The organism is Ruegeria sp. AL11, assembly GCF_056540865.1.
Map to the genome: position 1 here is coordinate 1 of NZ_JBQFXO010000016.1, position 53908 is coordinate 53908.

62 protein-coding genes and 1 tRNA gene (1 of these 63 cut by a window edge) are annotated in these 53908 nt (G+C 58.0%); 25 read left to right on the plus strand and 38 right to left on the minus strand.

Translation table 11 applies throughout. The features are described 5' to 3' along the window. Positions 1 to 273: 273 nt before the first annotated feature. Entirely contained in the window at positions 274 to 1068 is a 795-nt protein-coding gene (locus ACR0IP_RS21505; protein ID WP_480527875.1) for an SdiA-regulated domain-containing protein, read from the minus strand. A 354-nt stretch (positions 1069 to 1422) separates the two neighbouring features. Here ACR0IP_RS21505 and ACR0IP_RS21510 point away from each other — a divergent pair, with 354 nt between their 5' ends. Further along, entirely contained in the window at positions 1423 to 2181 is a 759-nt protein-coding gene (locus tag ACR0IP_RS21510; RefSeq protein ID WP_170465773.1) for a DUF4956 domain-containing protein, read from the plus strand. On the opposite strand, the gene ACR0IP_RS21515 is transcribed toward ACR0IP_RS21510, so the two are convergent. The 8 genes from ACR0IP_RS21515 to ACR0IP_RS21550 form a co-directional block, all read right to left on the minus strand. Then, positions 2182 to 3051 (minus strand): metallophosphoesterase, encoded by an 870-nt coding sequence (locus ACR0IP_RS21515; protein ID WP_170747443.1) that lies wholly within the window; start codon positions 3049 to 3051, stop codon positions 2182 to 2184. It lies immediately after the preceding gene. Positions 3052 to 3112: 61 nt separating this feature from the next. Next, positions 3113 to 4546: a hypothetical protein gene (locus tag ACR0IP_RS21520; protein ID WP_170768562.1), complete on the minus strand. Its 1434-nt coding sequence runs from the start codon at positions 4544 to 4546 to the stop codon at positions 3113 to 3115. A 19-nt stretch (positions 4547 to 4565) separates the two neighbouring features. Next, entirely contained in the window at positions 4566 to 5210 is a 645-nt protein-coding gene (locus ACR0IP_RS21525) for a hypothetical protein (RefSeq protein WP_480527878.1), read from the minus strand. Positions 5211 to 5330: 120 nt separating this feature from the next. Further along, positions 5331 to 5504 carry a hypothetical protein gene (locus tag ACR0IP_RS21530; protein ID WP_170355752.1) on the minus strand — a complete coding sequence of 58 codons (174 nt, stop codon included), beginning with the start codon at positions 5502 to 5504 and terminating at the stop codon, positions 5331 to 5333. 42 nt (positions 5505 to 5546) lie between these two features. Beyond that, positions 5547 to 5852 (minus strand): hypothetical protein, encoded by a 306-nt coding sequence (locus ACR0IP_RS21535; RefSeq protein WP_480527880.1) that lies wholly within the window; start codon positions 5850 to 5852, stop codon positions 5547 to 5549. 52 nt (positions 5853 to 5904) lie between these two features. Next, on the minus strand, positions 5905 to 6519 hold the full coding sequence (locus ACR0IP_RS21540; protein ID WP_170768564.1) for a hypothetical protein: 615 nt from the start codon (positions 6517 to 6519) through the stop codon (positions 5905 to 5907). A 55-nt stretch (positions 6520 to 6574) separates the two neighbouring features. After that, a complete protein-coding gene (locus ACR0IP_RS21545) occupies positions 6575 to 6874 on the minus strand; it encodes a hypothetical protein (RefSeq protein ID WP_170720933.1) in 300 nt (99 codons plus the stop codon). 364 nt (positions 6875 to 7238) lie between these two features. After that, the gene (locus ACR0IP_RS21550) at positions 7239 to 7538 is read right to left on the minus strand and encodes a hypothetical protein (RefSeq protein ID WP_170644394.1); all 300 of its coding nucleotides are present in this window, start codon (positions 7536 to 7538) and stop codon (positions 7239 to 7241) included. A 444-nt stretch (positions 7539 to 7982) separates the two neighbouring features. Between ACR0IP_RS21550 and ACR0IP_RS21555 the strand changes: the two genes are divergently transcribed. Together ACR0IP_RS21555 and ACR0IP_RS21560 are read left to right on the plus strand one after the other, a co-directional pair. After that, entirely contained in the window at positions 7983 to 8378 is a 396-nt protein-coding gene (locus ACR0IP_RS21555; protein ID WP_480527882.1) for a hypothetical protein, read from the plus strand. 243 nt (positions 8379 to 8621) lie between these two features. Next, positions 8622 to 8912, plus strand: coding sequence for a hypothetical protein (locus ACR0IP_RS21560; protein ID WP_480527884.1), 291 nt, complete (start codon positions 8622 to 8624; stop codon positions 8910 to 8912). A gap of 112 nt (positions 8913 to 9024) precedes the next feature. Here ACR0IP_RS21560 and ACR0IP_RS21565 read toward each other — a convergent pair. The 4 genes from ACR0IP_RS21565 to ACR0IP_RS21580 all read right to left on the minus strand — a co-directional run bounded on the left by ACR0IP_RS21565 (position 9025) and on the right by ACR0IP_RS21580 (position 12749). Further along, a tRNA-Arg gene (locus ACR0IP_RS21565) sits at positions 9025 to 9101 on the minus strand. A 64-nt stretch (positions 9102 to 9165) separates the two neighbouring features. Continuing rightward, the gene (locus ACR0IP_RS21570) at positions 9166 to 10548 is read right to left on the minus strand and encodes an ATP-binding protein (protein ID WP_480527886.1); all 1383 of its coding nucleotides are present in this window, start codon (positions 10546 to 10548) and stop codon (positions 9166 to 9168) included. A gap of 18 nt (positions 10549 to 10566) precedes the next feature. Continuing rightward, on the minus strand, positions 10567 to 11985 hold the full coding sequence (locus ACR0IP_RS21575) for a dihydrolipoyl dehydrogenase family protein (RefSeq protein ID WP_480527888.1): 1419 nt from the start codon (positions 11983 to 11985) through the stop codon (positions 10567 to 10569). Between the two features lie 5 nt (positions 11986 to 11990). Next, complete coding sequence (locus ACR0IP_RS21580; RefSeq protein WP_480527889.1) at positions 11991 to 12749, minus strand: TVP38/TMEM64 family protein; 759 nt, start codon at positions 12747 to 12749, stop codon at positions 11991 to 11993. A gap of 269 nt (positions 12750 to 13018) precedes the next feature. Here ACR0IP_RS21580 and rpmH point away from each other — a divergent pair, with 269 nt between their 5' ends. The 3 genes from rpmH to yidD are packed head-to-tail and all read left to right on the plus strand — an operon-like array spanning position 13019 to position 13838. Then, complete coding sequence (gene rpmH / locus ACR0IP_RS21585) at positions 13019 to 13153, plus strand: 50S ribosomal protein L34 (RefSeq protein WP_005980833.1); 135 nt, start codon at positions 13019 to 13021, stop codon at positions 13151 to 13153. A 26-nt stretch (positions 13154 to 13179) separates the two neighbouring features. Beyond that, a complete protein-coding gene (gene rnpA, locus ACR0IP_RS21590) occupies positions 13180 to 13605 on the plus strand; it encodes a ribonuclease P protein component (protein WP_480527891.1) in 426 nt (141 codons plus the stop codon). Positions 13606 to 13634: 29 nt separating this feature from the next. Then, positions 13635 to 13838, plus strand: a complete 204-nt coding sequence (gene yidD / locus ACR0IP_RS21595; protein ID WP_480527893.1) for a membrane protein insertion efficiency factor YidD — start codon at positions 13635 to 13637, stop codon at positions 13836 to 13838. On the opposite strand, the gene ACR0IP_RS21600 is transcribed toward yidD, so the two are convergent. Next, on the minus strand, positions 13835 to 14770 hold the full coding sequence (locus tag ACR0IP_RS21600) for an alpha/beta fold hydrolase (protein WP_480527895.1): 936 nt from the start codon (positions 14768 to 14770) through the stop codon (positions 13835 to 13837). The two genes, yidD and ACR0IP_RS21600, sit on opposite strands and share 4 nt — an antisense overlap. 113 nt (positions 14771 to 14883) lie before the next feature. On the opposite strand from ACR0IP_RS21600, the gene ttcA reads away from it, so the two are divergent. From ttcA to ACR0IP_RS21650, 10 genes are all read left to right on the plus strand, one after another. Continuing rightward, a complete protein-coding gene (gene ttcA / locus ACR0IP_RS21605; protein ID WP_170469425.1) occupies positions 14884 to 15777 on the plus strand; it encodes a tRNA 2-thiocytidine(32) synthetase TtcA in 894 nt (297 codons plus the stop codon). Positions 15778 to 15843: 66 nt separating this feature from the next. Continuing rightward, on the plus strand, positions 15844 to 17379 hold the full coding sequence (locus ACR0IP_RS21610) for a putative bifunctional diguanylate cyclase/phosphodiesterase (RefSeq protein ID WP_480527897.1): 1536 nt from the start codon (positions 15844 to 15846) through the stop codon (positions 17377 to 17379). 126 nt (positions 17380 to 17505) lie between these two features. Beyond that, positions 17506 to 19335, plus strand: coding sequence for a membrane protein insertase YidC (gene yidC, locus ACR0IP_RS21615; RefSeq protein WP_170375940.1), 1830 nt, complete (start codon positions 17506 to 17508; stop codon positions 19333 to 19335). Beyond that, a complete protein-coding gene (locus ACR0IP_RS21620; RefSeq protein WP_480527899.1) occupies positions 19332 to 20069 on the plus strand; it encodes an MOSC domain-containing protein in 738 nt (245 codons plus the stop codon). The genes yidC and ACR0IP_RS21620 overlap by 4 nt, the downstream gene beginning before the upstream one ends. Further along, complete coding sequence (yihA, locus tag ACR0IP_RS21625; RefSeq protein WP_480527901.1) at positions 20066 to 20719, plus strand: ribosome biogenesis GTP-binding protein YihA/YsxC; 654 nt, start codon at positions 20066 to 20068, stop codon at positions 20717 to 20719. Before ACR0IP_RS21620 ends, yihA begins: the two co-directional genes overlap by 4 nt. Continuing rightward, entirely contained in the window at positions 20716 to 21084 is a 369-nt protein-coding gene (locus ACR0IP_RS21630; protein ID WP_480527903.1) for a DUF2946 domain-containing protein, read from the plus strand. Before yihA ends, ACR0IP_RS21630 begins: the two co-directional genes overlap by 4 nt. 69 nt (positions 21085 to 21153) lie before the next feature. Continuing rightward, positions 21154 to 22557, plus strand: coding sequence for a PepSY-associated TM helix domain-containing protein (locus ACR0IP_RS21635; protein ID WP_480527905.1), 1404 nt, complete (start codon positions 21154 to 21156; stop codon positions 22555 to 22557). A 115-nt stretch (positions 22558 to 22672) separates the two neighbouring features. Further along, positions 22673 to 23536 (plus strand): acetylglutamate kinase, encoded by an 864-nt coding sequence (gene argB, locus ACR0IP_RS21640; protein WP_170375950.1) that lies wholly within the window; start codon positions 22673 to 22675, stop codon positions 23534 to 23536. A gap of 18 nt (positions 23537 to 23554) precedes the next feature. Beyond that, entirely contained in the window at positions 23555 to 24229 is a 675-nt protein-coding gene (locus tag ACR0IP_RS21645; protein ID WP_480527907.1) for a ferredoxin, read from the plus strand. Beyond that, the gene (locus ACR0IP_RS21650; protein ID WP_170644173.1) at positions 24226 to 24723 is read left to right on the plus strand and encodes a histidine phosphatase family protein; all 498 of its coding nucleotides are present in this window, start codon (positions 24226 to 24228) and stop codon (positions 24721 to 24723) included. Before ACR0IP_RS21645 ends, ACR0IP_RS21650 begins: the two co-directional genes overlap by 4 nt. Positions 24724 to 24767: 44 nt before the next feature. Here ACR0IP_RS21650 and ACR0IP_RS21655 read toward each other — a convergent pair whose 3' ends face one another. The 11 genes from ACR0IP_RS21655 to ACR0IP_RS21705 form a co-directional block, all read right to left on the minus strand. Further along, positions 24768 to 25559 (minus strand): amino acid ABC transporter ATP-binding protein, encoded by a 792-nt coding sequence (locus tag ACR0IP_RS21655; protein WP_170375957.1) that lies wholly within the window; start codon positions 25557 to 25559, stop codon positions 24768 to 24770. A 12-nt stretch (positions 25560 to 25571) separates the two neighbouring features. Then, entirely contained in the window at positions 25572 to 26870 is a 1299-nt protein-coding gene (locus ACR0IP_RS21660) for an amino acid ABC transporter permease (protein WP_170375959.1), read from the minus strand. A 3-nt stretch (positions 26871 to 26873) separates the two neighbouring features. Further along, positions 26874 to 28106, minus strand: a complete 1233-nt coding sequence (locus ACR0IP_RS21665; RefSeq protein WP_480527910.1) for an amino acid ABC transporter permease — start codon at positions 28104 to 28106, stop codon at positions 26874 to 26876. 125 nt (positions 28107 to 28231) lie between these two features. Then, complete coding sequence (locus tag ACR0IP_RS21670) at positions 28232 to 29248, minus strand: amino acid ABC transporter substrate-binding protein (RefSeq protein WP_170375963.1); 1017 nt, start codon at positions 29246 to 29248, stop codon at positions 28232 to 28234. Positions 29249 to 29455: 207 nt separating this feature from the next. Continuing rightward, a complete protein-coding gene (locus ACR0IP_RS21675; protein ID WP_480527912.1) occupies positions 29456 to 30163 on the minus strand; it encodes an ATP12 family chaperone protein in 708 nt (235 codons plus the stop codon). A gap of 4 nt (positions 30164 to 30167) precedes the next feature. Beyond that, a complete protein-coding gene (locus tag ACR0IP_RS21680) occupies positions 30168 to 30839 on the minus strand; it encodes an HAD-IA family hydrolase (RefSeq protein ID WP_170667867.1) in 672 nt (223 codons plus the stop codon). Beyond that, positions 30836 to 31879, minus strand: a complete 1044-nt coding sequence (locus tag ACR0IP_RS21685; RefSeq protein ID WP_480527914.1) for an RluA family pseudouridine synthase — start codon at positions 31877 to 31879, stop codon at positions 30836 to 30838. The genes ACR0IP_RS21680 and ACR0IP_RS21685 overlap by 4 nt, the downstream gene beginning before the upstream one ends. Before the next feature lie 117 nt (positions 31880 to 31996). Beyond that, a complete protein-coding gene (locus tag ACR0IP_RS21690; RefSeq protein ID WP_480527916.1) occupies positions 31997 to 32803 on the minus strand; it encodes a crotonase/enoyl-CoA hydratase family protein in 807 nt (268 codons plus the stop codon). A gap of 94 nt (positions 32804 to 32897) precedes the next feature. Then, positions 32898 to 34211 carry a replication-associated recombination protein A gene (locus tag ACR0IP_RS21695; RefSeq protein ID WP_480527918.1) on the minus strand — a complete coding sequence of 438 codons (1314 nt, stop codon included), beginning with the start codon at positions 34209 to 34211 and terminating at the stop codon, positions 32898 to 32900. 3 nt (positions 34212 to 34214) lie between these two features. Further along, positions 34215 to 35600 (minus strand): trypsin-like peptidase domain-containing protein, encoded by a 1386-nt coding sequence (locus ACR0IP_RS21700; protein ID WP_480527920.1) that lies wholly within the window; start codon positions 35598 to 35600, stop codon positions 34215 to 34217. Between the two features lie 70 nt (positions 35601 to 35670). Beyond that, positions 35671 to 36015, minus strand: coding sequence for a hypothetical protein (locus tag ACR0IP_RS21705; RefSeq protein WP_170662979.1), 345 nt, complete (start codon positions 36013 to 36015; stop codon positions 35671 to 35673). Between the two features lie 98 nt (positions 36016 to 36113). On the opposite strand from ACR0IP_RS21705, the gene ACR0IP_RS21710 reads away from it, so the two are divergent. Continuing rightward, on the plus strand, positions 36114 to 36449 hold the full coding sequence (locus tag ACR0IP_RS21710; RefSeq protein ID WP_480527922.1) for a cupin domain-containing protein: 336 nt from the start codon (positions 36114 to 36116) through the stop codon (positions 36447 to 36449). Between the two features lie 51 nt (positions 36450 to 36500). Here ACR0IP_RS21710 and dapD read toward each other — a convergent pair whose 3' ends face one another. The 3 genes from dapD to ACR0IP_RS21725 all read right to left on the minus strand — a co-directional run bounded on the left by dapD (position 36501) and on the right by ACR0IP_RS21725 (position 38993). Beyond that, positions 36501 to 37328: a 2,3,4,5-tetrahydropyridine-2,6-dicarboxylate N-succinyltransferase gene (dapD, locus tag ACR0IP_RS21715; RefSeq protein ID WP_425083747.1), complete on the minus strand. Its 828-nt coding sequence runs from the start codon at positions 37326 to 37328 to the stop codon at positions 36501 to 36503. 109 nt (positions 37329 to 37437) lie between these two features. After that, a complete protein-coding gene (locus ACR0IP_RS21720) occupies positions 37438 to 38037 on the minus strand; it encodes a GntR family transcriptional regulator (RefSeq protein WP_480527925.1) in 600 nt (199 codons plus the stop codon). A gap of 44 nt (positions 38038 to 38081) precedes the next feature. Next, positions 38082 to 38993 carry a threonine/serine dehydratase gene (locus ACR0IP_RS21725; protein WP_480527926.1) on the minus strand — a complete coding sequence of 304 codons (912 nt, stop codon included), beginning with the start codon at positions 38991 to 38993 and terminating at the stop codon, positions 38082 to 38084. 79 nt (positions 38994 to 39072) lie between these two features. Between ACR0IP_RS21725 and ACR0IP_RS21730 the strand changes: the two genes are divergently transcribed. Further along, a complete protein-coding gene (locus ACR0IP_RS21730; RefSeq protein WP_480527928.1) occupies positions 39073 to 39915 on the plus strand; it encodes an LOG family protein in 843 nt (280 codons plus the stop codon). Positions 39916 to 39918: 3 nt separating this feature from the next. Beyond that, complete coding sequence (locus ACR0IP_RS21735) at positions 39919 to 41016, plus strand: cystathionine gamma-lyase (RefSeq protein ID WP_170375989.1); 1098 nt, start codon at positions 39919 to 39921, stop codon at positions 41014 to 41016. Here the strand turns inward: ACR0IP_RS21735 and ACR0IP_RS21740 are convergent, their stop codons facing one another. Then, a complete protein-coding gene (locus tag ACR0IP_RS21740; RefSeq protein WP_170644204.1) occupies positions 41017 to 41400 on the minus strand; it encodes a hypothetical protein in 384 nt (127 codons plus the stop codon). A 159-nt stretch (positions 41401 to 41559) separates the two neighbouring features. Between ACR0IP_RS21740 and ACR0IP_RS21745 the strand changes: the two genes are divergently transcribed. Together ACR0IP_RS21745 and ACR0IP_RS21750 are read left to right on the plus strand one after the other, a co-directional pair. Further along, the gene (locus tag ACR0IP_RS21745) at positions 41560 to 42480 is read left to right on the plus strand and encodes a DnaJ C-terminal domain-containing protein (protein WP_480527930.1); all 921 of its coding nucleotides are present in this window, start codon (positions 41560 to 41562) and stop codon (positions 42478 to 42480) included. Continuing rightward, positions 42477 to 42815 carry a hypothetical protein gene (locus tag ACR0IP_RS21750; protein ID WP_480527932.1) on the plus strand — a complete coding sequence of 113 codons (339 nt, stop codon included), beginning with the start codon at positions 42477 to 42479 and terminating at the stop codon, positions 42813 to 42815. The genes ACR0IP_RS21745 and ACR0IP_RS21750 overlap by 4 nt, the downstream gene beginning before the upstream one ends. Before the next feature lie 2 nt (positions 42816 to 42817). Here the strand turns inward: ACR0IP_RS21750 and ACR0IP_RS21755 are convergent, their stop codons facing one another. From ACR0IP_RS21755 to ACR0IP_RS21770, 4 genes are all read right to left on the minus strand, one after another. Continuing rightward, the gene (locus tag ACR0IP_RS21755) at positions 42818 to 43441 is read right to left on the minus strand and encodes a cytochrome P460 family protein (RefSeq protein ID WP_480527934.1); all 624 of its coding nucleotides are present in this window, start codon (positions 43439 to 43441) and stop codon (positions 42818 to 42820) included. A gap of 200 nt (positions 43442 to 43641) precedes the next feature. Next, on the minus strand, positions 43642 to 44832 hold the full coding sequence (rlmN, locus tag ACR0IP_RS21760) for a dual-specificity RNA methyltransferase RlmN (protein ID WP_480527936.1): 1191 nt from the start codon (positions 44830 to 44832) through the stop codon (positions 43642 to 43644). Positions 44833 to 44949: 117 nt separating this feature from the next. Next, entirely contained in the window at positions 44950 to 45117 is a 168-nt protein-coding gene (locus tag ACR0IP_RS21765; RefSeq protein ID WP_170376001.1) for a hypothetical protein, read from the minus strand. Positions 45118 to 45264: 147 nt separating this feature from the next. Then, entirely contained in the window at positions 45265 to 45798 is a 534-nt protein-coding gene (locus ACR0IP_RS21770) for an invasion associated locus B family protein (protein WP_170376002.1), read from the minus strand. 181 nt (positions 45799 to 45979) lie between these two features. Between ACR0IP_RS21770 and ACR0IP_RS21775 the strand changes: the two genes are divergently transcribed. Then, positions 45980 to 46978 carry an asparaginase gene (locus ACR0IP_RS21775; RefSeq protein ID WP_480527938.1) on the plus strand — a complete coding sequence of 333 codons (999 nt, stop codon included), beginning with the start codon at positions 45980 to 45982 and terminating at the stop codon, positions 46976 to 46978. A 5-nt stretch (positions 46979 to 46983) separates the two neighbouring features. On the opposite strand, the gene ACR0IP_RS21780 is transcribed toward ACR0IP_RS21775, so the two are convergent. Genes ACR0IP_RS21780 through ACR0IP_RS21790 form a run of 3 tightly spaced genes read right to left on the minus strand, consistent with a single transcriptional unit; the run spans position 46984 to position 48072 of the window. Then, the gene (locus ACR0IP_RS21780; protein WP_425083757.1) at positions 46984 to 47304 is read right to left on the minus strand and encodes a YciI family protein; all 321 of its coding nucleotides are present in this window, start codon (positions 47302 to 47304) and stop codon (positions 46984 to 46986) included. Positions 47305 to 47326: 22 nt separating this feature from the next. Next, the gene (locus ACR0IP_RS21785; protein WP_170376009.1) at positions 47327 to 47755 is read right to left on the minus strand and encodes an SRPBCC family protein; all 429 of its coding nucleotides are present in this window, start codon (positions 47753 to 47755) and stop codon (positions 47327 to 47329) included. Then, positions 47743 to 48072, minus strand: coding sequence for a metalloregulator ArsR/SmtB family transcription factor (locus ACR0IP_RS21790; protein ID WP_170376012.1), 330 nt, complete (start codon positions 48070 to 48072; stop codon positions 47743 to 47745). The genes ACR0IP_RS21785 and ACR0IP_RS21790 overlap by 13 nt, the downstream gene beginning before the upstream one ends. A gap of 183 nt (positions 48073 to 48255) precedes the next feature. Here ACR0IP_RS21790 and ACR0IP_RS21795 point away from each other — a divergent pair, with 183 nt between their 5' ends. Both ACR0IP_RS21795 and ACR0IP_RS21800 read left to right on the plus strand, forming a co-directional pair. Then, complete coding sequence (locus ACR0IP_RS21795) at positions 48256 to 48573, plus strand: hypothetical protein (RefSeq protein ID WP_480527941.1); 318 nt, start codon at positions 48256 to 48258, stop codon at positions 48571 to 48573. 17 nt (positions 48574 to 48590) lie between these two features. Next, the gene (locus tag ACR0IP_RS21800; RefSeq protein ID WP_480527943.1) at positions 48591 to 50894 is read left to right on the plus strand and encodes a caspase family protein; all 2304 of its coding nucleotides are present in this window, start codon (positions 48591 to 48593) and stop codon (positions 50892 to 50894) included. A 6-nt stretch (positions 50895 to 50900) separates the two neighbouring features. Here the strand turns inward: ACR0IP_RS21800 and serB are convergent, their stop codons facing one another. Continuing rightward, positions 50901 to 51776, minus strand: coding sequence for a phosphoserine phosphatase SerB (gene serB, locus ACR0IP_RS21805; protein ID WP_480527945.1), 876 nt, complete (start codon positions 51774 to 51776; stop codon positions 50901 to 50903). Between the two features lie 144 nt (positions 51777 to 51920). Here serB and ACR0IP_RS21810 point away from each other — a divergent pair, with 144 nt between their 5' ends. After that, the gene (locus ACR0IP_RS21810; RefSeq protein ID WP_480527947.1) at positions 51921 to 53438 is read left to right on the plus strand and encodes a malonate--CoA ligase; all 1518 of its coding nucleotides are present in this window, start codon (positions 51921 to 51923) and stop codon (positions 53436 to 53438) included. Here ACR0IP_RS21810 and ACR0IP_RS21815 read toward each other — a convergent pair. Next, positions 53425 to 53908 carry the 3' portion of a metallophosphoesterase family protein gene (locus ACR0IP_RS21815; RefSeq protein ID WP_170692957.1) on the minus strand. It continues 242 nt past the right edge of the window, so only the last 484 of its 726 coding nucleotides appear in the window; the start codon falls outside the window, past its right edge; its stop codon occupies positions 53425 to 53427. The genes ACR0IP_RS21810 and ACR0IP_RS21815 overlap by 14 nt on opposite strands.

Sequence of the window (53908 nt, forward strand, 5' to 3'; positions counted from 1 at the left end):
CTGAAAGATGCGCATGATCATTCGTCCGGCCTCCGTAAAGTACGGTTCCTGAATGTATGAGCGCCTCTGGTTCTATGACCATATCATTTTGCTACGGGTGTGTCTGCTTTGGGCTCCGACGTGGCCATTCTCCGCGGCCTGCATGAATAGCTGGTCGCAGCCCAAACCGGACATTCGAAACTGGGATTCGCAACTCCCGAGATGCGGGAAGAGGTGGCCATTTCCTTTTTGTACAATTGAATGCGACAAGCCAATGCGAGTTTGTTTCGGGAATCAAACTTGCGGTAAGACAAATGCGTAGAGGCGTGACTTTTTTCCATCATCGGTCAAGATGTATAGAACGCCACCACTTTCATCCAAAGCTATCCCCTCAGGGTTCTTCACTTCCTTTACTTCATCCTTTTTGGAGTAAATTAAGTCGATAGTTTTGACCGTCAGAACTTCAGGATCAAAAACGAATATTCGGCGCCCTTCATCGCTGAGTATCCATAAAGACTTGGTCTCGCCGGACCAGGCGATCCCGCTGATGTCTAATTCGTCATCGTCGGCACGAGATGAAACAAAACCAGCTTCAGCCGTTAATGGAACTACTCCAATAATTTCATCAATTTCCGAGGAAATGACGAGCAGAAGCCTTGGCTGGCCCTCAATGACTACGAATACTTGCCCAGAGTCTTGATCTACAGTGATCCCTTCCGGTCCCTTGTTCAAAGGGTTCTCAGCAAGCATTTCCGCAACTTTGACGTAGCCCCTGAGTGAAGAAAGTGGAGTAGAATTGACTTTGATTGGGTCCGTAGGTTGGACCGCTACAATAGATCGGTCAGTTTCTTGTAACAGCAATACAGACCCATCATTTCTTCCAGCGACACCTTCCAAGTCTGCACCTAGATGTTCTGGAAGTTTGAACGAATTCTTTAGCTCTCCATCTACTCCCAGAAGGTGCAGCTTCGATGCTTCATCGCTTACTGCCCACAAGAATCCATGAACACTGGAAAGCGACAATCCGGATGGCTCAGAAAAGCCCTCTGATTTGTCTGCCACTTTGTAAGACGCAATAAGTTCCAACATATCAGTCTGCGCTCTCACTGGGCTGGTTAACGCCAAAGTGTTGGCGACCACAGCAAGGCTCGCGCAAATTACCTTCGCTACTCTTCGTTTGTGCCGGTCATTTGACTGGTTCATTCGAGATAAATCTGCGCTTGTGTGGATCTGGTTCATATTCGATCAAAAATCGATGTTGTCCAACCTAACACAGTATTTTGCGGAAGTATGATGTTTGATCCCGCAAGGCTTTACCGAATGTAAATTCATAGGGTTGAATTAGTTTATGGGCGTGCGACTTGGTCGAGAGGTGTGGAGTGATTGCTTCAAGTTACGCACTTTGGAGCGACTATTCGACGGTACAGCGGGAGGGAAAGACTTTTGAGTAAGCTGTTTTCAATAGCATCGGTCCTTTCGGCCGTGCTTTTGCCTAGTATTGGCTATTCTCAAATTGATCCTGCTTCCTTGCTCGCAGGAACGTCCGAATCAGAGATAGTGATTGAAAGAGGCTGGACTCAGTTCCGCGGCAAGCAGGAACTCTACTTTTTCACGCTAGACGTCATTGTAACGATCATTTTGACCGCTTTGATTGTTTATCATCCCGTTCGACGTAAAGCACGCCGAAGTGTCAGCGATCTGGTTATGCCCAGACTGTTCTTCCTTTACGCGCTAATTGGAATGGCTGTGGGATTCCTGGTAGTCCAGCACGGGTCAATGATTGGGTTCGTTATTTTTGGCATCGGCGCGTTGCTCAGGTTCCGCTCCAATCTGGATGATCCGGTCGATACAGTCGAAATGATAATCGTAACGGTTCTTGGTCTTGCCGTCGGTTTGGGCTTACCGCTGATGGCCACTCTGGTGGCGATTGTGTGTTGGTGCTTCATTTGGCTCGGAGGGCGAAACAAGGGCGTGGAAGTTTCGCTCAAGGCTTCGGATGAAGAACACTCATTGAAAGTCAGCCGAGACATTGAAGCCATGGCCGCAGACGCTGGCTGGAAGCTTGTCAGAAAACACCACGTCCCAGGAAAATCTCGCGTTTCGTTGCTTTTCATCACCTCGGGAGGACTTTCAGAAGCCCGGATAGAAGAGATGGTAAACGATCTGGTCCCAGAAAAAGTCGAACTGAAACTCAACCTCTAGTCATTTCACAAGGTCTAATCGTTTCAAAACAGCATTCGGAGATCTGATCTCTTTCGGGAGCGACTTGAAGTTTACCGACCTTTCGAAATCAGGCCCTCGATATACTGCTATCCCAAACTCTCCGTTCGGCTGGAACTTAACATGAGTGAAGCTGTGAGGTGATCTGGCGCTATCGCCAATAAGCCGACGCGGACCACCTCCCAAACAAGCTTGAGAGACGTAGGCCACACCGTCTTTCCAACCGGGATAGAAGGCATGATGGTGGCCTGACAGGTGCAGAACGACACCGCTTTCCAGGTAGATTTTCTCAAGTGTTGAGTCACCGATGATTTCGCGTTCGCGCTGGATCGCGAAGGGCCAAAGCGGAAGATGACTGAAAGTCACAATCGGGTCTCCATTTGCACCCAGTTCCACAAGTCGGTCCTGTTGATCACCGGATAGCGGCCCTAAGGTCGTAGCATCCAAAGATGCAAACGTTACGCCCTGCATCTCAAACGCGTAGAAGAACGGGTAGTCATCCGAAACCAGGAAGTCGACGTCTGGTTTTCTTGGTTCCCATTCTTCTGCGTATATTTTTCTTTCACGCTCGAACCCACGGTACGCAGAGGCATCATGGTTCCCAGGCGTGACCGCAAATGGAATGCCGGCAGCCTCTAAAGGGTCTGATACGGCCTCGTGAAACGCCTTCCACATCTCCCTGACCTGTTTGTCGGATAAGTTGGGGATGCGCTGTCCCGCAACCATATCTCCGGTCGAAATAACCAAATCGGGATCAATCTCGACTATCCGCTCAATCGCTTTGTCGACGCGGGCATCGTATCTTACCGAACCATAGCTTCCGTTCAGATCCGATATGACGATAACATCCAATGCCACCGCTTTGCAGGCGATCAGAGCGGTCCAAATGAACGCCGTAAAAAGGGTGGAAAGCTTACGGGGCATTACAGTCCACTGCCTCTACCTCGGTGTCGTTTCTCAAAAAGAATGTGACAGGATCCAAGTCGAACATTAAATCACCATTAGAACAATTGTCCTGGAGAATGGACGTTGCCAGCTCGGTGTTTTTCACAACTTGGGCAATCTGACTGTCTGACAACCCAAAGCTTTGCGACAACCAGCCGTAGACGGGACCTTGAGATTGAAGATCATTATTCAAAGCAACCAAGCGCCGGTAGGTGCTTGGAGAGAAGTGCCGCATTTTCTCCAGCATTTGAGTAGATTTCGAGAAGTTGGCATACTCGACCCGCCCCCCAGCATCGTTGTCGTTTAGATTGCTTCGACGGATCAAAAGCGCGTGGGCAGGAACATCTCCATCCTTTGGCTGATGGTGCTTCGCTTTCTTATGCTTCAGCTTTCCGTCTTCGACCCAATACCAATAGGGTGTGAAGTCTATGTTTCCTACGCGGTCCTGCTGGCTAAAGATGAAGTCGAGGAGAACAATTTCGGAGAGTTCTTGCATCCAAAATGCCATCTGTTGGTCGCTGACATCGGGACCGAGATCCTTGTTGATCATCCGGTCTTTTCTGCCTTCTCCGACGCCCTCTGCGATTGCCTCTGACAATGGTTTTGAAGACCGCAAAGCCAAGAAAGCGGGGGTTTCCTGAAAATCGCGGTTCTGACCTTTCCCCCAACCAGATTTACGGGTGCCGTTGATTTCCGAGCCGTATCGATGCCCAGGGCTATCAAGCAGCACACCATATATTTGCGTTCGATCTGCGGTGAACAGATCGTCGGTTGGCTGGTATGAGTTCGGGTCAGCATCCGCAGCTGCGAAGACCCGCCAGCCTTCGTGGTTCATGCGCCCGCCATGAGAGCCACCAGAAATCGCAAGGCCAGGCTCGGCGACCTCGGAGAAATGCGCCTGGGCGTCCATGCTACGCCAAACGGCGACTGGAACTTTGACAGTCGCGTCGAAATATCTGGAGAAATGATAGTAAAGCAGTGAAGACGTGGAAAACGTTCCACTGGTGCCTTTTTGGTTCATGGTGGACTTGAATTTAGCCACCCTGTCCATGGCCAGATCTTTTGCTGCCTTCCCCTCTTTGCAAGCGTTTCTCTCGAATTCAGAACGGTTCCCCATGTAAGGTCCTTCCGAAATATTGTAGACGGCCATTCCTGGGCTGGTGCTCCAGGTTTTCGGGCAAATGGCAATTTCGGAGGCATAGAAATCGATCTCGCAATAGGCAGTTTCTTCTTCAAGATCGCTGTTCTTGTACTCGCCCGTTGGAACTTTTTCGATCCGAATACAGCGTTCCATAACACCATTGGGACTATCAAATGTCGTGGCTTCACCTAGAACATCGTCGTTCGCCCACAAGACAGTGGGTGCAATGAGAGCAAGTGACCCCAGAAGATTGAACTTCATTTGGATAGTCCTCCCGGTATCATTTAGGGCAAATCGCTGCCTGTTGTTCGGTGGAGATTTTCAACTTGGGGTCAACACTAAAGTTGGAGAATTTTGAGTCGATCCACTGGTCGCACCCGCCTGAACATGGGGCCCCATTTCGGGCATCATTCCAATATTCCTTGGCCCTTTCTTCTGTCCAACCGCAAAACTGAACGAGCGCCATCGCCGACAATGCACCTGAGGAATGAACCCCCCACATACAGTGCACCAGAACAGGGCCCTTTCCAGGGTTTTCAATCACCTCGTGTATGGACGCCATGACAGCACCGGGTCGGGAGGATCTGGCGCTTTGATAGTCAAGGGACCCGTTTCCACAACTGGTGCGACCGTATTCGGTGTTTTTGCCAAAGTCGGCATAAAAACCGGTTGAAAACCCTTCATTGCACAGAGTTTCGCGTTGACCTTCACTCAGGCCAGTTCGATCCTTGTCGCCGCCCTTGAAACCGGATCGATACAACACTCCGCTTAAGACTGGGCGAAAGAAAGCGACACCATCAACGCCTCCGTCACCCCCCTTTGAAAGCATTTGACTGTTGGTTGGACCGCCATTTCGACTGGTCACGTCAGAGTTCGCAGCGGTTGCGAGAAAACCAATGAATATGAGGGACGCAAGAAACCGCATGCCAACTCCTTTCTATTCTTGAACCTCTGATGCCCAAACCTTTGCGACCTGATAGTCTCTCGGAAAGGCTAATTCACGACGACCATATCAAGTGGGCAGTTAGCTTTCCGCTGTGGAACTTTAAATAGGCCACACCAGATTGATGATAACGACGACCACGAAGTAGGCTAGAAAAACTTTCCAATTCCATTGGTGCTTGTTTTCTTCGTTGATCACGCCAGCCGATTTCAATGCCAGGTTAGTGATGATCAAGGCGACTACGATGACCGCCGCGTGTGCCAGGTCGAAATGCAAGTTTGAGCTCCTTCTTCAAGATTTGGGATTGATGGAAATTTGTCAGCAGTCACCTGATGGCAGCATAGCTACTTCTGAGTACCTTCCCTCAGACGTCGTAATCCGAGCACATGCACCAGTATCCTTGTTAAACCAGTACGAGGTCAGACCTTCGCTTCGGATGAGTTCAAATCCGAGACTTTGGATGCCCATTTCAGCTTGGCCCGCTCTTGCCCCTTCAAATGACGAAAGATCGCTAGCGCTGCCCACAGTTGGTGCACTTGCATCCACCGATACGTCACTCTCGTCGCATGCTGCAAGCGCAGCAGTACACGCCGTGCCGATCACCAACAGGAACTTGGATTTCATCTGTTTTTCCTAGCTTCTTTGGGAATACATTTCCGGGTTTCTGGTTGATCACCTATTCAATTCCGAAAATTACGTTGTAGTCGACGGAAGAGTTGCTGCGATTGATAACCTCCACAACATGATCACCAGATTGCCAAAGCTGCCCTCGATACTCCTTGTCCGCCGACATCAATCCCAACAGTTCAGAACCATCGGGGTTGCGAATAACGTAGCCCAAGGAGCCATTTCGCGGAGCAACGCGGACGTAAAGAAACTGTTCGTTTTTGGCACCCAGAACGTATTGCTGCGACGCTCCGGGCGCGAGTTCACCGACGAGTTCTGCGCCAGTTGAACCAGCATCAAATTTGACACGTTGGCTACTAGTAGATCCGGCTGCGCCTGCCATGGCTCCTCCTCCATCATCCATCGCCTCGACAACCGACATCTCGCCGATGCTTCCATCCTTGTACGCGATGCAGCGCCAAAGTGTTCCGCCTGCGTCTCGCAGCATGACGAGCGTACCAGCTTCCGAGAACTGAGAGCTTTCAATCGTTCCGGATTGACCGTCTGGTCCACCAACCTGCCGCAAATGGTCGATACAAGCGTCGTCTGCTTCAGACATTGCAGAAGCAGCTGTGCCCGCGATTGCGAACATGGGTGTGAAGATTTTGATTAATAAGGGTTTCATCAGATGGTTCCCTGTTAGCTTGTTCTTACAGTTTTGTTCCGTACAAAGCGGAGCTTCACTTCGCTTCTTGTAACTTTGACAGAAACTCATCGCATGCCTGTGCGCTACCGACGATCTCGCCCGTCGTTTCAATTCCTTGCAGTGATGCCATTTCGGAATTTACGCGGTTGAGGATCTGATCCGCTTGCTCGGCGGTGATCAGGTTCTCGGCTTGTGCTCCTTTCAATGTGGAGCAGACACCGGCGGACAAACCTGTCGCAACGCCTACACCCATCGCGGCCCCGCCACCCAAGGTCATCGCCCCAACCACACCTAAGACGAGCCCGATCACAATACCCAAGATCACTTTTCCCATGTTTTCCTCCTTTTTGGTGAGACAGAGCTCCGCCTTCACTTCTGGCGCAAACTGCGTGCCCATTTGCAAGTTAAGACCAATGCCAACAGGTTAAGCACGGGTGCAATCGCTGCGAACCACGGTTTGAATGGCTCTGAAACCAAGTCCGATACAAGTATCCAAGGCAATCCCAACGGCAAAAGGAACACCCCAGACAAAGGGTCTCTTTCTTGTTCAAACCAGCCAAATGTACCCGTCAAGAACACAAACAAAGCCAGCAGGTAAAAGATCGCGAATACGATGGTGGTTATTCTACAAACCAAGTCGAGTTTTCCGAAGAGCAAGCCAGTGTTGCGCGGCGATGTTCAGCCGCGCACCAAATTGATCACAATGCGCCTTCGTCGCCCAGGAACTCGATACCAGCTGTCGCGCCATCACTGTAAGCAATACAATTCCATGGGGCACGATCCTCGCCAACGCCGACGGTTACTTGTGTTCCCGCCTCGCTGAACGCAGACGACAGCACCACGACTTGCGAATTGTTCGTCGTATTGGCGACATCACGGAGGCATGCCTGCTGGGCCGGAGTGAGTTCTGATGACACAGTCGAGCTGCCAGTATCTTCACATGCTGCAACCGTCAGAGCCCCAAGTAGTACAGCGGTGGGCGTCAAAAACTTCTTCATTGTCGTTCCTTCTATGGTTCCAACTAATACTTGGCCAAAGACGCAATACAAAATCAACTATTTGATTGTGTCGAGATTTTTGCGTGAAAGCGGATGCCAGACGGGACAACTTGTTTTGATGGCTAAAGTCATGCGAGCAGTAGATCCATTCAAACTTCTGCTTTGGGCTCAACGCGGTCATCCGACCTTTTTTCTGATGAAGGCTAAGCGCCGCTAAGCGGTCTTTCGGCAGCAGACAGTCGAACTTTGTGCATTTAGTGGTCGCTCAGCACGATAGCAGACGCTGACCAAAAACCCGCTCCGCTGTAGCCGAGGATGGCACTTAACTACCGCCAAGCCCCGTAGAAAAATGCACAATTATTCTCAACTCAAACCGAATTATATTATGTAAAGTATATAGTTATTGCTTGGTGCATTCACTTTCTGAGAACAGAGGGGTTCACTATGCCAACACCGCTCTTCAAGCCTGGTCATTCCGGAAATCCGGGTGGCCGACCCAAGCTGGAGCCCCAGACAAGAAAGTTGATTCAGTCGAACGGCGAGATCGCTGTTAAACGCATGAACGATCTTTTGTCGATGGATGAGCTCTTCAATCGCATTGATCGGAACGGCGAATTTGTATTGGGAAAACTCTCTGGCAAAGAACAAATCGCCTTGTTGGCTCTAGCTCAGGACCAAGCCTTTGGACGCGCTGATAGCGTTAGCATCACACACACCCACAGCGGAACTGTCGGCATGAGTGTCAATCCAACTCAGCGGCTCAAAGACATCAGCGACCGCCTTCCAGAAAGATTGGCTCAGCGGAAGGTGATTGAGCCAAAACTGCATGACGTCGAGTAGTCTCCAACCATCTCGTAGGGGCTGCCTAGTGCAGAGGTTTGGGTTTGCGCCTACAGGCCATGCGCACGCGCACGTAAGCCTCCTCGAGTTGACGACCCTATACTGTATCTGATAGGCGACGCCCCCTTTTTCCAAAAAATTAGGAGGACCTGCAGATGTGGGTAGCATTCTCGACGCCCGAGAGTTCGGGCTTTTTTCTCGGCCGTTGCAAAGGATGAGGACGGTAAGACCAGCGGGCCGCACATGGGGTCTCGCGTCTGTCTTCGGTTCCACCGCGCTCAAGACGCCGAACTTCTGTGCGATTATGGTATGGACGGTGAGGTGATCGAAACACCGGGCGGCGACTATCGTTACCGGGCGTTCATTCCACGAAACCACCTCGTGACAGTGCTGATGAACCTGGGCGACCGAATGGCATACCCTAATTTCAAGGACAGCATTCCCAACGATGACATACCACCAGCAAACGCCTGCCATTGGGCATTGGCTGTGTTCGGTAATATACAGGCGAGTGGACCGCACGGAGTGGGGTGAAAACAACCTATTTCGCCCAGCGCGGTTGCTTCAAAGTTGCCTTGAAGAGAAACTCCTCGAAGCTATCAAGTGGACCAGATCACCCAAGACGTTTCTTTTATTGAGAAACCAATGGCGGACCGAGGAGGATTCGAACCCCCGACCCCTTGATTCGTAGTCAAGTACTCTATCCAGCTGAGCTATCGGTCCGCGTTGGTGAGGCGCTATTTAGACCCGGTGCCGGGGACGTGCAAGCCGATTCTGCAAAAATTCTTCAAAAAGTTAGATCGCCGCGTGGAAGGCTTATTTCAAAGGTTGTACCGGTGGGTCCGGTCTCTTTCAGCACGAGCTCTCCTCCATGTCCGCGCACCAATTCCTGTGAAATCGCAAGCCCAAGGCCCGAGCCGCCTTTGCGCACGCCGCCCTGGAATGGCGTGAACAGATTCTCGCGGGCTTTGGGCGGCAGGCCGGGGCCGGTGTCGCGGATTTCGATGCACCAACTGGCCTCCATGGCGCAGCCGGTGACGGTGACGCGCCCGGGTTTGCCCGAGGCGACCAGAGCCTGCCGGGCATTGCGCACAAGGTTCATGATCACGCGGAACAGCTGCTCGGGGTCTGCGCGCACGACCAGATCCTCGGGCACCTCGTTCACGATTTCGACGCATGCATCGGCAACGGCCAACTGCTCGCTGGCGGCGACATCTTCGGCGATGTCGCGGACGCGGACCATTGTCAGGGTCGGCGCGGGTTCTTCCGCGCGTCCAAAGGCGAGGGTGCTTTCACACAGTGAAACCGCACGCGTGATCGAGTTGACCAGCTTGGGGGCCATGCGGCGGACCAAGGGGTCATCGCTGGCTTCGATCCGGTCGGTGAACAGTTGTGCAGAGGTCAGAATATTGCGCAGGTCATGGCTGACCTTGGCCATCGCACCACCCAGTTGCGCCAGACGCTCGCGTTGTTTCAGCGCCTGCGTCAGGTCGGTCTGCAGCATCTTGAGGGCCTCTTCCGCCTCACGCAATTCAGTGACCTTGGAGTTGGGAGTGATAATGCCCCGCGCATCCTCGGGCGCGCTGGCATAGCGCTGCATATAGCCGACAACGCTTTTGATCGGGCGTACCAGCACAACGCGCACAGCAAGGAACAGGAAGAAAGCCGTGATTATCGAAATAACGAAGGACAGACCCAGAATGCGCAGCCCGTAATCCACCATCGCCATGCGCAAGGGCATGCTGTCTATGGTTACCTCGATCAGTAGACCGGCGCCTTTTACCGGCTCACCGATCACGCGGATGACCTCATTTTCAGTGGTGAAAAAACGGGTCATCGCATCGCGGATCAGGATCCACGGGCCCGCGTCTCGCAGATCATAGGTGTTGGTGATCTGTTCCGGGATAGGCGAAGACAGCATCAGCTGCCGCACCTCATCGCGCCGCAGGACGACGTTATAGACACCCGCATTTGCCAGCAGCTCGGCCTCGAGATCGTCGGCGAGCATATCATCGGCCAGCAGCGCCAAAGACGCGATTTGCGCGCGTTCCAGCCGGTTCAGCAGGAAGTCTTCTCGGAAACGCGCGATGGACGGCACAAAGATCAGGACCTCGGCCAACATCACGAAGACCGTCGTCAGGATCAGAAATCGGCCGGACAGCGAGTTCAATTGGCGCTCCTCTTCCGGTCAGGGGATCCAGCGTTGCACGAACCTGACCACGCGTTTAACCGTCTGATTCTCAAACAGCCTTGGCGAGAAATAAGCCCCCGCCACACGTTTGTTAAGCTCTCCGATCGTCGGATAGGGCGAAACCATCGCGGCGATCTGCCCCATCTTCAGGTTATTGGCCAGCGCAAGGGACCACAAGTTGATCAGCTCTCCGGCCTGATGACCAACGATTGTCGCGCCCGCGGGGCGTCCTTTCACGACCATGACCTTGATGAACCCTTTTGTCTTTCGCTCGGATATGGCGCGGTCATTATGATGGTAGTCGAACCGGGCGACCTCCGTCGCGTCGCCATGCTGGTCGCGGGCCTGCGCCTCGGTCAGGCCGACCTGAGCCAGTTCGGGGTCCGTATAGGTGGCCCAGGGGATATGAGCGGTCTTGGCCTTTGACGGCAGACCAAACAGGGCCGAGCGGATGATGATGCCCGCATGGTACCCCGCCACATGGGTGAATTGCAGACCACCCGCCACATCGCCGATAGCATAGACCTTGCGATTGGTCGTGCGCAAAGCGTCATCCACCCTGATCCCTGTGCGTGTACGATCGATCCCGGCCGCCTCAAGGTTCAAACGTTCGACATTTGCCTTGCGTCCGGCCGCCATCAGAAGGTGGGTACCGGCAAAGATGTCTCCTTTCTGGGTGACTACTTCGACCGCGCCGGCCGAGCCTCGGATTTGCGCGACCATGGCTTCTTCTTGAATATCGACCCCTTCGGCCCGCAGGGTTTCCAGAACAAGGGCCGCGGCCTCGGGGTCATCCTTGCCCAGCGCCTTTGCGCCTTCGATCACGGTCACCTTGCAACCTAACCGGATATGGGCCTGCGCCATTTCCATCCCGATGGGGCCGCCGCCGATAATCAACAGGTGGTCCGGCTTCTCCTTCAGATCAAAGATGGTTTCATTCGTGTGGAACGGCACTGAATCCAGCCCCGGAATCGGCGGCACAAGCGGCGAAGACCCGGTGGCGATGACAACCCGCCGGGCGGTGATCACGTTCTCACCGGCCTGCACCTGTGTCGGAGACAGGAAGGTGCCATATTCGCGGATCACCTTGACGCCAAAACCTTCGAACCGTTCCTGACTGTCCATCGGCTCTATCTGCGCGATGACGCTGTGAACGTGATCCTTGGCTGCCGCATAGTCCACCTGCGGCACAACATCGGCCACGCCAAAACGCGCTGAATGGGCCTGCCCATAGGCCATCTTGCCACTGGCGATCAGGGCCTTGGAAGGGACACAGCCAAAGTTCAGGCAATCCCCGCCCATCTTGTGGCCTTCCAGCAGGATCACATCGGCCCCCATCTGCGCGGCCCCTGCCGCAACCGACAAACCGCCCGACCCGGCGCCGATGACCAGGATATCTGTTTTCAGCTCTTTCATGGAATTCAGGCGTCCTTTTTACCGCGCAGGGCTTTGATCAGAATGGGCAGAGCGGCCAATACGCACAAGCCTATGATCGGACCGATAACAAAGGGTTCCCAAAGCAGCGAAACATCAGGCGTTTCGCCGCGATCAAAGACACCGCCTAGGCCGACGCCGATCCAGGTGTAGACAATCCCGCCCGGAATGATGCCCAGCGCCGTCGTGAACAGGAAGTTGCGGAACTTCACGCCCACCAATGCGGGGACCAGATTGGCTACAAAGAACGGAACCACGGGCACAAGACGCAGCAGGAACAGGACCGAGATCTCATTCTCGCGCAGGCCGTCCTTGAGTTTCTTGATGGTCCCTTCCGAGGATTCGAGGCGCGCCGTCAGCGATTCACCCAAGCCCCAGCGCGCGGCCAGAAAGATGGCGGATGCGCCGATCGTGGCCGCGAACACATTGAACGCGGTGCCTGCGAACAGGCCGAACAGGAAACCACCGGTCATCGAGGCGACGGCGGCTCCCGGCAGGGAAAACGCCACGATCACGATATAGATCCCAACGAAAGCTGCGGCCATGGCCCAATAATATTCATCCCGCCAAGCCAACAAAGCCTCGCGATTGTCGCGCAGGGTTTCAAAACTCAGGTAGTCCCCAAGGGTGAAGAACCCCACCGCGGCAACGGTCAGGATCACAAGCAATGGAATATGGCGCGCAAACCCGCTGCGCGGTGCTTGGGTCGTTTCGCTCATCTGACTGTCCGGCTTTGATTGTTTCATTCTGACCTCAACATGCGCTGCCTCGTTGTCCTGCAACAGGCCCCTCACGCGGCCTTGAACTCTGTGGCCGGGAATGTGAGGGTTCGGGGCGCAAAAAACCGGATTCTGAAATCTTTTGACCGGCCAGGTTACAGAATTGTTGCAAAAGGCGCGAAAACCCGTGCCTTGGGGTTTGACTTACCCCCCGCTTGGCAGTAGAGGACGGGCTTCGAACACTCGGGCCAGGCGAATCCGCGCCGCACCCACCGCTATAGATTGGAGACGGAGCGATGAAACGCACCTATCAGCCTTCGAACCTGGTTCGCAAACGCCGCCACGGTTTCCGCGCGCGCATGGCCACCAAAGCCGGCCGCAAAATCCTGAACGCGCGCCGTGCACGCGGCCGCAAATCGCTGAGCGCGTAAAACGCCTCACCGATCAGGTTATGAACATGACGCCGCCGGAGGCCCCTGAGGATGGTATCAGCCAACCGAGGGTCAAGCCCCCGGCGGCGTCCGTTTGCGCGCCCAAACCTCTGACCATTCTCAAGAATCGTTCTGATTTCCTGAAAGCAGCGCGGGCGCGTCGACAAGGCACATCCTCGATGATGGTGCAGGCGCGCAGGCGCGCTTCGGACGAGGGCGCAGGCATTCGCGTCGGGTTTACGTGTTCCAAAAAGGTCGGCAATGCGGTGTCCCGCAACCGCGCCAAGCGCCGCCTGCGCGAAGCCGCCCGCGCAGTCCTGCCCACACAGGGGCATGACGGCTGGGACTATGTCCTGATCGGCCGCGCCGAGGTCACCGCCGGGCGGGCGTTTGACGCCATGCTCGACGATCTGCGCTATGCGCTGCGCAAAATCCATGCCCTTCGCAAATGACCCTGCTGGCGCGCATATTCGCCCTGCCCGTGCGCATATACCGTTTGGTTTTCAGCCCGTGGGTCGGATTCAATTGTCGCTACCAACCGACCTGTTCGGCCTATGCGTTGGAAGCGCTAGAGAAACACGGCGCGATCAAGGGCGCGTGGCTGGCCGCCCGTAGAATCGGGCGCTGCCACCCATTGGGCGGCACGGGGTATGACCCGGTGCCCGAGAAATCCGAAGACGATTAGACCAGCGCCAGATTCCCTCGGTCCGTAAACTTTCGGGTCGGGATAACCTCACGATCCAACTTCCCAAGCAGAGTGTGGTGCAAATCCTCGTAGAATCGTGGCGAGTCGAAATACCAGCTGTGGCTGGCGGATGGCCCATCCGGGTAATCCGCGCGATTGTCATTGAAGAACTTGCCGCAATATAGGTTGACCGCCTTTTCAGGGTGGTCTGAGGGCATACCCACACGCCCCAACCGGCGCGAAACGCCCACGCGCTTTACCTCAGAGATCGAAAGAACCTCATCAAACGGGCTGTAGTAGCAGGTCAACCTCGTGCAACGCCGCATAAGGGATGAGGTCTTGGCGCTACCCTGACGGAAAGACTTGGCCGAGACATCCGCCGCGACAAAGGCGATCTGGCTAGTGGTCCAACTGTGCTGGGCGATCTCATGGTCGTCATCGGCGTAATCCATAGCCTCGCGCACCAGAAAGGTACCCATGGAATGCGCCAGAACGTGAACATTGTGGGGGCAATCAGGGGTCTGCATTTTGGACAAACGTCTGATCCCGTCATTGAACAACTTGTCCGCCGAGCGCCGGGCATCGGCCCTGTCCGAGCTGTAGCCCAAGACCGAGCCGTCGCTTGGCCAGTCAAAGCTGACGATCACACCTTTGAAGCCATGGGCCTCAAGCCCTTTGCGGATCTTGCGGTGCCGCTCCAACATCTCGAACTGCTCGGTGTTGAAGCCATGCACGAAAAAGACGATGTGGCCCTTTTCGTGATCTGTTGCTCCGGCGGCCTGCTGCACCTTGTCCAGCCAGTCAGAGATTCGGATTTCATGTTTACGTGCTGGTGTCTTTACGTTGGACGGTATCGCCAGATAGCGCGCCTTGCCCAGTTTGTTTGAATAGGTATTGCCGCTGCGTCCGCGGACGGTAAAGAAATAGTCCATTTTAAACTCCGTCGATAAATCCGCAGAGCATAGCACAGGCGGCGCTTTCCCCAAAAACTGGCCCGGGTTCACGACACCTTGCCCGCGCGCATCCTGCGCTGTAATCACGGCCCATGTTTGATGAAGCCGACGATATCCATCCGCTGTTTGCTGGCGCGCCCTCGACGACCGAGTTCAAGAAGCTGCGCAAACGCATCGTGCGCCAGACCCGTGAGGCGATCGAGCAGTACGGGATGATCGACCCGTCTGCCCATGACAAGGACGGCAAGCCGCCACGCTGGCTGGTGTGCCTGTCGGGCGGCAAAGACAGCTATACCCTGCTTGCTGTTCTTTATGAGCTGAAATGGCGCGGGTTGCTGCCGGTCGATTTGCTGGCCTGCAACTTGGATCAGGGACAGCCGGGCTTTCCAGCCACCGTCCTTCCCGAGTTTCTGGATCGGATGGGCGTTCCCCACCGGATCGAGTACCAGGACACCTATTCCGTTGTGATGGACAAGGTTCCCCAAGGCCGGACCTATTGCGCCCTGTGTTCGCGCCTGCGCCGGGGCAACCTGTATCGCATCGCACGGGAAGAGGGCTGCTCGGCCGTGGTGCTGGGCCATCACCGCGATGACATTCTGGAAACCTTCTTCATGAACCTGTTCCACGGCGGGCGTCTGGCAACAATGCCGCCCAAACTGGTTAATGAGGAAGGTGACCTATTCGTCTTCCGCCCACTGGCCCATGTGGCCGAGGCCGATTGCGAGAAATTCGCCAAGGCGATGAATTACCCGATCATTCCCTGCGATCTGTGTGGCAGTCAGGATGGGTTGCAGCGCCAGCAGGTCAAACAGATTCTCGATCAGTGGGAAAAGAACAGCCCCGGCCGCCGTCAGGTTATGTTCCGCGCCCTGACCAACGCCCGCCCCTCCCATTTGCTGGACCCAAAATTGTTCGACTTTTCAGGGCTTTCCCTGGATCTTGGCAAAAAAGACGAAAATTCGGCTGAAATTCCGCAGTTGCGTTAACGTCTGACTCAGACTGGTTTCCTACGGTTCACCTTGAGCGCTCGATGCCCAAGGCCCGGAATAGCTATGCGGAAACTTCCTGATTTTGATCGTTTTCTCCGTCCTGTGACCTCTGCCCTCAGCGGGCCATCTGCGCTGGCCTTTCTGCCAGCGCTCAGCCTTGGGGCTTTTTGGTTGGGCGGCGAACGTGCGCTTGTCAGTGTGACGCTTGGGGTACCTTTGATGTTCGCAGTAGCTGGGATTGTGAGCAATAAGTCGAAAAGGCGTGCAGGGCAGGCAATCTGTGGTGTGCTGCCGAACGACCAGTTCAATCTGGCACTGACAGAAAAGTTAGAAATCGCGCGACAGCAGGAGGCTGGCATAGCCTGCATCGCCATTGCAATCGACGGCTTTCCCGAGGTTGTGGATATTCACGGCCAGGCCGCCGCCGATCACATCCACCAGCAGTTCTGCAGCCGGGTTCTTTCGATGATCCGCGACGATGACATTGCGATGTTGGTCGGGTACGACGGCTTGATGATCGGGCTGCACCCGTCGCAGCAATTGGATCTCGAGGCCTGTATTCAGATGTCCGGGCGCATCCTGTCTGTGGTGGAAGAGCCGATCATGCTCAACGGAATCGGCCTCTACCTGACGTGTTCGATTGGTTTTTGCCAGAACAATACTTTTTCTGGCGACACGGTTGCAGACTGGAAAGCCGCAAGTACCGATGCGTTGACCGAGGCACAGCGCTGTGGGCCCTCGACGATTCGGGCCTATTCCTCCGAGACCCGGCGCAGGTCACTGGTCCGAAGCAATCTGCGCAAGGAGTTCGAGGCGGCACTGGATCATGGCGATATCCGCCCGTGGTTCCAACCACAGGTATCCACGGATACCGGCCGCGTTACGGGTTTTGAGGCGCTGGCCCGGTGGGAACATCCGCAAAAAGGTGTACTGAGCCCTCAAGTCTTCCTGCCCTTCGCCGAACAAGCCGATTTGATGGAGCGTTTGGGTCAGGCCGTCCGGAACCACGCCTTCACCGCCATGCGGTCCTGGGACAGGGCGGGCGTTATTGTGCCACGTATGGGCGTCAACTTCTCCTCGGATGAGCTGCGCGGACCTAGTTTGATCGACCGCCTCAAATGGGAGCTTGATCAATTCGACCTGACCCCCGACAGGCTGACCGTCGAAGTGTTAGAGACCGTCTTTTCCCGCCGCCCCGACGACGTGATCACCCGCAATGTCACCGGCCTTGCGGCTTTGGGGTGTTGTATTGATTTGGATGATTTCGGCACCGGCCATGCCTCAATTGCGTCGATCAAGCGGTTCAACGTCACGCGGATCAAGATCGACCGCTCATTCGTTGCCAAATCCGATCAAGACCCCAGTCAGCAACAGATGGCCAGCGCCATCCTGACCATGGCAGAACGTTTGAACCTCGAGACGCTGGCGGAAGGGGTCGAGACACCAGGGGAACATGCCATAATGGCCCAGCTTGGATGTGATCACGTGCAGGGCTTTGGTATTGGCAAGCCAATGCCGTTCGAAAAGACATTGGACTGGATGGCCGCGCACAACGGCAGGATGAACGGGGTTCCGAAAATCGGACGCCAAACCGGCTGAATTCCGTGAAAGAGTGGCCTGGAATGCCACGGCGCGACGAATTTACGGCCGATTCCGCTTGACCTTTGGGCCTGCACTCTATTGAACCCTGCGGGTGTCTTTCACTGCTCAAGGTGGCTGTCCCAGATGGACGATCAGAACAAGAATCTCATCCTTGCAACCGCGCTCAGCTTTCTCGTGATCCTGGTCTGGTTCGTGTTGTTCCCTCCGCCGGAACCCACGCCCGGAACGGAACAGACCGAGATTGCAGCAACCGAAGGGTCAGAGATTCAAACGCCCAGCGCAAGCGGCACCGGAACGGTTGGCGAGGCAACCGCGACCGCGGAAGAGGCTCAGCCCGAAGAGCAAGCGCCGCGCGTTGCGATTGATACGCCCCGTCTGAAAGGCAGCCTGTCGCTGTCGGGCGGCCGCATTGATGAGCTGTTCCTGAAGGATTACAAAGTCTCGCTTGAGGAAGACGCACCGATCGTCGAACTTCTGGCCCCGGTCGGGTCGGACTCGGCCTATTACGCCCTCTATGGCTGGGCCCCCGGATCCGGCGTGAGCGGCACGGATGTTCCCGGCCCTAACACCCTTTGGACGCTTGAGCAGGGCGAGACATTGGGCGTAGACACCCCCATCACACTGGCGTGGGACAACGGAAACGGCCTGACCTTCCGCCGCACAGTCTCGGTGGACGAAAACTACATGTTCTCGGTGACCCAATCCGTCGAAAACGCCACCGGCGCCGAGGTTAGCATGGCCCCTTACGGCATTCTGGCCCGCCATGGCATTGGCGAAGACGGCGATCTGCCGGGCCTCAAGAACTTCTTCATCCTGCATGAAGGCGTGATCGGCATGGCCGACGGAACCTTGACCGAGGTCGACTATGGCGATGTCCGTGACTTCGACATCGACCCGAACGAACGCGCGCAGGCCGAGGTCTATCAGGTCAAAGAAGACGGTTGGATCGGGTTCACCGATCACTACTGGATGACAACACTGATCCCCGAGCCCGGATCGGCCTTCAAAGCAGCCGCAAAATACGATTCTCGCCGCAAAATCTATCAGACCGAAACAGTGCTTCCGACCCTGACAGTGGCTCCGGGTGCAACGGAAGAGGTCAGCACCCGCCTGTTCGCGGGTGCGAAGGAATGGGAAGCCATTCGGGAATACCAATCCGAGGGTGTTCAGAAATTCATCGACAGCATCGACTGGGGTTGGTTCTTCTTCCTAACGAAACCGATTTTCTGGCTGCTGCACAACATCAACCTTCTGATCGGTAACATGGGTTGGTCCATCATCGGCCTGACGCTGATCATCAAGGCGATCCTGTTCCCGCTGGCATTCAAATCCTACGTCTCGATGGCGAAGATGAAGGAACTTCAGCCGCAGATGGAGGCCCTGAAAGAGGCTGCGGGCGACGACCGTCAGAAGATGCAGCAGGGCATGATGGAGCTGTACAAGAAGGAAAAGGTCAACCCCGCAGCGGGCTGTTTGCCGATCCTGATGCAGATCCCGATCTTCTTCTCGCTGTACAAGGTGATTTTCGTCACCATCGAACTGCGTCAGGCCCCGTGGTTTGGTCCTTTCCAGGACCTCAGCGCACCGGACCCGACCTCGATCTACAACTTGTTTGGCTTGTTGCCCTGGGCCGCACCCGCGCCTGAGAGCTTCCTTGCGCTGATCTTTATCGGGATCCTGCCCCTGCTGTTGGGTATCTCGATGTGGCTGCAACAAAAGCTGAACCCGGCGCCAACCGATCCGACACAGGCGATGATCTTTGCCTGGATGCCGTGGGTCTTCATGTTCATGCTGGGCGGGTTTGCCAGCGGTCTGGTGGTTTACTGGATTGCCAACAACACCATCACCTTCACCCAGCAGTATCTGATCATGCGCAGCCAAGGATATAAGCCGGACGTGTTCGGCAACATCAAATCCGGCTTCAAGCGCACGCCGAAAACGGACGGCAAATGAGCGGGCAGGTCTCAGCCCTCTGGCGGCACCCGATCAAGAGCCATGGGCGAGAAGCCCTGACCGAGATCACTGTACTCCCCGGGCAGACCATGCCCGGGGATCGTGTTTGGGCCGTCGCGCATGAGGCTGCCAAGACCGACGGCTCGGAATGGGCACCTTGCGTAAATTTCAGCCGCGGCGCGAAGGCGCCCAAGCTGATGGCGATCTCGGCCGAATCCCACGGCGATAGCGTGACCTTGCGCCACCCTGATCGTCCGGATCTGAGCTTTGCGCCCGATACCCAGCAAGACATCTTTCTGGAGTGGGTCAAACCGCTGATGCCTGCGGATCGCGCCGCATCGGCGCGGATCGTGCGTGTGCCCGGTCGGGGCATGACCGACAGTGATTTCCCCTCCATCAGCCTGTGCAACATGGCCAGCCACCGCGCAGTCGAACAGAAGCTGGGCCGTGAGCTCTCGCCCATCCGCTGGCGCGGCAATATCTGGTTCGATGGCCTGCCCCTGTGGGAGGAGTTCGATTGGCTCGGGCGTGAAGTTCAGATTGGACAGGCCGTGTTCCACGTGCGCGAACGGATCACGCGCTGTCTGGCAACCACTGCCAACCCCGACACGGGCGAGCGGGACGCAGATACACTTGGTGCCCTGAACAGTTGGGACCATCAGGATTTCGGCGTTTATGCCGAGGTGATCCGAGGCGGTGAAATCCGCATTGACGATAAGGTTCAACTGCTATGACTGCCCTGCCCTTCCCTCTGGCCGAAGATCCTGACGCGTTCGCGCTGGAGCGTGGGCGCAAGCTGTTTGCAGGTGAATCCGAGTTCGTCAAAGGCGTCGTCGCGATGAACGGCCTGCCCGCCCCCGACCGGCTTGAGGTCTGTTTTGCTGGACGCTCGAATGTCGGAAAGTCCAGCCTGATCAACGCGCTGACCGGCACCAAGGGCCTGGCACGCGCCTCAAACACACCCGGCCGCACGCAAGAGATCAACTTTTTCACCCAAGGTCCTGAGCTGTATCTGGTGGACCTGCCCGGCTATGGCTACGCCAATGCTCCGGTCAAGGTAGTTGAGAAATGGCAGCGGCTGTTGAAGCAGTATCTCAGCGGGCGGCAAACTCTGCGTCGAGCCTTTGTTCTGATTGATGCGCGCCACGGGGTGAAGCCTGTGGATGACGAGATCATGAAGCTGCTGGACACGAGCGCCGTGACGTTTCAATGCGTCATGACCAAGGCCGACAAGGTGAAGGCCAACGACCGCGAGAAAGTGCTGAACCAAGTGCGTACAGCCCTGTCCAAACACCCTGCCGCATACCCTGAGATCGTTCTGACATCCTCGGAAAAAGGGGATGGGGTGCCGACGCTTCGCTCGATCATCGCCCATCTAGAATGACCCTGATCCTGCGCGTCTTTGGTGTTCTGACCCTGCTTGCACTGCTCGCGACCAGTGCAATTCCGCAGGGATGGATGCCAGCGCAAGGCAATGACGGCAAGATCCTACTGGTGCTTTGCACAGGTGAGGGAACGGTCGAGCAATGGGTCGATCTGAACCCGGACGATCCGATCCATGATGAGAATGACACGCGCTCCATGTGCCCTTTTGCGGGGCTCACTGCGGATGCCAGTTTGCCCGGATTTGAGTTGATCATTCCAGCGGATTTCCAATTGCAGCCGCGCTGGGATCATTCCGATTTCACCCATCGCAGTGCAGGGCTTTACCCCCGCTATGATGCGCGGGGACCACCCCACTCCTCCTGAAACAGCGAAACCTTGTTTTGACCCTGCGCGCACCTGCGCGCGAGGGATGTCTGTATATGGAGATTTCAAATGGCAATGGATAGCCAAACTTCGGGCACAGCCCCGATGCAGAATACAGCTGCGCAAAAATTCTACTTCGCCGCGTGGCGGTGGCACTTCTACACCGGGATTTTCGTGATCCCGTTTCTGATCATCCTCGCCGTCACCGGTTTGATGATGATGTTTATCACTCAGTTTGACGGGCGCGATGGCGAAAAGATCGCCGTCACGGTCGAAGGCAAAGCCCTGCCCGTCTCGCAACAAGCTGAGGTCGCTTTGGCCGAGGTTCCCGGGCAGGTCATCGAATGGATCGGCCCCAAGGCCGAGGATCTGGCCACCGTCTTCCGCATCAAAACTGATGCAGGTCAACGCTTGGTGGCGGTTGACCCCTACGCAGGTCAGGTTCTGGAAATCTGGGATCGCCGCGCCGGATGGTATGATCTAGCGGACAATATCCACTCGACCCTTCTGATCGGTACCACTGGCGACCGCATCCTTGAAATCGCCGCAGGCCTGAGCCTCGTTCTGGTGTTCACCGGTCTCTATCTATGGTGGCCACGCAGCAATGCGATGGCGGCATTTGTGCCCAACCTCAAGGCGCGAGGGCGCGCGTTGTGGAAGTCCTTGCACGCAGTGGTCGGCTTCTGGATGTCGTTGTTGCTGGTCGTCTTCCTTATCTCGGGCCTGTCTTGGGCCGGGGTCTGGGGCGGTATGATCGTTCAACCCTGGAGTAGCTTCCCAGCGGAGAAGTGGGACAATGTGCCCTTGTCGGATGAAACCCATGCCAGCATGAACCACGGTCATCAGAACGACGTGCCGTGGGCGCTTGAGCAAACGCCCATGCCTTCCTCCGGCTCTGACGCGGGCATTGAGGGCGTGCCAGAGGGCACTTTAGTCGATATCGACGCGCTAGTCGCTTTGGGAACGGCATTGGAGATGAGCGGACGATTCCGAGTGGCCTATCCGGGCGGCAAAGATGGCGTCTGGACGCTCAACCGCGACAGCATGAGCAGCGACTCGACCGATCCCGTGAACGACCGAACTGTCCATGTCGACCAATACACCGGCAAAATCCTGGCCGATGTACGGTATACGGACTATTCGCTGATGGGCAAATCCATGGCCGTTGGGATCCCATTCCATATGGGGTTGATGGGCACGTGGAACTTCATTCTCAACGTGGTGTTCTGCCTATCGGTGATCTTCGTCTGCGTCTCGGGCGTGGTGATGTGGGTCAAGCGCCGCCCGCAAAAGGCGCGTCGTCTGGCGGCTCCACCGATGCCTGCGGAATTGCCGCTGTGGAAAGGCGCGGTCCTGATCGGGCTGTTCACAGCTATGGCTTTCCCGCTGGTAGGGCTGACCCTGTTGGGTGTACTGGCCTTCGACCTGCTGATCCTCAGCAATATTCCCGCGATGAAACGCGCGATGAGCTGATCTGAACAGGGTTCGCGCCAACCCGGCGCGGCTCTCGTATTCTGCATTTGCAGCGGTATGGTCTTGGCAGCCCGGTCCAAACGCCCTAACAGGGTGGATCAGAGGACTGACAGCCATGAAGACACGAGACATGAACCGGGACTGGATCGCCACCGCTGCAACCCTTAACAGCGCTTTGCCCTATTTGCAGCGCTACGATGGCGCGATTGTCGTCATCAAGCTGGGTGGCCACGCCATGGGCAGCGACGAGGCGATGGACAGCTTTGCCCGCGACGTCGTGCTAATGCGGCAGGTCGGTGTGAACCCGGTGATCGTGCATGGCGGCGGACCGATGATCAACGCGATGCTCAAACAGCTGGACATCCAGTCCGAGTTTGTGGGCGGCAAGCGCGTCACCGACAAAGCGACGGTCGAAGTGGTCGAGATGGTCCTGTCCGGCCTCGTGAACAAGCGGATCGTGCAGGCGATCAACCGTCAGGGCGGCACCGCTGTGGGCCTGTCGGGAAAGGACGCCAACCTGATGACCTGCGAACAGACCGATCCTTCGCTGGGCTTTGTAGGGTCTCCGTCGAAGATGGACCCCAAGGTCCTGCACGACCTGTTCTCGCATGACGTGATCCCGGTCATCGCGCCTCTAGGCGCGGGCACCGAGGGAGAGACCTTTAACGTCAACGGCGACACCGCTGCGGGGGCTATCGCCTCGGCACTGAAAGCGGATCGCCTGCTGCTGCTGACGGACGTCTCGGGCGTCAAGAACGCTGCTGGCGACGTCGTGACCGAGCTGAAGGCCGGTCAGATCCGTGAAATGACTCTGGAAGGCACCATTGCCGGTGGTATGATCCCAAAGACCGAAACCGCGCTGGATGCGCTGCATAGTGGAGTGCGTGCGGTGGTTATTCTGGACGGACGCGCGCCCAACGCAGTCCTGCTGGAGCTGTTCACCGAACACGGCGCCGGGTCGCTGATACGCCCCGACTAATACCAAACCGGAGGAGATATGACCCAACAGCCCGCCTCCTCTCACAACATTTATGACCGTGTCGAACGCGCGGCGCAGCGGGTTGGGCTGATCGTCATGGGCGCGCTGCACCCGCGTCAGGTTCAAGCGAAACAACTGGATGGCGGAACGCTGATCCTACTGGGCGCAGGGTCCGAGTTCTGGCCCCAGTTGAAAGCCGCGCCGGAATGGCAGGGCAAGGACCCGGTCGATCGCTGGTCACTACGTGTGGTCAGCCAACTGGCTCAGGACTTGGGGGCCAAGGCGCATTTTCCCTTCGGCGGCCCTCCATACGCGCCGTTCATTGACTGGGCGTTGAAATCCGGGCGAACCTTCAGCAGCCCGGTGGGCGCGCTGGTACATGACCAGATGGGCATGATGATCTCACTGCGCGGCGCGCTTCATTTCGACGATGAATTCGCGATTCCCCAAGCAACCGCCCCTTCGCCCTGCGCCTCATGCGCAGCGCCTTGCACGCAGACCTGCCCGGTGGGTGCGCTGAATGATCAGAGCTTTTACAATGTCGACGCCTGCCACGCTCACCTTGCCACGCCCGAGGGGCAGATCTGCATGACCGGAGGGTGCCTCGCGCGCCTCTCCTGCCCGGTCAGCGCCCGCGCAGGCCGAGACCCGGACCAATCCGCACATCATATGAGGGCTTTTCATTCGTCATGACACACACCCTGATCCTGACCCGCCATGCCAAGTCCAGCTGGGATGATCCCAACCTCAGTGATCATGAGCGACCACTGAACAAACGTGGGCGAGCCTCAGCCCCGGCGATTGGATCTTGGCTCAAGAAAAACGGCTGGGTCCCGGATGAGCTTCTGAGCTCGAACTCGGTCCGAACGCGTGAGACCTGGGACCACATGGGTCTGAATGCTGAAAACGCCTACTACGCCTATGACCTCTATCTGGCGGGGCCGGATGCGATGCTTGCCGAGTTGAAAACGGCAACAGGCCGAACTGTGATGATGCTGGGCCACAATCCCGGGATTGCCCAATTCGCGGCTCAGCTTGTCGAAACCGCGCCTGAGCACGCACGGTTCCACGACTACCCGACCTGCGCCACAACGGTGATCCAGTTTGAGATCGACAAGTGGTCCGACATCCAGAAGCACAGAGGCAAGGTCTTGGGCTTCGCTATCCCGCGCGAGCTTCTGAAATAAAAAAGGCGGGGCAAAACCCCGCCTTTCCTTTGGTTTAACCTCGATCAGTGTCCGAGGATCTGGCTGAGGAACAGCTTGGTGCGTTCGCTCTTCGGGTTGTTGAAGAACTCTTCCGGTTCGTTCTGTTCCACGATCTGGCCGGCATCCATGAAGATAACGCGGTTGGCAACCTGACGCGCAAAGCCCATCTCGTGGGTCACACAGAGCATGGTCATGCCTTCTTCGGCCAGCTCAATCATGGTGTCGAGCACCTCTTTGATCATCTCCGGGTCAAGCGCCGATGTCGGTTCATCGAACAGCATGATCCGCGGCATCATGCAGAGCGAGCGGGCAATCGCCACACGCTGCTGCTGACCACCGGACAGTTGACCCGGGTACTTCAACGCCTGATCGGGGATCTTCACCTTCTCGAGGAAATGCATCGCGCGCTCTTCAGCCTCTTTCTTGGGCGTTTTGCGCACCCAGATCGGGGCCAGCGTGCAGTTCTCCAGAATGGTCAGATGCGGGAACAGGTTGAAATGCTGGAACACCATGCCAACCTCGGACCGGATCTTGTCGATGTTTTTCAGGTCATTCGACAGTTCGATCCCGTCCACCACGATCTTGCCCTGCTGGTGTTCCTCCAGCGCGTTAAGGCAGCGGATCAGGGTGGATTTGCCCGAGCCGGACGGGCCCGCGATCACAATCCGCTCGCCTTGGTTGACGGTCAGATTGATGTCGCGCAGCACGTGGAATGAGCCGTACCACTTGTTCATTCCGTTGATATCGATGGCGACCTCGTCGCTCACCTGCATCTTCGAGCGGTCGATTTCGCGGTCAATTGCAAGTTCAGACATGTGTTGAACTCCTTAGTGATGATCGGTGGCAAGGCGACGCTCGAGCCACTGAGAATATTGAGAGATGCCGTAGCAGACGACGAAGAACAGAAGCGCGGCAAAGCCTAGAAGCTCCCAATAGACGCCGTTCCATTCGGTTGACGCCAGGATGGGGCCTCGGATCATGCCCACCAGATCGAACATCGAAATGACCGAAACCAGTGTGGTGTCCTTGAACAGGCCAACGGCCACGTTCACGATACCAGGGATCGAGATCTTCAGAGCCTGCGGCAGGATGATCAACCGCATCGCCTGAGGGTAATCCAGACCAAGGCTGTCTGCTGCTTCATACTGTCCACGGGGAAGCGCTGCCAGACCGCCGCGGATCACCTCGGCGATATAGGCGGCTGAGAACATGGTGATCATGATCACAACGCGCAGGAACAGGTCGACCGTGCTGTCAGGCGGGAAGAAGTAGGCCAGCATCACCGAAGCCACGAACAGCAGCGTGATCAGAGGCACGCCACGGATGAATTCGATGAAGATGACGCTCACCCACTTGATCAGCGGCATGTCGGACTGACGGCCCAGTGCAAGGGCTATGCCCAACGGAACCGACAGCGACACACAAGTGACACCCAGCATCATGTTCAGCATGAAGCCTCCGAGATCACGGCTGGGAACAGCTGTAAGCATCGCGTCTTCAGAAGCACCTTCCGGTATCAGCGCTCCGCCAACATTCCAAACGACAAGCGCCACAACGATGGCCCCGAAGAAGCCGGCCGCAAAGCTGTTCTTGCCGAATTTCTGGAAAACGGCGCCGCCCGCGACGCAACCCAGCAGAGCCACAAGCGGGACCAGAATGGTGCCACCCCAGATCAGCCAGAACGCAATGAACGGGTAGAGCGCCGTGAAGATCAGCATCTTGCGCGGCAAGTCGAAGAACAGCACCGGCGCAAAGGCCACCAGCATCAGCACAAAGGCCAGGTTGGGGCGCCAGTACGCGTCAACCGGGTATTTGAAGCCGTAGATCAGCTGAGGCCAGCGTTCGGTCAGAACCGCAAAACACGCGCCTGTCTTGCCACCTAGAATCTCACGACACTCTGCCAGCGAGTTCGCATTCCACACCCCGTTCAGAATCCACGGCAGCGTATTCTTCAGAAGGATGTAGATCAGGATCAGCGACAGAACCGTCAGGATGGTGTTGGTAACGCCCGAGAACAGGTTCTCGCGCAGCCATTTGACCACGCCCGTCTCATTCGCCGGGGGCGGAGAAGGTGGGATGGTGCCTTCGGCCACGAAAGCGATCGGATTGGTTGTTTGATCGGCCATGGCTCAGCGCTCCTTCAACTTGACGGATGCGTTGTAGACGTTCATCACCATCGAGATCACCAGCGAGGCGGTGAGGTAGAACAGCATCAGCAGTAGAACGCATTCGATCGCACGACCGGTCTGGTTCAGGGTGATACCGCCCAACGTCGCGGTAATATCCGCATAGCCCACGGCAATCGCCAGAGACGAGTTTTTGGTGATGTTGAGATACTGCGAAATCAGCGGCGGAATGATCACCCGCAGCGCTTGCGGCAGGATGACCAGATTCATGATCCGACCCTGACGCAGACCCAGCGCGGCTGCAGCCTCAGTCTGACCTTTCGAGATCGCCTGAATACCGGCCCGCACGTTTTCCGCGATAAAGGCCCCGGTGTAGATCGACAAGGCGAACCACAAAGCGATCAGCGGACCACCGACCTTGATACCTCCGCTGAAGTTAAAGCCCTTCAGCGCGGGAATGTCCCAGGTCAGGCCCATCAGAACCATCAGCAACGCAAACGGCACCAGCCAGACGCCCAGTTTCACCAGCAGCGTTCTGGGGCGTTCACCGGTCTCTTCCTGCTTCTTGGTCGCCCGCTTTTCGATCTCGCGCGAGGCGAACCATGATCCGACCAGACCGGCAATCACCAACAGCCAGTTCAGAATGGTTACACTGAACAGACCATGTACGAATTCCGGACGGGGGATATAGACCCCACGGTTGGTGAAGGCGAAGGCATCAAACAACATGCTCGACGTCGGGTTGTCGCCGCGGAACGCCCGCGGGCCCGGCAGAACGGCCGTCATGATCGTGAAGATGATGATGATCCAGATCAGAACCGGAATGTTGCGGAAGATCTCGACATAGACTGCCATCAGCTTTGAGACGAGCCAGTTGTTCGAGAGCCGCAGAACCCCGGCGATCACACCGAATATCGTTGCGGTGATACAGGCCAGAAACGCCACAAGCAGCGTGTTCAATAGCCCAACAACCGCTGCCCGCCCATGCGAGGACTGGCTGTCATATTCGATCAGACGCTGGTTGATGTCGTACCCGGCGGAATCGCCGAGGAATGTGTAGGATATGTTCAGGCCGGCGGCCCGAAGGTTCTGGATCAGGTTGTTGCCCAGATACCAAATGGATAGCGCAATAGCGATAGCCGCGATCACCTGAAAGGTCAGCGATCTGTAGCGGGTATCGTTTATGAGCATCGACAGCCGAAAATCAGCTTTCGGCGGGTCAGTCATAGTCGACATATTTTGGAATCCCCGTAGCTAGCGGACTTTGTTTTTATGGCGAGGTTGTCCCCGCTCTGCGTCCGTTCGCGTAAGTATTAGTGAAAAAGGGCGCAGGATGTCCTGCGCCCTTTTCCGTGGATGTCTTAGCGGAAAGGCGGCGAGTACAGCAGGCCGCCTTCGGTCCACTGAGCGTTCAGGCCGCGTGCCAGACCGATCGGAGTTTCTTCACCGATGTTCTTGGCAAACACTTCACCATAGTTGCCGTCCGCCTTGATGGCGCGCATGGCCCACTGTGCGTCCAGACCCAGCATCTCGCCCAGGGTACCTTCGGTGCCCAGCAGACGGTTGACTTCCGGGTTGTCGGTGCCAGCTGCCAGCTCGTCGATGTTCGCCGAGGTCACGCCCAGCTCTTCAGCCGAAACCAGCGCGTTCAGGGTCCAGCGGACAACATCGCCCCACTCGTGATCACCGTGACGGACCAGCGGGCCCAGCGGCTCTTTCGAGATGATTTCGGGCAGCAGGACGTGATCACCAGGGTTTTCGAACGTGGCGCGGGTTGCGGCCAGGCCCGAAGCGTCGGTGGTGTAAACGTCACATGCGCCAGCCAGGTACTGCTGCTGCGCTTCGGCGTTGGTTTCGATCGGAACCGGCTCGTAGCTGATGTTGTTGGCACGGAAGAAATCGGCCAGGTTCAGCTCGGTGGTGGTGCCGGTTTGGATGCAGACAGTCGCGCCGTCCAGTTCCTTGGCCGAGCTTACGCCCAGTGCCTTGGGAACCATGAAGCCTTGACCGTCATAGTAGTTCACACCGGTGAATTCGAACTTCAGGTCGACGTCGCGGCTGAAGGTCCATGTGGTGTTACGGGCCAGCATGTCGATCTCGCCCGAGGCCAGAGCGGTGAAGCGCGTCTTGCCGGTAGTCGGAACGAATTCAACTGCGTTTGCGTCGCCCAGAACAGCGGCGGCAACGGCACGGCACAGCGATACGTCGAAGCCTTTCCATTCGCCATTCGCGTCAGGTGCAGCGAAGCCAACCAGACCGGTGGTCACGCCACAGTTCAGAGTGCCGCGCGCCTTGACGTCGTCTACAGTTCCCGCCGCGGCAGCACCTGCGGCCAGACCGGCCACTGTTGCCGCGCCCAAGATTACGGATTTTTTCATTTTTACCTCTTCCTGATTTTCCGCCCCGGTAAGGGCGGCTCTGCCCGGCATAGTGGATGCCGGAAAGGTTACCCCAAAGGTGTCTCCCCTTTAGTGGGCTTGAGTTTGGTCGCATTCATAAACAAACGTCAAGGGTCGGATCAGGGAAAACGATGGGTCTCCGCCTCTGGATTAGGCAGATGCGTAAAAAAACCAACGTTGGAAGGATCAAACAGAGAGATCGAAGAAGGTCTTGGCGTGCAAAAACGCGGCTTTCTTTGTTTCCGCCACGGCGTGGGCTTCGTCATCATGGCCCCATTGTTCGATCTGCCAGGCCTCATCAAGTCGCGAAATGCGCCATATCTCGTCCGGTTCGCGCCAGTCCTGTGCCGCCGCAAATCCCAGAATCAACGACCCGGACAAGCTGACCAGATCGTGGAAGGCCGCCAATTGAAACGCATCCAGCGCATGGACCTGCTGACGCAACTGCGCCAACGCCTCAGCCGATTGGGGCTGATGCAGGACACCCGCCACGGGAATCAGTCGGGCCTGCAGGGTCTCGGCCGCCCAGTCCAACGCGGGATCCCAGTCTGCGGCCTGACGCTCTTGCAGCTCTTGCGGATGGGTGGCGCGATAGCACAGCAGGTCAGAGTCTCCATAGTCCGCCAGCATATCCGCCACTTCGCCCTGCTGGATGCGCACCTTGTCGATCGCCGCATTGGCCGAGCGGGTAAAGGGCATGGTGGTCGGGTCGACCTCTTTGTCTTGTGCATCCCATTCAGCGGCAACGGCTTCGGCCATCGCTTTGGTCGGCAGAATCAATGCCGCCTTGGCTGGCGTTTTGACCCGGCGGCCATCCAGTTCGACCGTATAGCCGTCCTCGGCCTCGACCGTGGTGCTGTTTGTCCAAAAGCGTTTCGGTTTCCAGTCGCTCATGTCTTCACTTCCAAAGAGTGGCCAGCGTATCCGGCAGCTGGTCGAAGGTTTCAATCACACAAGAGGCCGCACTTAGCGCAGCAGTGTCGTGGTACCCCCACGAGACCCCGATCCCGGTGACGCCTGCAGCGGCGGCCATGTCCATGTCAAAGCTGGTATCCCCGATCATCACCGCATGCGCAGCCTCAACACCGGTTTCCGCCAACGCAGTCTGAACCATCGAGGGATGAGGTTTTGACGGATGATGATCCGCCACCTGACGGGTCACGAAATAGCGCTCCAACCCATGCGCTTCGATCAGCGCATCCAGACCGCGTTGCGATTTGCCAGTGGCGACACCCAACAGAATTTCGGGCACCGCATGCAGGGCTTCGATCGCGTCGCGCGCGCCGGGATAAAGGGGGGAACTCGCCGCACCAAGATCCAGCCGATGCGCGTGATAGGCCTGTTTATAGCCTTCAACCAATTGCGCCTGAACCGTCGTCGACTGCTGTGGCACAAGCTGTGCAATGGCCAAAGGCAACGACAGGCCGACAATCGACAAAATGGCCTCACGGCTTGGCACCTCGACCGAGGCGGCCTGAAAACTGGCCGTCATCGAATGGACGATGCTGCCCTGACTGTCGACCAGCGTGCCATCGACATCGAACAGGACCAAACGCAGGGGTGCGCTCATTGCAGCTCCTCGAAGGGGTCGTCGGCGGCAAGGTCTTCGGTCCAGCCAAACGTGTCCCAGCTGTGCTTCATGTGCTCGGGCAGAGGGGCCTCAACCGTGATCGGCTTGCGGGTCATCGGGTGTTGGAAAGACAAACGGCGTGCGTGCAGGTGCAGCTTTTTGCTGATGATCCCGCCCAGTTGCGCGCCCCAGCCATCGCCGAGGTTTTCCTGACCCGAGCCACCATATTTGCCGTCGCCAATGATCGGATGCCCGATCGCGGCCATTTGCGCGCGCAGCTGATGGGTACGGCCCGTAATCGGCTCCATCGCAACCCAAGCGGCGCGGCCCGCGACACGATAGAGCGTCGCGTAATGGGTATGTGCTCGTTTCGCGCCCGGCGTGCTGTCGATGTCGCCCATATGGACGGGGATCATCTTTTCGCCCTCGCCCTGCTTGCCATGGCCCGAGGCCTTGACCAGACCAGTCTTGATCTCGCCCAGATAGGGTGTCGGCACTCCGGCGACTAAGGCCCAGTAAATCTTACGCGTGTCGCGGTGACGGAAGGCAGCAGTTAGGCCTTTAGCGGCCTCGCGCGTGCGGGCCAGCAGCAGAACGCCCGATGTGTCCTTATCCAGCCGGTGGACCAGCCGCGGGTTCTCGTCATAGCCAAAGCGTAGAGCCTCAGACAGGCTGTCGACGTGGCGGCTCTGACCGCTGCCGCCCTGGACCGGCAGGCCGTGCGGCTTGTTCAACGCGAGCACATGATCGTCGCGATAGATCACGCAGGACTGGATCATCTTCGCATCCGCCTCGGACACGCTGCGCTTTACCTCGGCCGGTTTGTGATCGGCATCCGGCAGCGGGGGAACGCGGACGACCTGCCCGACCTCCAGCCGGGTCGAGGCCTTGGCGCGGCTGCCATCTACGCGCAGCTCACCCTTGCGGCACATCTTTTCGATCCGCCCCTGGCTGACATGCGGAAACAGGCGGCGCAGCCAGCGATCCACACGCTGGTCTCCGTCACCTTCTGCGACCGTAATCATCTGCACGCCACTCATGCCATCGCCCCTTGTCCCGCGCGGCCGATCCGCCCGGAGTATCCTGTTACCACTGTCCAAGAAAACATGCGCGTCTGTGGCCTGCAACTGGTCGAGAGTCAAGCAATCGTAGGCGTTTCAGATATTCAAGAAATCTCCATGTCGTCCGGCCCCGTCTCGGAACCGCCCTGCGCCTGCGGTACCCTCCCGCCGGATCGCCTCCAGACCGTTGGCCCATTCTACCTTAAGCCCGTCGCGCACTGACATCCCGCGCGTTTCGATGATCGAGCGTCGGTCGGCCCGCACAGCCTCCTGCGGGAAGCGGGCGATGTCGTGGGCCATGGCTTCGGCAGCGGCCCGCGCTTCTCCATGCGGCACGACTTTCTCTGCCAACCCGATCCGATAGCACTCCTCAGCCTCGACCTTGCGCCCAGTCAGAGCGATCTCAAGCGCTTTGCCCTGCCCAACCAAGCGCGGCAAGCGAACTGTGCCGCCGTCCATCAGAGTAATTCCCCAGCGACGACAAAAAACCCCAAGGTAAGCCGTCTCAGCCATCACCCGTATGTCGCACCACAAGGCCAACTCCATCCCGCCGGCGACGGCTGCACCGTCAATGGCTCCGATAACTGGCTTTGACAATTCCAGCCGAGACGGCCCCATTGGCCCAAGCGTCGAGGTAGCGGATCCAATAGGAAAGCTGTGTTTCTCGTAATATGCCTCACCCAATTCAGGGTCAGCCAGACTGGCGGCCAGCTTCAGGTCCCACCCGGCACAGAAATTGCCCCCCTTCCCCCAGAAAACGGCAACCTTTGCGGGGCCGTGTTCGAACTCAAGAAACGCATCCACCAGAGCCTTAGCATGATCCGGGTCAACAGCGTTCCGCGCCTCGGGCCGGTCATGGATGATGGTCCAAACGTCTTCGGTTTTGTCAATGGAAACGGGCATGACATGTCCTCCCTCATGGTCATTGACCGAAGGGAAACCGGATGTTTGCAACCTGTCGCCTGTGACGCTACGGCAGCGCGAAATTGACCCTGCGTTACCCGCTGTTGCGCTGCGTACGCAGTTTGGCGAAATAGTCCAGCCGTTTTTTCAACTCACGCTCGAACCCACGTTCGACCGGTTGATACAGCACAGGCCGCTTTATCGTCTCGGGGAAGTAGTTCTGACCCGAGAACCCATCTTCTGCATCGTGGTCATAGGCGTAACCGTCGCCATAGCCCTGATCCTTCATCAACGAGGTAGGCGCGTTCAGGATATGCTTCGGCGGCGGCTCACTGCCCGATTGCTTCGCCAGGCGCATCGCGGCCTTGTAGCCCACATAGGCCCCGTTCGATTTCGGGGCCAGCGCCAGATAGACCAGCGCCTGCGCTAGCGCCAACTCTCCCTCGGGGGAGCCGAGCCGTTCGTAGGTCTCCCACGATTGCAGACAGATCGCCTGCGCCTGCGGGTCGGCCAGACCAATATCCTCAACCGCCATGCGGGTGATCCGACGGGCCAGATAGCGCGGGTCTTCGCCCCCGGTCAGCATCCGCGCAAACCAATAGAGCGCCGCGTCTGGGTCCGAACCACGCACCGATTTGTGCAAGGCCGAGATCAGGTTGTAATGCTCATCGCCGGATTTGTCGTATTTCGCCGCGCGCCGCATCAAACGCGTCGACAACGCATCCGGGTCAAGCGGTGCGTCAACCTTCCATGCCGCAACCTGTTCGATCAGGTTCAACAAGGCCCGCCCGTCGCCATCTGCCATCTCGTGCAGTGCATCACGTGCGGCAGGCGTCAGGGGTAGCGCTTTGCCCAGCTCTTTCTCGGCCCGCTGGATCAGACGTTCCAGATCTGCGAGGCTCAGGCGCTCCAACACCAGAACTTGCGATCGGCTCAAAACCGCGGCGTTTAACTCGAACGAGGGGTTTTCGGTCGTCGCCCCGACCAGCAGGATAGTCCCGTCTTCCATGTGGGGCAGAAACCCGTCCTGCTGGGCTTTGTTGAAGCGGTGGATCTCATCCACGAACAGCAACGTCCCCTGTCCGTTTTGACGCTGGATCTTTGCCGCTTCGAATACCTTTTTCAGGTCCGGCACACCGGTAAAGATCGCGCTGATCTGAACGAAATGCAGATCGGTTTCCTGCGCCAGCAACCGCGCGATGGTCGTTTTCCCAACGCCCGGCGGCCCCCAGAAAATCAGGCTGGACAGGCTGCCTGAGGCCAACATGACCCCCAATGGCGCATCAGGGCCTAGAACCTGCTCTTGCCCGATCACCTCGGCCAGCGTTTGCGGGCGCAGGCGATCCGCCAAAGGACGGTGCGGGTTCGCGGCAGGCTCGGCCGCGCCGGTGTCGAACAGATCGCTCATGCGCTACAGCCGGAATCGCAGGGACAGGCTGCGGCCGCCACGCTGGATCACCATGTTAAGCCTGCGCCCAGGATCGGTCAGTGCGCGCACCACGTCGTTGGGACGCGCGATGTCTGCGCCGTTGATCGCCTCCAGTACGTCGCCAACACGCAGACCCGCGCGGGCGCCGTATGGGCCGGGGTCAACAACTACGACACCGGATTGGGACAGTTTCAGCCCCAGATCAATGATCACCGCCGGATTGACGCCCGAGACGGTCAGTTCGGGCAGTACGGTGCTTTCATCCAAGGTCGTCTTTTCGGCATCTGGCGTATCCGGCGCACGGATCAGCGCCACTTCGACGTCGTCGCTTTCCTCACCGCGCAAGCGGGTCAGAACGGATGTGCCGCCGACCCCCGCCACGGACATGCGGAATTTCATCTCGGCCGGAGAGTTCACCTCATCCCCGTCCACATGTGTGACCACATCGCCAACCCGCAATCCGGCCTCGGCCAGAGGGCTAAGGTCGTGCAAATCCGAGATCACCACGCCCATAGGGATCACCAAGCCCAGAGACTCGGCAATGTCGGCGCTCATGTGCTGGCCGCTCATGCCCGCCCAGGGGCTGACAAAAGTTTCATTGCCCTCTTGCGCCTGCCGCAGAAACTCGGCCACCAGATTGGCCGGGATGGCGAAACCGATCCCGTTTGAACCACCGGACCGCGTCAGGATCGATGTGTTGATCCCGATCAGATCACCATTCACGTCAATCAGGGCCCCACCCGAGTTGCCCGGGTTGATCGCCGCATCGGTCTGAAGAAAATAGCCGCGCGCGTTCCCGGTCGCCGTGCCAGTGCGCGCCAATCCCGATATAATGCCCGAGGACACCGTCTGCCCGATCCCGAACGGGTTACCGATCGCCAAGGCCAACTCGCCCACCTCAACATGATCCGAATCACGCATGTTCAGGAAGGGCAGGCCCTGAGCCTCTTCCAGCCGCAGGATCGCGATATCGCTTTCCTCATGGCCCAAAACCACCTCGGCGGTGAATTCGCGCCGGTCGGTTGTGACCACACGGATTTCAGTGGCCGAGCCGACCACGTGGTAGTTCGATACCACATAGCCATCCTCGGACAGGATCACGCCAGAACCGAGCGAGTTCTGGACCCGCTGCTGTGGCTCTCCAAATCCACGCCCAAAGAAATCCTGAAAGAACGGGTCCGAGAATAACGGTCGCGACCGCCCCTGCCGCACGATCTTGGCATATATGTTCACAACCGCGGGCGCGGCCTCTTTCACCACGGGGGCAAAACCAAGCGAGATTTCGGCTTGCGATTGAGGGACGCGCGTCTCGGCATGGGCAACCGATGCCATGGCGACCGAAACAGCGATGAAAAACCAGCGACGCATGAGGAACCTCAATCCAGTAAAGCCCTCTGGATATGCGCCGAGCGGATCGTCAATGCAAGAAGGCCAGTCGTCAGCCTTTTGCACCTTCGTCAAAAAACGGGGTCATCTGCGCGACAATGACCGCGTTCTCGTCCAGTGCCCGCTGCATCAGGGCGCGTTCATCGGAGTCGATGTCATGCCCCTGCGCCTCGCGCTCGGCCAATGTGCCATAGCCGGTCACGTCCAGAGGGGCCGTGTCGGCCTGTTTCAGGATCGCAACCGTTTCACGCACGGCCTCGGCCTCATCCACGCCGCTGGCAAAGCACATCAGGGCCGCTCCGGTCGCGCCATCTGGCAGGCCATCGCCCTCCTTGCGGCCGATCTGCACGAGCAGGGTGTAGACTTGCTGACGAGAGGGTTTCTTTTGTTTTTCCATGCAGGGGGCCATAGCTCTGCACCCTTGTACGGTCAAGCATTTGCATGGGGCTGACAACTCTGCATAGTGGTATTTTCACAAGCTACTAGGGATGTTTGATGACCTTTCCAGATTTCATTACCGACTTTCCCAGCCTTGACGTTCCCTTCCCCGAGGACGTCGTGCAAACAGCCGTGATCCGCTCTGATGCCGGGCTGGTGGCGTTTTTCACTTTCCTGAAAGATTTTGAACTGCCGATGCACGCCCACAAGGCCCAATGGGGCACTGTCATCGAAGGCGAAGTAGAGCTGACGATAGGGACTGAGACCAGAATTTTTCGCCCCGGCGACAGCTACTCCATCCCGGACGGCGTCGAGCATGGCGGTAAGATCAAAGCAGGCTCACGCGTGATCGACGTGTTTGAAGAGCCGGACCGCTATCCTGTCAAAGCCTAACAAAAAAGGCCGCAGCACAGGGCTGCGGCCAATCGTTTCGATGAAATGCGCTTAGTCACGCAGCAATTCGTTGATCCCGGTTTTCGAGCGGGTCTTTTCATCCACGCGCTTCACGATCACCGCGCAATAGAGGCTGATGTTGTTCTTCGACGGCATCGAGCCTGCAACGACCACGGAATAGGGCGGAACCTCACCATAGGTGACCTCGCCGGTCTCACGGTCGACGATCTTGGTCGATTTGCCGATGAACACGCCCATGCCCAGAACTGAGCCTTCACGCACGATGCAGCCTTCGACCACCTCAGAGCGCGCGCCGATAAAGCAATTGTCTTCAATGATGGTGGGGCCAGCCTGCATCGGCTCCAGCACGCCGCCGATCCCGACGCCGCCCGACAAGTGAACGTTCTTGCCGATCTGCGCGCAGGACCCGACGGTCGCCCATGTATCCACCATGGTGCCTTCGTCGACATAGGCGCCGAGGTTCACGAAAGACGGCATCAGTACTGCGCCCGGCGCGATATAGGCCGACTTACGGACAACGCAGTTGGGCACGGCACGGAAACCGGCGGCCTTCCAGTGGTCTTCGCTCCAACCGGCGAATTTGCTGTCCACCTTGTCCCACCAGCCACCAGCCTGAGGGCCGCCGGTCTGAATTTCCATGTCCTTGATACGGAAGCCCAGCAGAACCGCTTTCTTAGCCCACTGGTTGACGTGCCAGTCACCGCTGTCCAGTTTTTCGGCAACGCGCAATGCGCCGCTGTCCAGCGCGTTCAGCGTGTCTTCGATGGCTTCGCGCTGTTCGCCTGTTGTTGCGGGCGTGATGGTATCGCGCGCCTCCCAGGCGGATTCGATGGCGGCTTCCAGTTGCGCATTGGACATTGGGCGTCTCCCTACAGAATCTGTTCGTGTCGGTGTGGCCTATACGAAAGCCAAGCCCACGGCGCAATGCGACGAACAGGGGCTCTTTTGCGGCGGAATCGTCGGAGCCTCAGCTGGCGCGGCGGATATGCCGGATCAGGATGGTCGTTGCGGTGCCAAGATCCTTGTGTTTCAACGCCTGAACAATCGCCAGATGATCCTTGTCGACGCGCTGTTTCCACTTGGGTCGCCAATGGGCAAACAGATGACGCGCGCTGGCGATATGAAGGTCATCAATCGTATGCAGCAGACGCGGCATGCCGCAGGGCGTCAGGAGCGCCCGGTGAAAGACCCGGTTACGTGTTTCCCAGTCGGGCATGGTCTGCGCCTCATCACAGGCAATCCGCGCCTCATCCATGCGTTTCACATCACTGGGTGTCATGTTCTGCACGGAATGTTGCAGGGCCAAAGGCTCAAGCACCACGCGCATTTCGGCCACTTCGCGCACCTCGGCCGGGTCGAGAACTGCGACCCGCATACCGCGCCGCGGTTCGCTTTTGGCAAGGCCATGCCCCTCGAGCCGCAGCAGAGCCTCGCGCACGGGGACATGGCTGGTCTCAAAGGCCTTGGCGATATGATCCTGGCGCAGCTTCTCACCGGCGTTCAGATCACCGGTGATGATCTGCTGTCTGAGATTTTCGTAGATTGTATCGGCAATCGTGGCGCTCATGGATTATAGATAAAATCCTCAACCTGTTTTCACAAGGCGATAATTCAGCCTGCAAACGGGTCCGGCGCAATGTTCCCACCGCAGATCAGAACGGCGACGCGTTCGCCCGGCTCTGGCGTGTAGGCCCCCGACATCAACGCCGCCAAGGCGGCCGCTCCGGCGGGTTCGACAAGGATGCGATGGGCTTGCCACAACACGCGCTGCGCCTCAGATATGGCCTGATCGGATACCAGCACCGACTCCATCCCCTGCGCCAGTTCAAAACAGATCGACCCGATCCGCCGCGCGCCCAGCGCGTTGGCCGCAACGCCGGAAACCGAAACATCCACCGGCTCACCGGCCTGCAAGGCGGCGTTCAAAGCGCAGGAGGTCTCAGGCTCGACCGCCACAACCTTGCGCGCGCCTTGAAACCAGGCCAGAGCGCCTGCGATCAGCCCGCCGCCGCCAACGGCGATCAGGACGGTATCGGCCTCCAGGCCTTGCGCCTCCCATTCGGCAAAGCAGGTGCCCTGCCCGGCGACCGTGGCAGGCGCATCATAGGCGTGGATCTGCATTGCGCCGGCCTTGTCCTCATGCGCCTGCGCCATCGCCAGCGCGTTGGCATATTCACCGGGCACCACGCTGAGATCCGCGCCAATGTGCTTGATCAGGGCAATCTTGGACGGGCCCGCGATCTCTGGCACAAAAATCTTGGCCGGATGCCCCAGCGCACGCGCCGCATAGGCCGCCGCCGCCCCGTGGTTCCCACCCGAGGCCGCCACTACGCCCGCCTTCGGCACCTCCATGCTCAGCAGCGTGTTGAACGCCCCGCGCGCCTTAAAGCTGCCGGTGTGCTGCATCTGCTCGAGCTTCAGCTCGATCGGATAGCCTGGAATATGACTCTCCATCACCGGGGTTATCTGCGCGTAACCGGCAATGCGTTCTGCTGCCGCCTGAATTTCCGTCTTCCAATCCATTCTTGTCTTTCCGTGACTGGCACTCTGCCCGCGAACCCTATAGCTGTTTGTCAAACACGCAAGCAGGGATCGTTCACCAATGAGAGAAGACCGCCACAGCCCTTTCCGCGACGCGCAGACCGACCGCTCGACCGCGAGCGAGGTGCCGGACACGCCTCAAACGCGGTCTCCGGCCTATCGTCTGGCCTTTGCCGATGACGAGTTCCTGTGCCGTGATGAGCTGCGCCCGGTGCGTCTGCAGCTGGAACTGCTGAAACCCGAGATGATCATGAGCGAGCGTGAGATCACTTCGACCATCGTCATGTTCGGCGGCGCGCGCATTCCGGAACCGTCTCAGAAACACACCGCGCGCACCGAAACGCTAGCCGCTCTGTCCCAGTATTATGATGAGGCGCGCGAGTTCGCGCGGCTGATGACCGAGAAATCGAATGAGACCGGCTGCCGCGAAAACGTCATCGTAACGGGTGGTGGCCCCGGCGTAATGGAGGCCGGAAACCGCGGTGCCCAAGATGCGGGTGGGTGCTCCATCGGTCTGAACATTGTTCTGCCGCATGAACAAGCGCCGAACCTCTATGTCACGCCGGACCTCAGCTTCAACTTCCACTATTTCGCCATCCGTAAGATGCACTTCCTGATGCGCGCCCGCGCCATCACCATCTTCCCCGGCGGCTTCGGCACGATGGATGAACTGTTCGAGTCCCTCACTCTGATCCAAACGGGGCGGATGGAGCGTGTGCCATTCCTGCTATTTGGTCGCGAATTCTGGGAGAAGGTCATCAATTGGTCGGCACTGGCCGATGCGGGCACGATCTCGGACGAAGACCTCGATCTGTTTCGCTTTGTCGACACCGCGCAAGAAGCGGTTGAGATCATCGACAACTGGGAACCCGCCCCGCCACGCGACGCCATTCCGGGACGCTGAGCCATGGCTCACAAAACCGGAGAAATGCTTCATCTGCGTGGCAACGCTTTGGAAAAAGGCGAACCAGTCGCCCTGCCGCTAACACAAAGCAGCATGTACCACCTGCCCGGCCTGCCGGATGGGCATGCCACCTATGGCCGCGTCGACAACCCGACATGGGTGCATCTGGAACATGTACTGTCCCATCTTGAGGACGCGCCCTGCCTCAGCTTCCCCTCGGGCATGGCGGCTATCTCGGCCGCTTTGTTTGCAACCGTTCAGGCCGGGTCGCGCCTGTTGATCCCCTCGGATGGCTACTACGTGACGCGCCTGCTGGCGGACAGGTTCTTGTCCCGACTAGGCGTTGTGGTCGAAGAACGGCCGACCACAGGCTTTGCCGACGTAGGTTTTGAGGGCTTCGACGTAGTCTTCGTCGAAAGCCCTTCGAACCCCGGCCTCGACATGATTGACCTTGCGGATGTGGCCAAACAGGTTCGCGCTGCCGGAGGCATCACCATTGCCGACAATACGACCCTGACACCGCTGGGCCAGCGGCCGTTGGATCTGGGTATCGACGTGGTCGTGTCCTCGGACACCAAAGCCATGGGCGGGCACTCGGACATGCTGATGGGCCACGTCGCCAGCCGCGACGCGCAGATCATGGAGCGGGTCGAGGAATGGCGCCGCGTCTCCGGCTCAATCCCCGGACCGCACGAAGCATGGCTTCTGCATCGCGGGCTCGAGACTCTGGACGTGCGTTTTGATCGCATGTGCGCCTCGGCCCAGGTGCTGGCTGAGCGCCTGGCAGCGCATCCGGCCGTCAAGCACATCCGCTATCCCGGCTTGTCGGACGATCCGTCCCACGCGCTGGCGCAAGCTCAGACCACGCGGTTCGGGTTCCTGCTCTCCCTGACGCTGGAAAGCGAGGACAAGGCCGAGGCCTTCATCAACACCTGCCCTCTGCTGCGGCCCGCCACGTCTTTCGGCGGCGTTCACAGCTCGGCCGAGCGCCGCGCGCGGTGGGGTGACGCTGTCGACCCCGCCTTCATCCGCCTTTCGGTCGGGTGTGAGCCGGTTGATGAGCTTTGGCAGGCGTTCGAGGCCAGCCTGAACGCGCTCTGACTATTTCTTCGCTTCGCGCAGTTCTTTGAACACGTAGATCGGCAGCACCACGCTGGCGATCAACGCCCCCAGCCAGACCAACAGCGTTGCGGCCAGCAGGTTGGAAACACCCCCAACCGTCAGCCCCGAGGCAATCAGGTCGGTGACCAGGAGACCCACAAAGGTCACGATCAACGCGATCCCACCCTTCAGGGCCGGCGCCTTCTTTTCCCCCAGTTTCAGGATCAGCGGCTCGGCAATCACCTGAACGACGGTGAACACAAGAACCACAACGATGAATGAGATCGGCTTGATGGCAAAGCCGTTCAAAATGAGCGACGCCAGCAACAGGCCGATGGCATTCCCGGCCAGCAGGGCCAGAGCGGATTTGATTCTGCGCGACATTCAGGCTCTCCGTGTATGAACAGGTACAGACATGCAGATATTATCAAACCTGTAGGATTTTTCGAGCCAATTCAATTGCCTCTTCCTTTTGGTCGGTTGAAATCGCATGATAAAACACATTCATAAAGATCAGACCGACCCACATCCGCGAGAGGTGAGATGAGCGACGATCCCTATTCCGTCCTCGGCGTCGCCAAAGACGCCAGTGCCGCCGAGATCAAGAAAGCCTATCGGCGCATCGCCAAGGAATGCCACCCGGACCTCAAACCCGGTGATGCCGAGGCCGAGGCCAAGTTTAAAGCCGCCGCCGCTGCTTACGATCTGCTGAAAGACCGCGAAACCCGTGCCCGCTATGACAATGGCGAGATTGACGCTTCGGGTCAGGAGCGCCCTCAACAGCAATATTATCGCGACTATGCCGAGGCCGCCGGAAACCCCTATCGCGGACGGCAGGCGGACCCGGATGACATGTCGGACATCTTCGCCGAATTCATGCGCGGCCGCGGTGGGTTTGGCGGCCAGCGCACGCAGGAATTCCATGCGCCGGGTCACAATCTGAATTACTCGCTGCAGATCAGCTTTCTGGATGCCGTGTTTGGGGCCAGCCAAAAGCTTACCCTGCCCGATGGCAACCGGATCGAGGTTAAAATCCCGGCGGGTATCACCACGGGCCAAACCATCCGGCTGCGAGGCAAGGGCGCTCCGGGCTACGGTGAGGGGCCTCCGGGGGACGCGCTGGTCACCATCTCGGTCGCGGACCATCCACTGTTCGACAGGCAGGGGGATGACATCCACATCACATTGCCGATAACCATTGATGAGGCTGTACTGGGCGGCAAAGTCCCTGCCCCTACGATCGACGGCGGCGTCAACGTCACCGTCCCGGCAGGCACCAGCAGCGGCAAAACCCTCCGCCTGCGAGGTAAGGGCGTCAAGAAACGCGGTTCGTCCGAACGGGGGGATCAATTGATCGAACTTACCGTCGCCCTGCCCGACCAGATCGACGACGACCTCAAGCAATTCATGGAGATATGGCGCGACGCCCATCGCTATGATCCTCGGAAAGGAATGCCGTCATGACCCTGACCGAAGAGGAACTGATCGAAGCCATCACTCGCCTGACCTCGGACCGCCTGACCGAGTATCTCGCGGCAGAGATCGTGATCCCCGAGCAATCAGACCAAGGGGTCGTCTACCACAGCATCGACGTCGCCCGGCTGGAACTGGCCTGCGAATTGCACGAGCAATACGATATGGAGGCCGATGCTTTGTCGATGATGATCTCTCTGATCGATCAGATGCACGGGCTACGCGCTGAACTGCGTGAGGTTCTAAACGCGGTCGAGGCACAACCCGAGCCGGTCCGGCAAAACCTGATCGAGGTCATCGGAACCGCCCGCTTTCGTCGCGGATAGGCCTATTCACCTTTGATCTGGTAGTCCTCTGGCACGTAGAAGGTGTAGTCCCTGTCGGCCACCTGCACGTGGCAGTCATGGCAATAGGCCACGGCCCCGGCCCGATCGCCCAGAGTGTCGCCAAACAAAGACCCATCGGGCAGTACCATAATGTAGCGCCAGTCTGCCGTCTCGGGGTTGGCGCCTTGGGCCAGTTTCTCCATCACGAACATGGCGCCGGGGTAGATCTTACCCTCATCGGTCACCGTCATGCTGTCCTTGGCCAGAACCGAGCCCATGGGCAAAAGCTCACCCGGTTGCAGGGTCCCGTAGTTCAGCGCCATGCGGTTAGCGTAGCTGTTCACGAAACGCTGCCCATGTGTGGCTGAGATATAGGGCGCATCATTGAACAGCGGCCAGCTTTGGTAATTCAAAATGAGATCCAGCTGCGACGTCGCATAGCCACGCGCCATCCGTTTCGACAGCGCGCGATAATGCGCGCTAGCTTCGTCCTTGCTCAGCTCGGCCGGGTTTTCGATGGCCAGATGCGCATCGGGGTCTTCCGCAAAAGCGCCCGCCGCAGATAGCGGTACAAATAGGACTGCAAATGCAATGGTTTTCAATTTACTTCGAAGTCGTTCAATCATTTGGGGCTCACCTGAAATATCAGTTTGCCTACATGCCGCGCGTAACGAGAAAATAAGCTGGCGGCGAAAAAGCCCCGGCGTTTCAAGGGAAAGCCGAGCGTCCGAAACAGGAACGGACGCCCCAACACATAGCAAATATTGAAGACAAAATCAGCACCGGAAACATTAAGTTTACCGCCGCAACCCTTGGCAGAATTGGCTTAGCTGCCGCTCAACCCGGCCTCGGCCTCGATCTGTTTACGCGATTTGCGTGCACGCTCGGTTGCCGATTTCAACTGACCGCAGGCCGCCATAATATCCTCACCGCGCGTTTTGCGGATGGGTGAGGCATAACCGGCCTGATAGATGATGTTCGCAAAGGCCCGGATACGATTGTTCGAGCTGCGCTTGTAAGGCGCACCGGGCCATTCGTTGAACGGAATCAGGTTGATCTTCGCCGGGATCTTATGACGCTTGATGTGATCGATCAGACGATGCGCGTCCTCGTCGCTGTCATTGACGCCATCCAGCATCACATATTCGAACGTGATCCGTTCGGAATTCGACGCATTGGGATAGCTGGCCAGCGCTTTCAGCAGTTCTTCGATGTTCCAGCGCTTGTTGATCGGCACCAGCACGTCGCGGGTCTCATCTGTGGTGGCGTGGAACGAGATCGCCAGCAGGCAGCCGATCTCTTCGGCCGTGCGCGCGATTTCCGGTACCACGCCGCTCGTCGACAGAGTGATCCGCCGACGCGACAAGGAAATTCCTTCGGGGTCCATGGCGATCTTCATCGCGTCGCGGACGTTTTCGAAATTGTAGAGCGGCTCACCCATGCCCATCAGAACGATGTTCGACAGCAGGCGCGTCTCATCCTTCGGCGCACCGGGGGTCGGCCATTCCTCAAGATCATCGCGGGCCATCATCACTTGGCCCACAATCTCGGCCGCGGTCAGGTTGCGCACCAGTTTCTGCGTGCCGGTATGGCAGAAAGAGCAGGTCAGCGTACAACCTACCTGAGACGAGATACACAGCGTACCACGATCCTCTTCAGGGATGTAAACGACCTCGACCTCGTGCCCGCCCGCAATACGACACAGGTATTTGCGAGTGCCGTCTTCGGACACCTGACGGGTGACCACTTCGGGAATTTCGATCACAAAGCTCTCGGCCAATTGCGCGCGATAGGCTTTGGCCAGGTTGGTCATCAGTGCGAAATCACGCACGCCCCATTGGTAGATCCACTGCCAGATCTGACCAGTCCGCATCTTGGCCTGCTTTTCCTGCGTGCCATGTTCGATCAGAGTTGCGCGGAGCTGATCGCGAGTCAGGCCGACAAGGTTCACCTTCCCCTCAGGCAGTTTGCGGGGGATGGTCATGACGTCTTGAGTGATCGGCGCTTTGGGCGACATTTGGGTACCTACTGGGCGTATCTCAGGTGGATTCCGGATTGGGATGCGCCTCTATATAGGATCGCGCGCAAAGATCAAAAGGAATCGTATTGACCCTTACGCGCTTTTGTCGCCGGATCAGACTCCTGCAGGAGGGATAAAGCAATCCTCGGCATCCAGCGTTTTAACCGGATCTTCAGGCCCGCATTCCTCACCTGTAATCGGGTAGGTTTCAGGCTCTTTTTCACAAGCCGCCAGAACCAGTGAAGAAGCCAACATCAGTGTGATCAGAGTTTTGTCGAACATATTTAGACATCCTTTGTTATTACTGAACAAATTAGTTCAGATGCCAACAGGATGTGCTTTGATACGGATCAAGCTTTCTGAATATTTGGTAGAATTATGCGAGAAGCCGCAAAATAGACGGGCCGCATGTTATCGCGACCCGACAGATCAGTTGGTGCAGCGGGTCTCTGCGTCTTCGATCGCGGCGGTGAAGCCCAGCAGAGAGAACGTGTCCTTGGTTTGCGTCCCGCGTTCCGAGCGTGCGGTCAGCACAGCCTCGGTCCCGCGCTTCATCGCGGTGACGATCTTGGCATCGTCCTGAGCAGTCGCCGGCCAGGCCCACTCGCCCTCGGTAAACAGTTCGAATTCAGACCCGTCTACAACCAAGTTCACCGTGGAACCGGCCGCAAAAGGGTAGCCACCGGTAAAGGTCACTTGCCCTTTGACCTCGGCATTGGGGCGATAGAAGACAAACAGCAAGATATCGCTGCGGCGCACGGAAACGACACGTCCACCACGTGTATTGACAGTTTCCTTGGGGGCCGAAACGCTCCAGCATTCGGTGGGATCATCTTCGACAAAAACGCTCCAATCCGTTTTCGCCGCGACGCGGTTTGTACTTGTCCCCTGCTGTGCGATTGCAGTTGTGGCCATACCCGCCACACACAGACCCGCAAGCACGCGGGTAAGCATTGATCCCATTTGTCCAGCCTCCTAGCTCGACCTTCTACCTCATACCCATCGGAAAGCCATGCGAACCCTGCCAGTTCGTCTTGGAAACGTTGCGCATTCCGATGATTGTCGACATACACACACTAACGCAGGTTTCGCCACAGGCGAAAGGGCGATTGGCAGAATTTTGCGCATAAATCCGGAGGTCCAGATGACGCAGCCCATCCCGATGACAGAACTGTGGCGCGGCGATCTGTTGGAAAGCCTGCATCTGGGCCATGCGGTGGTCTGCGATGACACCGGGCAGATCGTGCAAAGCTGGGGCGATCCGAACGCAGTGATCTACCCGCGATCCTCAGCCAAAATGATTCAGGCTCTGCCTTTGGTTACGTCGGGCGCTGCGGCAAAATACGGGCTGAACTCAGAGCATCTTGCGCTGGCCTGCGCCTCGCATAACGGGGCCGCCATTCACACGGATCGCGTTTCGGCCTGGTTGGATCATCTGGGTCTCACCGAACATGATCTGCGCTGCGGCCCGCAAGAGCCCGCCGACATCGCCGCGCGCGACCGGCTTATTCTGGCCGACGATACGCCGTGCCAGATCCACAACAATTGCTCGGGTAAACACTGCGGGTTTCTGACCCTGTCTCAGCATATGGGGGCCGGACCGGAATACCTTGAGATCGACCACCCTGTTCAACAGGCCTGCTTGTCTGCCATTGAGGAAACAACCGGCGAGACCAGCCCCGGCTACGGCATCGACGGATGCTCGGCCCCGAATTTCGCGACCTCGCTGGTGGGGCTTGCGCGCTCCATGGCGTGGTTTGCCTCAGCCGCTAATCGGTCGGACCGGTCGAGCGACGCGGCGCAGCAGCTGACCGCCGCGATGATCAAGCACCCAGAGCTTGTCGCGGGCGAAACCCGTGCCTGTACCGAATTGATGCGCGCAATGAACGGTCGCGCTGCGATCAAGACCGGGGCCGAGGCCGTCTTTGTCGCGATCCTGCCGGAAAAACGCATGGGTATTGCGCTGAAGATCACCGATGGCACCACCCGCGCCAGCGAATGCGCCATCGCGGCCATTCTGGTCAGCCTTGGGGTGTTGGAGGCTGATCACCCGGCCACGCGCAAATTCATGAATGCCACGCAATACAGCCGCCGAGGACTAGAATGCGGCGTGATCCGACCCGCGCCGGGCTTTCCGAACTAAGGCAGCTACATCTCGATTTCGTGGATTTCCGCCACTTCGACCGAGCCAGATCCGTTGATGACCATCGGGCAGCCTTTGGCCATCTCGGTCGCGGCATCAATGCTGTCGGCTTTGACCACCGTAAAGCCAGAGGCAGGGTTAGCCCCGCCATTGTCGACAACGCCGCCGTTGCTGACGGTATAGGATTGGCCCACCGGGTTTCCCGGGATATCCAAAGCCTCGCCCATGTTTTGAAACCACGCGCCCCATGCGGCCATGGTTGCTTCGATTTCTGCGGGGTCAGTTGGGGTGTGGCCCCCGTGATAAACAAATAGATATTGGGGCATTTTGTTCCTCCCTGAATGAAATCTATTGGCACTGCGCTTCGAGTTTGCGCAGCGAGGATGTCCAGCCTGTGTTGTGGTTCTCAGCTGCCTCGGCGTCGGCGAACTCGCGGTGATCAATAACAAGTCGGGCGCCGGTTTCGGTTGCCGCTATCGAAAAAGTCACGTGGCTTTCCGACCCGCGTTGATCCTGATCGTCATGCCAACCCCACGTGAAGCCAACCGAGTGCGGTGGATCAACATGCGTGACATGCCCCGAAACCTTGAATTGCTGCCCATCGCTGTTCTCCATCACCGAAAACCATGGGCCGGTTCTGGAAAAATCCAGATTGTGATCCGGCACATGCATGCCTTCCGGCCCCCACCACTGCAGCAGTTTCGAGCCATCTGTCACCCAAACAAAAAGGTCTTCTGGGCTGACGGGAAAGTCCCGCTCCAATTTCAGGTCGGCCATGAATTTTCCCTTTCCAAAATGTCACCCAAACGATCCAGACTGCTTTCCCAGAACTGCCGTTTCGAGATCGTCCACTCGGCAATCGAACGAAGGCCTTCGGAGTGGACGGAATACAGCCTCTGGGTGCCCAGCACGCGTTGTTGCACCAATCCGGCCTGTCGCAGCACCTTCAGGTGGCGCGAGATTGCGGCACCTGACATGCCTTTGCCTTCGACCAGGTCTCCGGCGGGCAGTTCACCGCCTTCCATCAGTTGCTCGACGATGGCAAACCGAGTGCGGTCAGATAGTGCGGAAAAGGCTGTAATAAGATCGGTCATGATTCTTATTTAACACAAATGTTAAATTTAGGAAAGCCTACCTTTTGTCAGCGCCAATCAGGAAAATTGGCCGATCCTCTTCTTTTCGTGTATATGTGAAAAGGTTCATAGACCTGCTCCAAAGACACAAGTTACGGTGTTATGTGTGAGTTTAATAAGTTGTTTTATTTTAGGAGGCTTGAGATGCGCTTCGCGTCCACTTCATTGTTTTTCGCCTGTACCCTTGTTGTTGCAGGCTGTGCGTCCCCTTGGTCACAGACTGAGACTGTAACCCCTGCTGCAACCGCCCCTCAACCAACCCCTACGGCGGCGGTAGCGACAACTCCCGCGCCTGCCGCCACAACGACGGCGGCAGTAGCCCCTGCAGCAGCCCCCGCGGTGACCCCGACGGCCGTTTCATCGACAGCGCCTCAAAATGCGTATGACCGCGACGGCGGAGATGGCGGCGGTGGCGGCGGTGGTGGAGACGGCGGCGGCGGCGGTGGCGGCTGGGGCGGTTAAGCCGGAGACGACACCACATGCTTAAGCTTGGGTCTAAAACTGGTCGGCGCCATTTACTAGCAGCTGCGTCTATCCTGACGATTTGCGCAAGCGGCCTCAGCGCGCAGTCCTCGTCGGCAACCAGCGCGAACAGCAGGGTTGCGATCGTCATCGGCAATCAGGACTACACGAGCGTTGGCGACCTGACCAATGCCAGAAAAGACGCCGAAGACATTGCGGACATGCTGCGAGACTTCGATTTCCAAGTCTTTGACGGCTATGACCTGACCAAACGCGAGTTTGAAGAGCTGATCCGCACAGCAGTTCTGAACATCCCGGATTCCGCAGATGTTCTGTTCTACTATGCGGGTCACGGCATTCAGATCGGGCGGCGAAACTATCTGCTGCCCGTGGATGCCAAGTTTGAAAGCGTCTATGATGTGCCACTGGCAACGATGACGCTGGATCGCGTGATTGACACCCTGTCCGCCCGCAGCGCGGCCCATGTGGCCATTCTGGACTCGTGCAGGGACAACCCGTTTCAAGACCTCAGATTGGCGGCCGATCTGGACGCCAACCTTTTTGAGACCCGCGAAGGGTTCGATGTTTTCAAAACGCCCTTGAATTCTCTGGTGGCCTATTCCACCTCGCCCGGTGCGGTGGCCAGTGATGGCGAGATCGGCCACAACAGCCCGTATACGGCGGCCGTTCTGGAAACAGCCCAATCCTCTCCGTTTGAGAATATCCAACAGCTCTTTCCGGTCATTCGCGAGAGGGTTCACACCAAAACATCGGGGCAGCAGATCCCCTGGGAAAGCTCGACACTGGTGCGCCCGTTCTATCTGGCGCAGCAAAAGGTCGAGGTTGAACCAGAAGCGCTGCAGGATGGCGCCCCCCAATCCCTATCGCTCAGCTATCAGTTCGACAAATCCGTCCCATTGTCCCAAAGCCTGAGCCAAGCCCTGGGAAGGGACATCGTAGATGTGCGGGTGACGGAAACCCCTGACCGAGGTGCTGTCAACGCCAGCGACACATCTGTAACGTATACACCCGAGATCACGGACACACGTGCCGTTGACCTGCCCAAAACCGATTTTGCCGACACCTTTGCGGTCGAGGTTGTAACCGCTGATCAGACGCGACAGACGGTTGAGGTCTCTCTGGAATTGGGGATGAATGCCTGCGATCTCGAAGCGGGGGATGCGCTGGATCTTAATGGCGTTGGCGTCTTTCGCCTGCCGAATGAGCTGGATATCACCAAAGGTCTGGCCGCCTGTTCGCAAGCGGTCGAGGACTATCCGGAAAACGCGCGGTTCCAGTATCAACTGGGCCGTCTGCAACAAGCCGCAGGCAATGTGCCAGGCGCCTTTGAGAGTTTCACGACTGCTGTCGACGGCGGGCATATTCGCGCCAAATACGCTCTGGCAACCTTGTTGGATACACAGCGCATCGACCGCGCGGTCACCAAAACCCCCTATGACCCGGATAAAGCGCGCGCCCTGTTAGAAGAAGCCATCGCCCAGCAAGACCCCTATGCCATGCACCGGCTGGGCCAACAACTGCTGCGCACAGGTGAAACGACCGAAGAGAAAAACCGCGGCTTCGAACTGTTGGAACGGTCGGTCGAGCTTGGACATACCTATTCGATGAATGAACTGGGCATGTATTTCCTGCGTGAAAACTCGGAACGCTATATCCCCGAGCGTGGGTTGCGATATCTCCGCGCTTCCGAACTACGGCAGGACATCTATGGGTACGACAATCTGGCCTATGTCTCGCTGAATGGTCTGGGCGGCAATCCGGTCGATTTCGACAAAGCTGAATCCTATTTTCTGGCGGCAGCCCAAGGCGGGCACCCAACCGCTCCAGCCAGTATCGCCCGCATGATCATGCGGGACCAGCTACAGGGCCGGCCCCGTACCGAGGCTTTGGCCTGGTACGATACATCGCTGGAACGCGGTGACGCTTGGGGTGGTGCGAACGGAGCCTATATCATTCTGGACGGTCAGGTACCGGGCAAAGGTCCGGCTGACGCAGCGCTCAGGGCGGCCAAAGCGGCCCTGCTGCCGAATGAGGAACCTGCCGCGCAGGCTCAGTCTCAACTCGACAGCCTCTCGCGCGGGGATCTGGATCGGGCTTTACAGCTGGCGCTGAATGAACTGGGGGAAAATGTCACCGTCGATGGCCAAGTCGGCCCGGCGACTTTGACTGCGCTGGAAAACATCAGCGCCAAGTTCGGTGTTCCGGTTCCCTATGCCGCCGCCAGCGATCCAAAGGCCCGGCTGTTGTTGGCCGCGCGGGTGTACTGGGCGCAGAATCCGGTGCGCTTTGACTTGTTCTAGACCGCGCTAACCGCTGAAGTCAGCCTTGCTGTAGCCTTGAATGTAAAGCAGGGCCGTCAGGTCTCCGTGATTGATCCGTACGTCGCACTCAGCCGCAACCGAGGGCTTTGCGTGCAGTGCAACGCCGGTTCCGGCCCGCCCCAGCATGCCCAGATCGTTAGCTCCGTCACCAACCGCGATCACGTCGCCCTCGGACAATCCAAGCGTTGCGGTGATCCGCTCCAGCGATTCGACCTTGGCCTGCCGCCCGAGGATCGGGTGCTGCACATCGCCCGTTAGCTGCCCATTCTCGGTTAACAGCGTGTTCGCCCGGTTCTCATCAAACCCCAACTGCGCGGCCACACGGGCCGTGAACGCCGTAAACCCACCCGAGACCAAGGCCGCATAGCCGCCAGCCTCGCGCATGGTCGCCACCAGTTCCCGCCCGCCGGGCATGAGGGTAATACGCGTGTTCAGAACATGGTCAATGACCGCCTCGTCCAGCCCTTTCAACAAGCCGACCCGTTCGATCAGCGCGCCTTCGAAGTCCAACTCACCATTCATCGCGCGGGCGGTAATGTCTTTGACGCGCTCACCCACGCCCGCCTCATCCGCCAGCTCATCAATGCACTCCTGCTGGATCATGGTGCTGTCCATATCCGCCAGAAGCATTTTCTTGCGCCGCCCCTCGGATGGCTGAACGACCAGATCAACACTCATCTCTTGCAGATCGGCCCAAACATCCCAGCGATTGTCTGGCATCTCGGACAGCGTGAACTCGGCCGCCTCACCGGGGTTGAGCCACGTGACCTCGCCCCCGCCCCACGCATTTCGCAGCGCGTCCACCATCGGTACCTCAAGCGAGGGTGTGGTGGGATTTGTCAGCAAGGTGGCAACGTACATGGCAGGTCTCCGGCAATCTGCATAGCGCATATCGCAGGTGCAGCATTTTCGCCAGAGTTGGTTGGAAATATCTGGCAAACGGGGCTTTACGGTCCCGGTTTTCCCCGCCAGATTCAGCCCGCGACGCACGGAAAGGAACACCGAATGGCCAACCCGCTTTTTGATCGTCTGTTTGGCATTCACGCCGGGAAAACCACGCCGTTCCTGCATCTGCCCGAAGGTCAGGTTCTGACTCATGCCGCCTTTCTCGACATGGCCGCGCGGCTGGCCAACGCGCTGACAGGGCTGGAGCTTGAGCCCGGTGACCGCGTCGCCGTTCAGGTCGAAAAATCGCCCGAGGCGCTTGCCCTCTACGCAGCATGCGCGCAGACCGGGCTGATTTTCTTGCCGCTCAACACCGCCTATACGACCACCGAGCTGCAGTATTTCATCGAAAACAGCGGCGCGAAGCTAGTGGTCTGCGATATCGCGAACGAGGCTGGCCTGACCCCGATTGCCCAAGCGCAGAACGCCCATATTGCAACTCTGAACGCCGATGGCAGTGGCAGCCTGATGCGCCGGGCGCTGGGAATGCTGCCTGCGTATGAACCTGTTTCACGGTCCGAAGATGATCTGGCCGCATTCCTTTATACCTCGGGCACCACGGGGCGGTCGAAAGGCGCGATGCTAACGCAGGCCAACCTGCTGTCCAATGCCGAAACTCTGGTGCAGGAGTGGCGCTTTACAAAAGACGATGTTCTTCTGCATGCGCTGCCGATCTTTCACACCCATGGCCTGTTCGTAGCGACCAATGTGGTGCTGGCTTCGGGCGGGTCGATGATCTTTCTGACCAAATTCGATCTGGACGACATCCTGCGTCTGATGCCGGAGGCCACCGCGATGATGGGCGTACCAACATTCTACACTCGCCTGCTGGGCGATGACCGGTTTACCGGCGATCTGGCGCACCATATGCGGCTGTTCATTTCGGGCTCGGCCCCGATGCTGGCGGAAACTCATGAGCAGTTCGAGGCCCGCACCGGGCATCGTATCCTCGAACGCTACGGCATGACCGAGACCAACATGAACACCTCAAACCCCTATGACGGCGAACGCCGCGCCGGGACCGTCGGGTTCCCTCTGCCGGACGTCGAGCTGAAAGTCACGGACCCCGAAACCGGCGCGCTGCTGCCACACGGCGAGATCGGCATGATTGAGGTGCGCGGTCCGAACGTCTTCAAGGGCTATTGGCAGATGCCCGAGAAAACCGAGGCCGAGCTGCGCGAGGATGGGTTCTTTATCACTGGCGATCTGGGTCGGGTGGACGAGGATGGCTATCTCCATATCGTCGGCCGTGGCAAAGACCTGATCATCTCGGGCGGCTACAACATCTACCCTAAGGAAATCGAGCTGTTGTTGGATGACCAACCCGGCGTTCTGGAAAGCGCGGTCATCGGCGTGCCGCACCCGGATTTTGGCGAAACCGTGCTAGGCATTCTGGTGCCTCAGCCCGAACAAGCCCTTGATCTGGATGCCATTCTAGCGCGCGTTCAGGATCAACTGGCCCGGTTCAAACATCCGCGCAAACTGATCGTGCTGGATGAGCTACCCCGCAACACCATGGGCAAGGTGCAAAAGAACGCCCTGCGCGCGACCTATAAAGACAGCTTTATACAAGGCTGACCCGGCCCTTTTCAGTCAACTCCCAACAGGTGCGGCCTTCGAAGACAACGACACTGGCCGGGCGTCCATACCCCGCGCCGGTATCCAGGTTCACGCGATTGCCGCAATACGTCACCCGGTCGACCGGAGTATGGCCATGGACGATCAGCTTGGGATGCGGCGCGGTATGTTTCAAAAACTCCTGCCGGATCCAGACCAGATCGTTTTCATCCTGCTGATCCAACGCGATACCGGGGCGGATGCCCGCATGAACGAAAGCCAGATCGGGTGTCTGGTGCATCAAGACCAGCCCCCGCAGGAACGCACGATGATCCTCGGGCACGGCCTGCAACGCCATGGCGTGCAGATCCTCAAGCCGGGTTTGTCCCTCGAACACGATACCATAGCTGGCAAGTGTTTCGACCCCGCCCAGACGCTCATGCAGCCAGTGGTAACCGACCAGAAGATGCGGATCATGGCGGGGGAAATCC

Excerpts from the sequence above, each read along its gene's own strand:
- ACR0IP_RS21770 (WP_170376002.1), bottom strand. The coding sequence starts at position 45,798 with ATGGGATCAATGCTTACCCGCGTGCTTGCGGGTCTGTGTGTGGCGGGT.
- serB (WP_480527945.1), bottom strand. The coding sequence starts at position 51,776 with ATGTACGTTGCCACCTTGCTGACAAATCCCACCACACCCTCGCTTGAG.
- ACR0IP_RS21630 (WP_480527903.1), top strand. The coding sequence starts at position 20,716 with ATGACCCTGATCCTGCGCGTCTTTGGTGTTCTGACCCTGCTTGCACTG.
- ACR0IP_RS21610 (WP_480527897.1), top strand. The coding sequence starts at position 15,844 with ATGCGGAAACTTCCTGATTTTGATCGTTTTCTCCGTCCTGTGACCTCT.
- ACR0IP_RS21675 (WP_480527912.1), bottom strand. The coding sequence starts at position 30,163 with ATGAGCGACTGGAAACCGAAACGCTTTTGGACAAACAGCACCACGGTC.
- ACR0IP_RS21505 (WP_480527875.1), bottom strand. The coding sequence starts at position 1,068 with ATGTTGGAACTTATTGCGTCTTACAAAGTGGCAGACAAATCAGAGGGC.
- ACR0IP_RS21665 (WP_480527910.1), bottom strand. The coding sequence starts at position 28,106 with ATGTCGACTATGACTGACCCGCCGAAAGCTGATTTTCGGCTGTCGATG.
- ACR0IP_RS21795 (WP_480527941.1), top strand. The coding sequence starts at position 48,256 with ATGCGCTTCGCGTCCACTTCATTGTTTTTCGCCTGTACCCTTGTTGTT.
- yihA (WP_480527901.1), top strand. The coding sequence starts at position 20,066 with ATGACTGCCCTGCCCTTCCCTCTGGCCGAAGATCCTGACGCGTTCGCG.
- ACR0IP_RS21740 (WP_170644204.1), bottom strand. The coding sequence starts at position 41,400 with ATGTCGCGCAGAATCAAATCCGCTCTGGCCCTGCTGGCCGGGAATGCC.
- ACR0IP_RS21620 (WP_480527899.1), top strand. The coding sequence starts at position 19,332 with ATGAGCGGGCAGGTCTCAGCCCTCTGGCGGCACCCGATCAAGAGCCAT.
- rpmH (WP_005980833.1), top strand. The coding sequence starts at position 13,019 with ATGAAACGCACCTATCAGCCTTCGAACCTGGTTCGCAAACGCCGCCAC.
- ACR0IP_RS21785 (WP_170376009.1), bottom strand. The coding sequence starts at position 47,755 with ATGGCCGACCTGAAATTGGAGCGGGACTTTCCCGTCAGCCCAGAAGAC.
- ACR0IP_RS21545 (WP_170720933.1), bottom strand. The coding sequence starts at position 6,874 with ATGGGAAAAGTGATCTTGGGTATTGTGATCGGGCTCGTCTTAGGTGTG.
- ACR0IP_RS21800 (WP_480527943.1), top strand. The coding sequence starts at position 48,591 with ATGCTTAAGCTTGGGTCTAAAACTGGTCGGCGCCATTTACTAGCAGCT.
- ACR0IP_RS21560 (WP_480527884.1), top strand. The coding sequence starts at position 8,622 with ATGGGGTCTCGCGTCTGTCTTCGGTTCCACCGCGCTCAAGACGCCGAA.
- ACR0IP_RS21690 (WP_480527916.1), bottom strand. The coding sequence starts at position 32,803 with ATGCCCGTTTCCATTGACAAAACCGAAGACGTTTGGACCATCATCCAT.
- ACR0IP_RS21730 (WP_480527928.1), top strand. The coding sequence starts at position 39,073 with ATGAGAGAAGACCGCCACAGCCCTTTCCGCGACGCGCAGACCGACCGC.
- ACR0IP_RS21700 (WP_480527920.1), bottom strand. The coding sequence starts at position 35,600 with ATGCGTCGCTGGTTTTTCATCGCTGTTTCGGTCGCCATGGCATCGGTT.
- ACR0IP_RS21525 (WP_480527878.1), bottom strand. The coding sequence starts at position 5,210 with ATGCGGTTTCTTGCGTCCCTCATATTCATTGGTTTTCTCGCAACCGCT.
- ACR0IP_RS21650 (WP_170644173.1), top strand. The coding sequence starts at position 24,226 with ATGACACACACCCTGATCCTGACCCGCCATGCCAAGTCCAGCTGGGAT.
- ACR0IP_RS21555 (WP_480527882.1), top strand. The coding sequence starts at position 7,983 with ATGCCAACACCGCTCTTCAAGCCTGGTCATTCCGGAAATCCGGGTGGC.
- ACR0IP_RS21735 (WP_170375989.1), top strand. The coding sequence starts at position 39,919 with ATGGCTCACAAAACCGGAGAAATGCTTCATCTGCGTGGCAACGCTTTG.
- ACR0IP_RS21745 (WP_480527930.1), top strand. The coding sequence starts at position 41,560 with ATGAGCGACGATCCCTATTCCGTCCTCGGCGTCGCCAAAGACGCCAGT.
- ACR0IP_RS21710 (WP_480527922.1), top strand. The coding sequence starts at position 36,114 with ATGACCTTTCCAGATTTCATTACCGACTTTCCCAGCCTTGACGTTCCC.
- ACR0IP_RS21575 (WP_480527888.1), bottom strand. The coding sequence starts at position 11,985 with ATGAAAGAGCTGAAAACAGATATCCTGGTCATCGGCGCCGGGTCGGGC.
- ACR0IP_RS21810 (WP_480527947.1), top strand. The coding sequence starts at position 51,921 with ATGGCCAACCCGCTTTTTGATCGTCTGTTTGGCATTCACGCCGGGAAA.
- ACR0IP_RS21720 (WP_480527925.1), bottom strand. The coding sequence starts at position 38,037 with ATGAGCGCCACGATTGCCGATACAATCTACGAAAATCTCAGACAGCAG.
- ACR0IP_RS21705 (WP_170662979.1), bottom strand. The coding sequence starts at position 36,015 with ATGGAAAAACAAAAGAAACCCTCTCGTCAGCAAGTCTACACCCTGCTC.
- rnpA (WP_480527891.1), top strand. The coding sequence starts at position 13,180 with ATGACGCCGCCGGAGGCCCCTGAGGATGGTATCAGCCAACCGAGGGTC.
- ACR0IP_RS21520 (WP_170768562.1), bottom strand. The coding sequence starts at position 4,546 with ATGAAGTTCAATCTTCTGGGGTCACTTGCTCTCATTGCACCCACTGTC.
- ACR0IP_RS21645 (WP_480527907.1), top strand. The coding sequence starts at position 23,555 with ATGACCCAACAGCCCGCCTCCTCTCACAACATTTATGACCGTGTCGAA.
- dapD (WP_425083747.1), bottom strand. The coding sequence starts at position 37,328 with ATGTCCAATGCGCAACTGGAAGCCGCCATCGAATCCGCCTGGGAGGCG.
- rlmN (WP_480527936.1), bottom strand. The coding sequence starts at position 44,832 with ATGTCGCCCAAAGCGCCGATCACTCAAGACGTCATGACCATCCCCCGC.
- ACR0IP_RS21725 (WP_480527926.1), bottom strand. The coding sequence starts at position 38,993 with ATGGATTGGAAGACGGAAATTCAGGCGGCAGCAGAACGCATTGCCGGT.
- ACR0IP_RS21580 (WP_480527889.1), bottom strand. The coding sequence starts at position 12,749 with ATGAAACAATCAAAGCCGGACAGTCAGATGAGCGAAACGACCCAAGCA.
- yidC (WP_170375940.1), top strand. The coding sequence starts at position 17,506 with ATGGACGATCAGAACAAGAATCTCATCCTTGCAACCGCGCTCAGCTTT.
- ACR0IP_RS21775 (WP_480527938.1), top strand. The coding sequence starts at position 45,980 with ATGACGCAGCCCATCCCGATGACAGAACTGTGGCGCGGCGATCTGTTG.
- ACR0IP_RS21535 (WP_480527880.1), bottom strand. The coding sequence starts at position 5,852 with ATGAAATCCAAGTTCCTGTTGGTGATCGGCACGGCGTGTACTGCTGCG.
- ACR0IP_RS21695 (WP_480527918.1), bottom strand. The coding sequence starts at position 34,211 with ATGAGCGATCTGTTCGACACCGGCGCGGCCGAGCCTGCCGCGAACCCG.
- ACR0IP_RS21680 (WP_170667867.1), bottom strand. The coding sequence starts at position 30,839 with ATGAGCGCACCCCTGCGTTTGGTCCTGTTCGATGTCGATGGCACGCTG.
- ACR0IP_RS21780 (WP_425083757.1), bottom strand. The coding sequence starts at position 47,304 with ATGCCCCAATATCTATTTGTTTATCACGGGGGCCACACCCCAACTGAC.
- ACR0IP_RS21655 (WP_170375957.1), bottom strand. The coding sequence starts at position 25,559 with ATGTCTGAACTTGCAATTGACCGCGAAATCGACCGCTCGAAGATGCAG.
- ACR0IP_RS21600 (WP_480527895.1), bottom strand. The coding sequence starts at position 14,770 with ATGGACTATTTCTTTACCGTCCGCGGACGCAGCGGCAATACCTATTCA.
- ACR0IP_RS21685 (WP_480527914.1), bottom strand. The coding sequence starts at position 31,879 with ATGAGTGGCGTGCAGATGATTACGGTCGCAGAAGGTGACGGAGACCAG.
- ACR0IP_RS21635 (WP_480527905.1), top strand. The coding sequence starts at position 21,154 with ATGGCAATGGATAGCCAAACTTCGGGCACAGCCCCGATGCAGAATACA.
- ACR0IP_RS21790 (WP_170376012.1), bottom strand. The coding sequence starts at position 48,072 with ATGACCGATCTTATTACAGCCTTTTCCGCACTATCTGACCGCACTCGG.
- ACR0IP_RS21765 (WP_170376001.1), bottom strand. The coding sequence starts at position 45,117 with ATGTTCGACAAAACTCTGATCACACTGATGTTGGCTTCTTCACTGGTT.
- ACR0IP_RS21670 (WP_170375963.1), bottom strand. The coding sequence starts at position 29,248 with ATGAAAAAATCCGTAATCTTGGGCGCGGCAACAGTGGCCGGTCTGGCC.
- ttcA (WP_170469425.1), top strand. The coding sequence starts at position 14,884 with ATGTTTGATGAAGCCGACGATATCCATCCGCTGTTTGCTGGCGCGCCC.
- argB (WP_170375950.1), top strand. The coding sequence starts at position 22,673 with ATGAAGACACGAGACATGAACCGGGACTGGATCGCCACCGCTGCAACC.
- ACR0IP_RS21550 (WP_170644394.1), bottom strand. The coding sequence starts at position 7,538 with ATGAAGAAGTTTTTGACGCCCACCGCTGTACTACTTGGGGCTCTGACG.
- ACR0IP_RS21750 (WP_480527932.1), top strand. The coding sequence starts at position 42,477 with ATGACCCTGACCGAAGAGGAACTGATCGAAGCCATCACTCGCCTGACC.
- ACR0IP_RS21660 (WP_170375959.1), bottom strand. The coding sequence starts at position 26,870 with ATGGCCGATCAAACAACCAATCCGATCGCTTTCGTGGCCGAAGGCACC.
- ACR0IP_RS21755 (WP_480527934.1), bottom strand. The coding sequence starts at position 43,441 with ATGATTGAACGACTTCGAAGTAAATTGAAAACCATTGCATTTGCAGTC.
- ACR0IP_RS21540 (WP_170768564.1), bottom strand. The coding sequence starts at position 6,519 with ATGAAACCCTTATTAATCAAAATCTTCACACCCATGTTCGCAATCGCG.